Annotated in this window: 51 protein-coding genes (2 of these 51 cut by a window edge); 35 read left to right on the top strand and 16 right to left on the bottom strand. The window is 66.2% G+C overall.

What is annotated here, in order from left to right; all coding sequences use genetic code 11:
• Nucleotides 1–183, bottom strand: partial view of a DUF3717 domain-containing protein gene (locus tag CTA01S_RS07020; RefSeq protein WP_019559931.1) — the start only. It extends 264 nt beyond the left edge of the window; only the first 183 of its 447 coding nucleotides appear in the window; the start codon lies at nt 181–183; its stop codon lies beyond the left edge, outside the window.
• 17 nt (nt 184–200) lie between these two features.
• Entirely contained in the window at nt 201–1511 is a 1311-nt protein-coding gene (locus CTA01S_RS07025; RefSeq protein ID WP_019559932.1) for a tryptophan--tRNA ligase, read from the bottom strand.
• A 104-nt stretch (nt 1512–1615) separates the two neighbouring features.
• Here CTA01S_RS07025 and purN point away from each other — a divergent pair, with 104 nt between their 5' ends.
• From purN to CTA01S_RS07040, 3 genes are all read left to right on the top strand, one after another.
• Complete coding sequence (gene purN, locus CTA01S_RS07030; protein WP_019559933.1) at nt 1616–2242, top strand: phosphoribosylglycinamide formyltransferase; 627 nt, start codon at nt 1616–1618, stop codon at nt 2240–2242.
• A gap of 31 nt (nt 2243–2273) precedes the next feature.
• Nucleotides 2274–3530, top strand: coding sequence for an RsmB/NOP family class I SAM-dependent RNA methyltransferase (locus tag CTA01S_RS07035; RefSeq protein WP_019559934.1), 1257 nt, complete (start codon nt 2274–2276; stop codon nt 3528–3530).
• Between the two features lie 231 nt (nt 3531–3761).
• Nucleotides 3762–4985, top strand: a complete 1224-nt coding sequence (locus tag CTA01S_RS07040) for a DesA family fatty acid desaturase (RefSeq protein WP_062193750.1) — start codon at nt 3762–3764, stop codon at nt 4983–4985.
• Nucleotides 4986–5244: 259 nt separating this feature from the next.
• Here CTA01S_RS07040 and rpmG read toward each other — a convergent pair whose 3' ends face one another.
• The 3 genes from rpmG to trxB all read right to left on the bottom strand — a co-directional run bounded on the left by rpmG (nt 5245) and on the right by trxB (nt 6925).
• Nucleotides 5245–5415 (bottom strand): 50S ribosomal protein L33, encoded by a 171-nt coding sequence (gene rpmG / locus CTA01S_RS07045; RefSeq protein WP_019559936.1) that lies wholly within the window; start codon nt 5413–5415, stop codon nt 5245–5247.
• Nucleotides 5416–5449: 34 nt separating this feature from the next.
• A complete protein-coding gene (rpmB, locus tag CTA01S_RS07050; RefSeq protein WP_026330004.1) occupies nt 5450–5683 on the bottom strand; it encodes a 50S ribosomal protein L28 in 234 nt (77 codons plus the stop codon).
• Nucleotides 5684–5965: 282 nt separating this feature from the next.
• Nucleotides 5966–6925 (bottom strand): thioredoxin-disulfide reductase, encoded by a 960-nt coding sequence (gene trxB / locus CTA01S_RS07055; RefSeq protein ID WP_062193754.1) that lies wholly within the window; start codon nt 6923–6925, stop codon nt 5966–5968.
• A gap of 267 nt (nt 6926–7192) precedes the next feature.
• Between trxB and CTA01S_RS07060 the strand changes: the two genes are divergently transcribed.
• The 3 genes from CTA01S_RS07060 to lolA all read left to right on the top strand — a co-directional run bounded on the left by CTA01S_RS07060 (nt 7193) and on the right by lolA (nt 10974).
• Nucleotides 7193–7861: a Crp/Fnr family transcriptional regulator gene (locus CTA01S_RS07060; RefSeq protein ID WP_026330005.1), complete on the top strand. Its 669-nt coding sequence runs from the start codon at nt 7193–7195 to the stop codon at nt 7859–7861.
• Between the two features lie 243 nt (nt 7862–8104).
• Complete coding sequence (locus tag CTA01S_RS07065; RefSeq protein WP_232301014.1) at nt 8105–10363, top strand: DNA translocase FtsK; 2259 nt, start codon at nt 8105–8107, stop codon at nt 10361–10363.
• On the top strand, nt 10363–10974 hold the full coding sequence (gene lolA, locus CTA01S_RS07070) for an outer membrane lipoprotein periplasmic chaperone LolA (RefSeq protein ID WP_062193763.1): 612 nt from the start codon (nt 10363–10365) through the stop codon (nt 10972–10974). The genes CTA01S_RS07065 and lolA overlap by 1 nt, the downstream gene beginning before the upstream one ends.
• 16 nt (nt 10975–10990) lie before the next feature.
• Here lolA and metG read toward each other — a convergent pair whose 3' ends face one another.
• Complete coding sequence (metG, locus tag CTA01S_RS07075) at nt 10991–13054, bottom strand: methionine--tRNA ligase (protein ID WP_062193767.1); 2064 nt, start codon at nt 13052–13054, stop codon at nt 10991–10993.
• Nucleotides 13055–13202: 148 nt separating this feature from the next.
• On the opposite strand from metG, the gene apbC reads away from it, so the two are divergent.
• From apbC to CTA01S_RS07145, 14 genes are all read left to right on the top strand, one after another.
• Nucleotides 13203–14294, top strand: coding sequence for an iron-sulfur cluster carrier protein ApbC (gene apbC / locus CTA01S_RS07080; RefSeq protein WP_019559944.1), 1092 nt, complete (start codon nt 13203–13205; stop codon nt 14292–14294).
• Nucleotides 14295–14306: 12 nt separating this feature from the next.
• Nucleotides 14307–14819: a DUF3305 domain-containing protein gene (locus CTA01S_RS07085; protein ID WP_062193770.1), complete on the top strand. Its 513-nt coding sequence runs from the start codon at nt 14307–14309 to the stop codon at nt 14817–14819.
• Nucleotides 14812–15462, top strand: a complete 651-nt coding sequence (locus tag CTA01S_RS07090) for a DUF3306 domain-containing protein (RefSeq protein ID WP_062193773.1) — start codon at nt 14812–14814, stop codon at nt 15460–15462. Before CTA01S_RS07085 ends, CTA01S_RS07090 begins: the two co-directional genes overlap by 8 nt.
• A complete protein-coding gene (locus CTA01S_RS07095; RefSeq protein ID WP_232301015.1) occupies nt 15377–17506 on the top strand; it encodes a 4Fe-4S binding protein in 2130 nt (709 codons plus the stop codon). Before CTA01S_RS07090 ends, CTA01S_RS07095 begins: the two co-directional genes overlap by 86 nt.
• Nucleotides 17503–18126 (top strand): TorD/DmsD family molecular chaperone, encoded by a 624-nt coding sequence (locus CTA01S_RS07100; RefSeq protein WP_019559948.1) that lies wholly within the window; start codon nt 17503–17505, stop codon nt 18124–18126. Before CTA01S_RS07095 ends, CTA01S_RS07100 begins: the two co-directional genes overlap by 4 nt.
• Nucleotides 18127–18193: 67 nt before the next feature.
• Nucleotides 18194–19111, top strand: a complete 918-nt coding sequence (locus CTA01S_RS07105) for a UDP-2,3-diacylglucosamine diphosphatase (protein ID WP_232301016.1) — start codon at nt 18194–18196, stop codon at nt 19109–19111.
• Between the two features lie 90 nt (nt 19112–19201).
• The gene (ppk1, locus tag CTA01S_RS07110) at nt 19202–21295 is read left to right on the top strand and encodes a polyphosphate kinase 1 (RefSeq protein WP_084362341.1); all 2094 of its coding nucleotides are present in this window, start codon (nt 19202–19204) and stop codon (nt 21293–21295) included.
• A 10-nt stretch (nt 21296–21305) separates the two neighbouring features.
• Nucleotides 21306–21767 carry a phosphohistidine phosphatase SixA gene (gene sixA, locus CTA01S_RS07115; RefSeq protein WP_062193785.1) on the top strand — a complete coding sequence of 154 codons (462 nt, stop codon included), beginning with the start codon at nt 21306–21308 and terminating at the stop codon, nt 21765–21767.
• A gap of 349 nt (nt 21768–22116) precedes the next feature.
• Nucleotides 22117–24096, top strand: a complete 1980-nt coding sequence (locus CTA01S_RS07120) for a TonB-dependent receptor plug domain-containing protein (RefSeq protein WP_062193789.1) — start codon at nt 22117–22119, stop codon at nt 24094–24096.
• Nucleotides 24097–24116: 20 nt separating this feature from the next.
• Nucleotides 24117–25364 (top strand): HmuY family protein, encoded by a 1248-nt coding sequence (locus tag CTA01S_RS07125; RefSeq protein WP_062193793.1) that lies wholly within the window; start codon nt 24117–24119, stop codon nt 25362–25364.
• Between the two features lie 21 nt (nt 25365–25385).
• Entirely contained in the window at nt 25386–26423 is a 1038-nt protein-coding gene (locus CTA01S_RS07130; protein ID WP_062193797.1) for a hemin-degrading factor, read from the top strand.
• Nucleotide 26424: 1 nt separating this feature from the next.
• Nucleotides 26425–27264 carry a heme/hemin ABC transporter substrate-binding protein gene (locus tag CTA01S_RS07135; protein ID WP_019559955.1) on the top strand — a complete coding sequence of 280 codons (840 nt, stop codon included), beginning with the start codon at nt 26425–26427 and terminating at the stop codon, nt 27262–27264.
• Nucleotides 27261–28286, top strand: a complete 1026-nt coding sequence (locus CTA01S_RS07140) for a FecCD family ABC transporter permease (protein WP_062193802.1) — start codon at nt 27261–27263, stop codon at nt 28284–28286. The genes CTA01S_RS07135 and CTA01S_RS07140 overlap by 4 nt, the downstream gene beginning before the upstream one ends.
• Nucleotides 28283–29074 (top strand): heme ABC transporter ATP-binding protein, encoded by a 792-nt coding sequence (locus CTA01S_RS07145; protein WP_019559957.1) that lies wholly within the window; start codon nt 28283–28285, stop codon nt 29072–29074. The genes CTA01S_RS07140 and CTA01S_RS07145 overlap by 4 nt, the downstream gene beginning before the upstream one ends.
• Nucleotides 29075–29087: 13 nt before the next feature.
• Here CTA01S_RS07145 and ppx read toward each other — a convergent pair whose 3' ends face one another.
• A complete protein-coding gene (ppx, locus tag CTA01S_RS07150; RefSeq protein ID WP_198150807.1) occupies nt 29088–30659 on the bottom strand; it encodes an exopolyphosphatase in 1572 nt (523 codons plus the stop codon).
• Nucleotides 30660–30829: 170 nt separating this feature from the next.
• Here ppx and CTA01S_RS07155 point away from each other — a divergent pair, with 170 nt between their 5' ends.
• Nucleotides 30830–31606, top strand: coding sequence for a ZIP family metal transporter (locus CTA01S_RS07155; protein ID WP_062193805.1), 777 nt, complete (start codon nt 30830–30832; stop codon nt 31604–31606).
• 82 nt (nt 31607–31688) lie between these two features.
• On the opposite strand, the gene CTA01S_RS07160 is transcribed toward CTA01S_RS07155, so the two are convergent.
• The 5 genes from CTA01S_RS07160 to CTA01S_RS07180 all read right to left on the bottom strand — a co-directional run bounded on the left by CTA01S_RS07160 (nt 31689) and on the right by CTA01S_RS07180 (nt 36924).
• The gene (locus tag CTA01S_RS07160) at nt 31689–32123 is read right to left on the bottom strand and encodes a universal stress protein (RefSeq protein ID WP_062194069.1); all 435 of its coding nucleotides are present in this window, start codon (nt 32121–32123) and stop codon (nt 31689–31691) included.
• A gap of 67 nt (nt 32124–32190) precedes the next feature.
• Nucleotides 32191–33063 carry a sulfurtransferase gene (locus CTA01S_RS07165; RefSeq protein WP_062194074.1) on the bottom strand — a complete coding sequence of 291 codons (873 nt, stop codon included), beginning with the start codon at nt 33061–33063 and terminating at the stop codon, nt 32191–32193.
• A 2-nt stretch (nt 33064–33065) separates the two neighbouring features.
• Nucleotides 33066–33941 carry a DMT family transporter gene (locus tag CTA01S_RS07170; RefSeq protein ID WP_019559962.1) on the bottom strand — a complete coding sequence of 292 codons (876 nt, stop codon included), beginning with the start codon at nt 33939–33941 and terminating at the stop codon, nt 33066–33068.
• A gap of 14 nt (nt 33942–33955) precedes the next feature.
• Nucleotides 33956–35752: an adenylate/guanylate cyclase domain-containing protein gene (locus CTA01S_RS07175; protein ID WP_157451320.1), complete on the bottom strand. Its 1797-nt coding sequence runs from the start codon at nt 35750–35752 to the stop codon at nt 33956–33958.
• Nucleotides 35753–35823: 71 nt separating this feature from the next.
• Nucleotides 35824–36924: an aromatic ring-hydroxylating oxygenase subunit alpha gene (locus CTA01S_RS07180; RefSeq protein WP_026330012.1), complete on the bottom strand. Its 1101-nt coding sequence runs from the start codon at nt 36922–36924 to the stop codon at nt 35824–35826.
• Nucleotides 36925–37227: 303 nt separating this feature from the next.
• Here CTA01S_RS07180 and CTA01S_RS07185 point away from each other — a divergent pair, with 303 nt between their 5' ends.
• Genes CTA01S_RS07185 through dxs form a run of 3 tightly spaced genes read left to right on the top strand, consistent with a single transcriptional unit; the run spans nt 37228 to nt 40255 of the window.
• The gene (locus tag CTA01S_RS07185) at nt 37228–37476 is read left to right on the top strand and encodes an exodeoxyribonuclease VII small subunit (RefSeq protein ID WP_019559965.1); all 249 of its coding nucleotides are present in this window, start codon (nt 37228–37230) and stop codon (nt 37474–37476) included.
• Nucleotides 37473–38366, top strand: a complete 894-nt coding sequence (locus CTA01S_RS07190) for a polyprenyl synthetase family protein (RefSeq protein ID WP_019559966.1) — start codon at nt 37473–37475, stop codon at nt 38364–38366. Before CTA01S_RS07185 ends, CTA01S_RS07190 begins: the two co-directional genes overlap by 4 nt.
• Nucleotides 38366–40255: a 1-deoxy-D-xylulose-5-phosphate synthase gene (dxs, locus tag CTA01S_RS07195; RefSeq protein WP_062193813.1), complete on the top strand. Its 1890-nt coding sequence runs from the start codon at nt 38366–38368 to the stop codon at nt 40253–40255. The genes CTA01S_RS07190 and dxs overlap by 1 nt, the downstream gene beginning before the upstream one ends.
• Before the next feature lie 15 nt (nt 40256–40270).
• Here dxs and selD read toward each other — a convergent pair whose 3' ends face one another.
• Nucleotides 40271–41320, bottom strand: a complete 1050-nt coding sequence (gene selD / locus CTA01S_RS07200) for a selenide, water dikinase SelD (RefSeq protein WP_062193816.1) — start codon at nt 41318–41320, stop codon at nt 40271–40273.
• Nucleotides 41321–41408: 88 nt separating this feature from the next.
• On the opposite strand from selD, the gene senA reads away from it, so the two are divergent.
• A complete protein-coding gene (gene senA / locus CTA01S_RS07205) occupies nt 41409–42611 on the top strand; it encodes a selenoneine synthase SenA (RefSeq protein WP_062193819.1) in 1203 nt (400 codons plus the stop codon).
• Nucleotides 42612–42624: 13 nt separating this feature from the next.
• Here the strand turns inward: senA and CTA01S_RS07210 are convergent, their stop codons facing one another.
• Entirely contained in the window at nt 42625–43710 is a 1086-nt protein-coding gene (locus CTA01S_RS07210; RefSeq protein ID WP_062193824.1) for a substrate-binding domain-containing protein, read from the bottom strand.
• A 64-nt stretch (nt 43711–43774) separates the two neighbouring features.
• Between CTA01S_RS07210 and CTA01S_RS07215 the strand changes: the two genes are divergently transcribed.
• From CTA01S_RS07215 to CTA01S_RS07225, 3 genes are all read left to right on the top strand, one after another.
• Nucleotides 43775–44488, top strand: a complete 714-nt coding sequence (locus CTA01S_RS07215; RefSeq protein WP_062193828.1) for an ABC transporter permease — start codon at nt 43775–43777, stop codon at nt 44486–44488.
• 82 nt (nt 44489–44570) lie between these two features.
• Entirely contained in the window at nt 44571–45338 is a 768-nt protein-coding gene (locus CTA01S_RS07220; RefSeq protein WP_084362344.1) for an ABC transporter ATP-binding protein, read from the top strand.
• Nucleotides 45329–46165, top strand: coding sequence for an ABC transporter substrate-binding protein (locus CTA01S_RS07225; protein WP_157451321.1), 837 nt, complete (start codon nt 45329–45331; stop codon nt 46163–46165). The genes CTA01S_RS07220 and CTA01S_RS07225 overlap by 10 nt, the downstream gene beginning before the upstream one ends.
• A gap of 6 nt (nt 46166–46171) precedes the next feature.
• Here the strand turns inward: CTA01S_RS07225 and CTA01S_RS07230 are convergent, their stop codons facing one another.
• Nucleotides 46172–47266, bottom strand: coding sequence for a helix-turn-helix domain-containing protein (locus tag CTA01S_RS07230; protein ID WP_232301018.1), 1095 nt, complete (start codon nt 47264–47266; stop codon nt 46172–46174).
• A 349-nt stretch (nt 47267–47615) separates the two neighbouring features.
• Between CTA01S_RS07230 and CTA01S_RS07235 the strand changes: the two genes are divergently transcribed.
• From CTA01S_RS07235 to CTA01S_RS07260, 6 genes are all read left to right on the top strand, one after another.
• Nucleotides 47616–48092, top strand: a complete 477-nt coding sequence (locus tag CTA01S_RS07235) for a 4Fe-4S dicluster domain-containing protein (RefSeq protein WP_019559975.1) — start codon at nt 47616–47618, stop codon at nt 48090–48092.
• 12 nt (nt 48093–48104) lie between these two features.
• Nucleotides 48105–49952: an aldehyde ferredoxin oxidoreductase family protein gene (locus CTA01S_RS07240; RefSeq protein WP_019559976.1), complete on the top strand. Its 1848-nt coding sequence runs from the start codon at nt 48105–48107 to the stop codon at nt 49950–49952.
• A gap of 81 nt (nt 49953–50033) precedes the next feature.
• Nucleotides 50034–51308, top strand: coding sequence for an NAD(P)/FAD-dependent oxidoreductase (locus tag CTA01S_RS07245; RefSeq protein ID WP_019559977.1), 1275 nt, complete (start codon nt 50034–50036; stop codon nt 51306–51308).
• A gap of 7 nt (nt 51309–51315) precedes the next feature.
• A complete protein-coding gene (thiS, locus tag CTA01S_RS07250) occupies nt 51316–51570 on the top strand; it encodes a sulfur carrier protein ThiS (RefSeq protein ID WP_062193836.1) in 255 nt (84 codons plus the stop codon).
• A gap of 5 nt (nt 51571–51575) precedes the next feature.
• Nucleotides 51576–51875, top strand: a complete 300-nt coding sequence (locus CTA01S_RS07255) for a hypothetical protein (protein ID WP_019559979.1) — start codon at nt 51576–51578, stop codon at nt 51873–51875.
• 81 nt (nt 51876–51956) lie between these two features.
• Nucleotides 51957–52583, top strand: a complete 627-nt coding sequence (locus tag CTA01S_RS07260; RefSeq protein WP_019559980.1) for an ATP-dependent Clp protease proteolytic subunit — start codon at nt 51957–51959, stop codon at nt 52581–52583.
• 21 nt (nt 52584–52604) lie between these two features.
• Here the strand turns inward: CTA01S_RS07260 and CTA01S_RS07265 are convergent, their stop codons facing one another.
• Complete coding sequence (locus CTA01S_RS07265) at nt 52605–55124, bottom strand: GspE/PulE family protein (RefSeq protein WP_232301019.1); 2520 nt, start codon at nt 55122–55124, stop codon at nt 52605–52607.
• 203 nt (nt 55125–55327) lie between these two features.
• On the opposite strand from CTA01S_RS07265, the gene CTA01S_RS07270 reads away from it, so the two are divergent.
• Nucleotides 55328–56352, top strand: the 5' portion of a protein-coding gene (locus tag CTA01S_RS07270; protein WP_062193840.1) for a GGDEF domain-containing protein. 163 nt of this gene lie beyond the right edge of the window; the window shows 1025 of its 1188 coding nt (coding positions 1–1025); it begins with the start codon at nt 55328–55330; the stop codon falls past the right edge of the window.

A 56352-nucleotide genomic window follows, 5' to 3' on the forward strand; every position in this document is an offset into this window, starting at 1 on the left:
GGCCTTGGCCTGAGGCGGCATCGTGTGCTCGTCACATTCGCTGTGGCGGTAATAGACCATCAGCGCATACACCTCGGCCAAGGCGCGCACCTCGGGGCAGGCCGTCACGCCATCGGGCGAGGGCTGCCGCTGACGCCACCAGTTGATGGCCGCTTCGATGTCGGTGATGTGGATCCCGGCCATGAGGGCTCCTGCGGGGCTCACTCCTGCGAGGCCACCAGGGCGGCCAGCGCCGCCTCGACGGTGGCGCGATCGACCCCGTCACCGAGCGACACGGGCGCCTCGTCCAAGACTGCAGCGCCTTCGGTGCGCAAGCGCTTGACCCACACGCCGGCTTGGCGGCCTTCGGCCAGCCCGTGGCTTTGCAGCAGCACGCGGCCGTCGGCTGCGGTGAGCTTGAAATAGAACAAGCCGTTTTCGCGGTACTGCTTGAAGTCTGGCAAGGCTGGGGCCTTGACCGCCGGGGCGGCTTTCACCGGCGCAGCCCGCGGCACCGCCACCATGGGCCGCAGACCCACGGCATGGCGCAATTCCTTCAAGAACGGCGTGGCCACTGCGCGAGCTTTGCGAGCACCGTCTTGCAAAATGTCCTCGACCTGTTCGGGATGGGCCATGTAGCGCTCATAGACCTCGCGCATCGGCCCGATGTGTCCTTCGATCAGGTTCACCAAACGTCGCTTGGCTTCGCCCCAGCCCAGTCCGGCGCGCAGGTCGGCCCGGAAGGCTTCGCGTTGCTCGGCGTCGGCAAAGGCGTCATAGATCATCACCAGCGCCGAGCCTTCGGGCTCTTTCGGTTCGCCGGGCGCGCGCGAGTCGGTCACGATGCGGGCGACGGCTTCCTGCAGGCCCTTGGCGCCGCCTTCGAACAGTGGGATGGTGTTGTCGTAGCTCTTGGACATTTTGCGGCCGTCCAGGCCGGGCAGGGTGGCCACATGATCGTCGATTTGGGCTTGCGGCAGCACGAAGTAGTCGCGCCCGCGCCCGAACAGGTGATTGAAGCGCTGCGCGATGTCGCGGGCCATTTCGATGTGCTGCACCTGATCGCGGCCGACCGGAACGCGGTGGGCATTGAACAGCAGGATGTCGGCCGCCATCAGAATGGGGTAGCTGAACAGACCCATCGTGACATTGGCATCGGGATCCTCGCCGGCGGCTTCGTTGGCATCGGTGGCTGCTTTGTAGGCGTGTGCGCGGTTCATCAATCCCTTGGCGGTCACGCAAGTCAGCAGCCAGGTCAGCTCGGGCGTCTCGGGGATGTCGCTTTGCCGGTAGAAGGTCACGCGCTGGGGATCGAGCCCTGCGGCCAGCCACGCGGCGGCGATCTCCAGGCGCGAGCGCTCGATGCGTTCGGGTTCGTCGCACTTGATCAGCGCATGGTAGTCGGCCAGGAACAGAAAGCTCTCCACCCCGGGCTCCAGGCTGGCTTGCACGGTCGGGCGGATGGCGCCGACATAGTTGCCCAGGTGGGGGGTGCCGGTGGTGGTGATGCCGGTGAGGACGCGTTGGGTCATGGGTCAGGCCACAAATGGGAACGGCACAAGGTGAGCGCTGGATTTTAGGTGGGCGGCTTCAGCCCTGCCGAGGCCGGCGCAGGCAAAGGCTACACTGCCGGCCCATGAAACGTATCGTGATCCTGATCTCGGGGCGGGGCTCGAACATGGAAGCCATCGTCCAGGCCTGCGAAGCCGAGCAATGGGCCGCGCGTGTCGTCGCCGTGGTCAGCAACCGTCCACAGGCCAAGGGTTTGCAGTTCGCCGCGGCGCGCGGCATTCCCACGGCGGTGGTCGACCACAGCCAGCATGCCAGCCGCGAGGCTTTCGATGCCGAACTGGCTCGCGTGATCGATGCCTTCGAGCCCGATGTGGTGGCTCTGGCCGGCTTCATGCGCATCTTGACCGCGCGTTTCGTGGAGCACTACCGGGGCCGGCTCGTGAACATTCATCCCTCGCTGCTGCCGGCTTTCCCGGGCCTGCACACCCATCGGCGTGCGCTGGAGGCCGGCTGCAAGCTGGCTGGCGCCACGGTGCACTTGGTCACCCCCGAACTCGACCACGGGCCCATCATCATCCAGGCGGCCGTGCCCGTGCTGCCCGACGACACCGAGGATCGCCTGGCCGAACGGGTGTTGGCCAAGGAGCATGTCATCTATCCGCGTGCGGTGCGGTGGATGGTCGAAGACGCGCTGCAGGTGCGTGACGGGATCGTCATTCATCGCGCGGGGGAGCCGCAGCTGTTGCTGTGATGGACTGCGCGGCCGGGGATAATCCCGCGCCATGCATCCGAATGCTTTGCTCGATCTCGCCACCGCCTTGCTGCGCGCCGTCTTGAAGCTGGAGGCGCCGGCCGATGCGGTGGTGTCCCAGTTCTTTCGACAGCATCGCGCGCTGGGGCCGCGCGAGCGGCACGCCCTGGCGGAAACCGCTTACGCGGTGCTGCGGCGGCGGCTGTACTACCAACACTTCGCCCAATCGGGCCATGGCGCTTTGGAGCGCCGACTGGTGTTGCTGGCCTGGCAAGGCAGCCCGGCCGTGCTGCGCGCTGCCACAGGTCCCAATGAACAGGCCTGGTTGGAGCAGGTTCAGGCGGTCGATGCGACGACCTTGCCGGAGAAGCTGCGTCACAACCTGCCCGATTGGCTGGCCGGTGCGCTGAAGACGGCGCTGGGCAACGAGTTCTGGCCGCTGGTGGACAGTCTGTCCCGTCCGGCGCCGTTGGACCTGCGGGTCAACGTACTGAAGGCCAAGGTGGAGTCGGTGCAGGCTGCACTGGCGGCTGCCGGCATCCAGGCCGAGCCCACGCCCTATTCCCCCTGGGGCTTGCGTGTGCAGGGCAAGCCGGCGTTGCACACGCTGGAGGTGTTCACACGGGGCGATGTCGAGGTGCAAGACGAGGGCAGCCAACTGCTGGTGCTGCTGACGGGGGCCAAACGCGGCGAGATGGTGGTGGACTTCTGCGCCGGCGCGGGCGGCAAGACCCTGGCACTGGGGGCGGCCATGCGCAATACCGGGCGGCTGTATGCCTTCGACGTGTCAGGGCATCGGCTGGAAAAACTCAAGCCCCGCTTGGCGCGCAGTGGCCTGTCCAACGTCTACCCGGTTCAGATCGCCCATGAGCGTGACGAACGCATCAAGCGCCTGGCAGGCAAGGTGGATCGGGTGCTGGTCGATGCGCCTTGCTCCGGTCTGGGCACGCTGCGTCGCAACCCCGACCTGAAGTGGCGTCAGTCGCCGCAGGCCGTGGCCGAATTGCAGGCCCGGCAGCGCGCCATCCTCGACAGTGCGGCGCGGCTGCTCAAGCCGGGCGGGCGCCTGGTGTATGCCACATGCAGCGTTCTGCCCGCAGAAAATGAACAGATCGCGGCGTCTTTCTCCGAAGCCCATCCCGACTTTTGCCGGCTTGGCGCGGCCGAGGCGCTGACCCAGGCCAAGGTGCCGCAGCCTGAGCGCTTGGTGCAAGGCGATAGTCTGCAGCTATGGCCGCACCGGCATGGCACCGATGGTTTTTTTGCGGCCGTGTGGGAACGGCGCTGAGGGGCGGGACTCCAAGCCGAGCCTTCCTGCTGGATTCCGACGGGGGGAGGCGCCTCGCAGGCCGCGCAGGGCCTGCGGCGACTGTGCGATGTGGCCGCATCGGCTCGGAATTTCGGGGGCGGTGTGCCCCCGACGGCGCGGCCCGTCCTACAATCGCCTGGACTCAAGCGTGGGTGCCATGAGGGTGCTGGCGGCTTGAGGGTTTCGTTTGTTGCTGAAAGGATCGGTTCAATGTCCGACATTCTCATCGTGTGGGAGAGCCTGGTGGACTGGCTCGCCAACGGGATGCTGCAGGCTGCCTGGTGGCAGATCCTGGTCTTCACGCTGGTGGTCACACACATCACCATTGCCTCCGTCACGATCTTCCTGCACCGTTCGCAGGCGCACCGGTCCTTGGATCTGCATCCGATCGCGTCGCATTTCTTCCGCTTCTGGCTGTGGTTGACCACCGGCATGGTCACCAAGGAGTGGGTGGCCATCCATCGCAAGCACCATGCCAAGTGCGAGACCGCGGACGATCCACACAGCCCGCAGGTGTACGGCATTGGCAAGGTGTTGCGCGAAGGCTCCGAGCTCTACCGTGCCGAAGCCAAAAACCAGGAAACCCTGGCCAAGTATGGGCACAACACGCCCGACGACTGGCTGGAGCGCCACGTCTACAGCCGCTACACCTGGCAAGGGGTGGGCTTGATGTTGATCATCGACCTGGCGCTGTTCGGGGCCATTGGCTTGACGGTGTGGGCGGTGCAGATGCTGTGGATCCCGGTCACGGCCGCCGGCATCATCAACGGCTTGGGCCATTGGTGGGGTTATCGTAACTTCGAGGCGGCCGATGCCTCGACCAACATTTCGCCTTGGGGCATCCTCATCGGCGGAGAGGAGTTGCACAACAACCACCACACCTACCCGACCTCGGCCAAGCTCTCGGTGAAGAAGTTCGAGTTCGACATCGGCTGGGTGTACATCCGGGGCCTGCAAATGCTGGGCTTGGCCAAGGTGCGCAAAACGCCACCGATGCTCAAGCTGGGGGCGGTCAAACCGGTGGCCGACGCCAAGACCCTGGAGGCCATCATTGCGAACCGCTACGAGGTCATGGCCAAGTACGCCCGTGAACTGCGTCGCGTGTGCCAAAACGAACTGCGTGCCCTGAAGCAGGCTGGGGCGAAAAACACCGCGCGCTGGAAGGAACTGCGTCTGGCCAAGCGTTGGCTGCATCGGGATCAGGACCGCATTCCCAGCGATCTCAAGCCCCATATCGACAGGGTGTGTGCCCAATCGCCGACGCTGGCCAAACTGGTGGCGATGCGAGAGGAATTGCGCCAACTGTGGACGCGCACCAATGTCTCGGCCGAACAGCTCGTTGCCGACTTGCAGGCTTGGTGCAAGAAGGCCGAGGAAAGCGGTGTGGCTGCCTTGCAAGAGTTTGCGTTGAAACTCAGGGCGGTTCACGCCTGAGCCGCAAGGCGCAGCCTGGCGGTCCAAGAGCGCCCCCAAGAGCGCCCCCAAGAGCGCCCCCAAGAGCGCCCAGTGGGGCGCTCTTTTTGTATTCGGTACGGGGTTCGGGCCCGGGCCTTACCGAGCGCGTCCGCGCGCCACGCGCGATGGTCGAGCGCGAATGGGGCCGCCCATGAAAAAACCCGCCGGCGTTGCCGCTGGCGGGTTTTGCTTTGCCGGTGAACCGGGGCGGCAGGCCACGGACGGCCCGCCCTCGGGTTTACTTCAGCTTGGCTTCCTTGTAGGCGACGTGCTTGCGCGCCTTGGGGTCGAACTTGATGAATTCCAGCTTTTCAGGCGTGGTCTTCTTGTTCTTGGTGGTGGTGTAGAAATGACCCGTGCCGGCCGTGGATTCCAGCTTGATCTTTTCGCGTCCGCCTTTGTTGGCCATCGTGCGTTCTCCTCAGTGGGGCAGGGGTAGGGGATCAGAGCTCGCCCTTGGCGCGCAGGTCGGCCACCACTTGGTCGATGCCAACCTTGTCGATCAGGCGCAACGCGGCGTTGCTCACGCGCAGACGCACCCAGCGGTTCTCGGATTCGAGCCAAAAGCGGCGGTACTGCAGGTTGGGCAGGAAGCGACGCTTCGTTTTGTTGTTGGCGTGGGACACGTTGTGACCCACCATCGGGCCCTTGCCCGTAACTTGACAGACGCGTGCCATGACGCTTCTCCGTTTCAATCTCGGTTCACGACGCGGCAACCACGAGTGCGGGGCGACTTCTCCCCCAGTGGCTGCCCTTCGAAGACCCTTCGAAGACCTTGGACTGCCTGCCGACCCATGTTTGCATGCCGCTGCGGGCATGCAAGCGGCCAAGCAAACACCCGGCGCAACACTCGCCATCCAAGGCCATTTTCGCAAGGCCATTTTCGGCAAAGACGGCCATTATAGCCATAACGCAGCCGAGTGGCCAGCCGCCCCCGGGCAGGGCGGCGCCAGAGGGCTTCAGCGGGGGTTTTGCTCCAGGAAGCGCTGGGCATCCAGGGCCGCCATGCAGCCGGTCCCGGCGCTGGTGATGGCCTGACGGTAGACGTGGTCTTGCACGTCGCCGGCGGCGAACACACCGGGCACGCTGGTCATCGTGGCCATGCCGTCCAAGCCGCTGCGGGTGAGGATGTAGCCATCCTTCATTTCGAGCTGCCCCTTGAAGATGTCGGTGTTGGGCTGGTGGCCGATGGCGATGAAACAGCCCTGGACCGCCAGCTCCTTGGTGCTGCCGTCTTGGGTGTGCTTCAGGCGCACGCCGGTCACGCCACTGGCATCGCCCAGCACCTCGTCGAGGGTATGGAACAGGTGCAGCTCGATCTTGCCGGTGGCCACTTTGTCCATCAGCTTGTCCACCATGATGGCTTCGGCGCGGAATTTGTCGCGGCGGTGGATCAGGTGCACCTTGCTGGCGATGTTCGACAGGTACAGGGCCTCCTCGACGGCCGTGTTGCCGCCGCCGACCACGCATACCGGTTGGTCGCGGTAGAAGAAGCCATCGCAGGTGGCGCAGCCGCTGACCCCACGCCCCATGAAGGCCTGCTCCGAGGGCAGCCCCAGGTACTTGGCCGACGCGCCGGTGGCAATGATCAACGCATCACAGGTGTAGCTGCCGTTGTCGCCGATGAGCGTGAACGGCCGCCGCGACAGGTCGGCCGTATGGATGTGATCGAAGACGATCTCGGTCTTGAAGCGCTCGGCATGCTGTTGGAAGCGCTGCATCAGCTCGGGGCCTTGCACGCCATGCACGTCGGCGGGCCAGTTGTCCACGTCGGTGGTGGTCATGAGCTGGCCGCCCTGGGCCAGACCGGTGATCAGCAAAGGTTGGAGGTTGGCGCGTGCCGCATAGATGGCGGCGGTGTATCCGGCCGGGCCGGATCCCAGGATCAGAACCCGGGCGTGCTTGGGAGGGGTACTCATGACGATGGCGATGCGAGAAGGAACGGTTGGGCGGTGTTCGCGCGCCTTGCGCTGGCGCGGCTCTCCGTGAAAGTCAGTGCTTCAATTAGAGTTGCGGTTGTGCGATAACTCACACTGATCCCGGCAATCCGCTGCTGTCACAGATGAGGCCCGCCGGTTTCATTGCAAGACGGCATTGTAGGAAAGCGCTCTTGCCGATGCGCCGTCGGGGTTTGATGCGTGGCAATCCTGATCGATGCTGACCGAAACGAACGAAGGGGGTTTTCCATGGCAATGCTGTCCAACCTCGATCTGATTCGTCGCGTCCCGCTGTTTTCGATGCTCACGCATGCCCAAGCGGAACAGGTGGCCGAAGGCATCGTCAAGCGGCGCTTCCGTCGCGGCGAGATCATCGTCGAGCAGGGGCGCAAGTCCAATGCGCTGTTCATCTTGCTCACCGGCCGCGCCCGCGTGCTGACGGCCGACTCGCGCGGACGGGAGGTCATTTTGGCCATGCTGCATCCGGGCGACTACGTGGGCGAGATGAGCCTGATCGACAACGAGCCGCATTCGGCCACGGTGCGCGCCGAGGTCCAGACCGATGTGCTGGTGCTGGGGCGGGCCGAGTTCGCCCGCTGTTTGCCCGAGAACTCCAGCTTGTCCTACGCGATCATGCGCGGTTTGGTGGCCCGGCTGCGCGCGGCCGACCGCCAGATCGAGTCGTTGGCGCTGTTGGACGTGTATGGTCGGGTGGCGCGCACCTTGCTCGACATGGCCGAGGAGAGCGGCGGGACGCTGCTCATCCGTAACAAGGTGTCGCGTCAGGATCTGGCCAAGATCGTTGGCGCTTCGCGCGAGATGGTCAGTCGCGTGATGAAGGATCTGGAGGAGCGCCATTACGTCGAAACCCAGCCCGATGGCTCGGTCATCATCAGGGAGCCGTTGGTGACGGCGTGAGCGCGCCGCAGGCCATGCCGCCGGGGAGCGGCCCGACGGTGAGCATTCGTTGCACCGCCCGGGTGGGGTGCGCATCAGGGCGTCGGCTTGATTCACAATCCGCGCATGGCTTTTCCTCTTGGTTCTCTAGGCAGTGACGCTTCCGACGCCGCCGACGCTTCCGCCCGGCCTGCGTCTTCGACCTACAAGCGTGTGTCGCGTCAGGCAGCGCCTGCGCCTGCGTCCCCGGCTCCCCGATGGCGCATGCAGCTGGGGGTGTTGCTGGGCGGCATGGGGCTGGCCTTGCTGCTGCTGGCTTTGTTGACGCATTCGGCCGGCGATGCGGCTTGGTCGACCTCGGGGGATGGTCGTCCTTTGCGCAACCAGGCAGGGGTGTTGGGCGCTTGGGTGTCGGATCTGCTGTACTACTTTTTCGGGTTTTCCGCCTGGTGGCTGGTGATCGTGGCCGTGCGCGCCTGGCTGGGTGCGCTGGCGCGTTGGCTGCGCAGCGGCCAAGAACTCCCGGCCGCGTCCTCGGCCGAGCCGGCCGGACCGGCTTGGCTGTTTTGGGGGGGCGTGGTCGTGCTGCTGGCATCCAGCGCGAGTCTGGAGTGGACGCGGCTGTACGCCCTGGAGCCGCACCTGCCCGGCCATGCCGGGGGCGTGTTGGGCTACGCGCTGGGCACGGCCAGCATGAAGCTGTTGGGCTTCGTGGGCTCCGGGGTGTTCTGGATCGCGCTGTTGGTGGCCGGTTTCTCGATGGCCTTCCGCTTTTCCTGGTTGCAAGTGGCCGAGCGGCTGGGCGGCTGGATCGATGGGTGGCGGATGCGGCGGGAGGAGGCGCGCGAGCGCAAAGAGGACCGACGCCTGGGTGAGCGCGCCATGCGCGAACGCGAGGCCGATGTGCAGGTCGAGCGTCAGGTCTTGGTCGAGCATGCGCCGATCTTGATCGAGACCCCGGTGCCCGAGCTGCCCAAGTCGGCCCGTGTGGCCAAAGAGCGCCAAAAGCCGCTGTTCAACGAACTGACCGACACCCGCTTGCCGCAGGTGGATCTGCTCGATGCCGACACCGGTCGGCAGGAGACGGTCTCGCCCGAGACCTTGGAGATGACCTCGCGCCTGATCGAAAAGAAGTTGAAAGACTTCGGCGTCGAGGTGCGGGTGGTCGTGGCTTCGCCCGGCCCGGTGATCACGCGCTATGAAATCGAGCCGGCCACGGGCGTCAAGGGCTCACAAATCGTCAATCTGGCCAAGGATTTGGCGCGTTCGCTCAGTCTGGTGAGCATCCGGGTGGTCGAAACCATTCCCGGCAAGAACCTGATGGCCCTCGAACTGCCCAATGCCCGTCGCCAGAGCATCCGCTTGGCCGAGATCCTGGGCTCGCAGGCTTACAACGATGCGCAGTCTGTGCTCACGCTTGGCTTGGGCAAGGACATCGTCGGCGGGCCCGTGGTGGCCGATCTGGCCAAGATGCCCCACCTGCTGGTGGCTGGCACCACCGGCTCGGGCAAGTCGGTCGGGATCAACGCGATGATCCTGTCGCTGCTGTACAAGGCCGAAGCCCGCGACGTGCGGCTCCTGCTCATCGACCCCAAGATGCTGGAGATGGCCATGTACGAGGGCATTCCGCACTTGCTGGCGCCGGTGGTGACGGACATGAAGCAAGCGGCCAATGCGCTGAACTGGTGCGTGGGCGAGATGGAGCGCCGCTACAAGCTGATGAGCAAGCTGGGGGTGCGCAATCTGGCCGGCTACAACAAGAAGATCGCCGAAAGTGCCGAGCGTGGCGAGAAGATCCCCAATCCCTTCAGCCTCACCCCGGACGCTCCCGAGCCGCTGGAGCGCATGCCCTACATCGTGGTCATCATCGACGAGTTGGCCGACCTGATGATGGTGGTGGGCAAGAAGATCGAGGAACTGATCGCACGCCTGGCGCAAAAAGCGCGGGCGGCGGGCATCCACCTCATCTTGGCCACGCAGCGGCCCAGCGTGGACGTCATCACCGGGCTGATCAAGGCCAATATTCCGACCCGCATCGCGTTCCAGGTCAGCAGCAAGATCGACAGCCGCACCATCCTCGATCAGATGGGGGCCGAGACCCTGCTGGGGCAAGGCGACATGCTGTATTTGGCGCCAGGCACTGGGTTGCCGGTGCGTGTGCATGGCGCTTTCGTCAGTGATGAGGAGGTGCATCGGGTGGTGGAGTACCTCAAAACCCAAGGACAGCCCAACTATGTCGAGGGCATTCTCGAAGGCGGGGTGCTCGACGGCGAGGGCGCTGGCGCTGGCGAGGCCGGGGTCGTTGGCGGTGCCGACGCGGAGGCCGACCCGATGTATGACCAGGCCGTGGCCGTGGTGCTGCAGCACCGTCGGGCTTCGATTTCCTTGGTTCAACGACATTTGCGCATCGGATACAACCGCGCGGCCCGTTTGCTGGAACAAATGGAGCGCGCGGGCCTCGTATCGAGCATGGCCACCAATGGCAGTCGAGACGTTCTCGTGCCGGCTGCCCGCGACGAATGATGAATCGATCCATCCTGATGCTGCTGCTGGGCGCCATGCTGGCGGGGCCCGCCTGGGCCGATGCGCTTGGCAGCCTGCGCCAGTTCGTGCAAGAGGTCAAAAGCGCCCGGGCGGTGTTCACGCAGACGGTGAGTTCCCCCGAGGGGACACGCAAGCGCAGCAGCGAAGGCCGCTTCGAGTTCGTGCGGCCCAACCGCTTCCGCTTCGACTATGCGCCGCCGATGGCGCAGACCATCGTGGCCGACGGCCAGAAGGTCTGGCTGTACGACCCCGATTTGAACCAAGTCACGGTGCGCGCGATGAGCGAGGCCGTGGGCGCCACGCCGGCGGCCTTGCTGGCCGGTGGCCCGCTGGACCGAGAGTTCACCCTCAAGGGCTTGTCCGATCGCGACGGCCTGCAGTGGGTCGAAGCCGTGCCCAAGGCGCGCGACAGCGCCTTCCAGGCCGTGCGGGTGGGCTTCAGGGGCAAGGAGCTGGCGGCGCTGGAGATCGTCGATGGCTTCGGCCAGGTCTCGGTGCTGTCGATGCGCCAATTCGAGGCCAACGTGCACCTTGCGCCCGAGCGTTTCCGCTTCACGCCGCCGCCTGGGGCGGACGTGCTGGAACAGTAGCGCGGGCCCAGCCGGCTTAGCGCACGCGCATGCCGGGCTGTGCGCCCGGCCAAGGCTCCAGCACATAGATGCCGGGATGGGCCTTTTCGTCGGCATGGGAGGCCGCCAGCACCATGCCTTCGCTGAGGCCGAACTTCATCTTGCGCGGGGCGAGGTTGGCCACCATCACGGTGAGCTTGCCCACCAGGTCTTCCGGTCGGTAGGCTGATTTGATGCCGCTGAAGACATTGCGTGTTCTGCCTTCGCCCACATCGAGCGTCAGGCGCAGCAACTTGTCGGAACCGTCCACCGGCTCGCAGGCCACGATTTTGGCGATGCGCAGGTCGATCTTGGCGAAGTCTTCGATGCCGATGGTGGGGGCAATGGCCTCTCCGCCGGGCTTGGGCGTGTCGGGGGCGGGCGGTTCGAACAGGGCGTCGAGCAGCTTCGGATCGACACGCTGCATCAGGTGCTCATAGGTGCCGATCGTGTGGGCGCCGAGCCCGTGTTGGGCGTCGCTCCATTGCAGTGGCTGGATCTTCAGGAAGGCTTCGACCCGCGCGGCCAAGGCCGGCAACACGGGCTTGAGATAAATGGTGAGCAGACGGAACGCCTCGATGCACACGGTGCAGACTTCGTGCAGGCGCTGGTCCGTGCCGGCTTGCTTGGCCAGCTCCCAGGGCTTGTTCTGATCGACGTATTCGTTGACGCGATCGGCCAGCAGCATGATGTCGCGCAAAGCTTTGCCGAACTCGCGCTCCTCGTACAAGCGGGCAATGCCTGCGCGGCCGTCCCTCAAGCCCTGCAGCAGTGCTTGCCCATCGGCGCTGAGGTCGGCGGTGAGCCGTCCAGCGAAACGCTTGGTGATGAAGCCCGCGGCGCGACTGGCAATGTTGATGTATTTGCCCACCAGGTCGCTGTTGACCCGCGCCACGAAGTCCTCGGGATTGAAGTCCACGTCTTCCACGCGCGCATTGAGCTTGGCCGCGATGTAGTAGCGCAGCCATTCGGGGTTCATCCCCAGCGACAGGTACTTCAGCGGGTCGATGCCGGTGCCGCGGCTCTTGCTCATCTTTTCGCCGCTGACGGTGATGAAGCCGTGCACGAAGACGTTGGTGGGCGTCTTTCGGCCACTGAAATGCAGCATCGCCGGCCAGAACAGCGTGTGGAAGTAGGTGATGTCCTTGCCGATGAAGTGGTACTGCTCCACTTGGGGGTCGGCGATGAACGCCTCGAATGAGCGGGACTCACCGTACTTGGCCTTGGGCCCGCCTTGATCAAAGTAGCTCTTGAGCGAGGCCAAGTAGCCCACCGGCGCGTCGAGCCAGACATAAAAATACTTGCCCGGCGCATCGGGAATTTCGATGCCGAAGTAGGGGGCATCTCGCGAGATGTCCCAGTCCGACAGGCCGCCGTGGCCGTGTTCGTCGGTGGTGAACCATTCCTTGACTTTGTTGGCCACTTCGGGCTGCAGCTTGCCGTCTTGCGTCCATTGCTGCAGAAACTCGATGCAGCGCTGCGAGGACAGCTGGAAGAAGTGGTGCTCGCTGGTCTTCATGACCGGCGTGGCGCCGGTCAGCGTGGAGTAGGGATTCTTCAGCTCGGTGGGCGTATAGACCGCGCCGCACACTTCGCAGGAGTCGCCATACTGGTCCTTCGCGCCGCATTTGGGGCATTCGCCCTTGATGTAGCGGTCGGGCAGGAACATGTTTTTCACCGGGTCGTAGAACTGCTCGATCTCGCGGGTGTAGATCAGGCCGTTCTTGCGTAGCGCCCGGTAGATGTCTTGGGCCAGCTCGGTGTTCTCGGGGCTGTCGGTGCAATGCCAGTGGTCGAAGCTGAGATGAAAGCCGTCGAGGTATTGCTTGCGGCCGGCGGCGATTTCGGCCACGAAGGCTTGGGGCGTCTTGCCCGCTTTCTCAGCGGCGATCATGATCGGCGCGCCATGGGCGTCGTCGGCACCGACGAAGTACACCTGGTGGCCCTGCATGCGCTGGAAGCGCACCCAGATGTCGGCCTGGATGTATTCCATGATGTGGCCGATGTGAAACTTGCCGTTGGCGTAGGGCAGGGCAGTGGTGACGAAAATCTGGCGTGTCATCGTGGCTTGGCGCCGCGGCGTGCGAACGCAACTGGGGGAAAACCCCGGATTCTAGGCCGCCGTGGCGCTTGGCGTGTCCCTGTGGCCCTCAGGTCCGCAGCCCTGCGCTAGACTGGGTCGAAGTCCGTTTCTCGCGTTCCGATTTTTCATGGCTCCTACCGAACAAGCGCTGCTCCAAGCCCTCAAGACCGTGGTCGATCCCCATACGGGGCGTGACTTCGTCAGCACCAAAGCCTTGAAGAACCTGCGCATCGACGGGGGGGAGGTGAGTTTCGACCTGGAGTTGGGCTATCCGGCCCGCAGCTGGGTGCCCAGCTTGCGCAAGCAGCTCATCGCCGCGGCCCGCACGGTGCCCGGTGTCGAGAATGTCAGCGCCAACATCACGAGCCGGATCATCGCCCATGCGGTGCAGCGCGGCGTGCAATTGCTGCCCAAGGTGAAGAACGTCATCGCGGTGGCCTCGGGCAAGGGGGGGGTGGGCAAGAGCACGACCACCGTCAACCTGGCGCTGGCGCTGGCCAGCGAGGGCGCCAGCGTGGGCATTTTGGATGCCGACATTTACGGCCCCAGCCAGCCCATGATGATGGGCATCCAGGGGCGTCCCGAGAGCTTGGATGGCCAGACCATGGAGCCCCTGGAGAACTACGGCGTCCAGGTGATGTCCATCGGCTTCTTGATCGAGCCGGACAACCCGATGATTTGGCGCGGCCCGATGGCCACCCAGGCCCTGGACCAGCTGCTGCGTCAGACGAACTGGCGCGATCTCGATTATCTGGTGGTGGACATGCCGCCGGGCACTGGGGACATTCAGCTCACGCTCAGTCAGCGCGTGCCGCTGACCGGTGCGGTGATCGTCACCACGCCGCAGGACATCGCGCTACTCGATGCCCGCAAGGGCTTGAAGATGTTCGAGAAGGTGGGCGTGCCCATCCTGGGCATCGTCGAGAACATGGCGGTGCATGTGTGCCCCCACTGCGGCCACACCGAGCACATTTTCGGGGCCGATGGCGGTCGCAAGATGGCCGAGCAATACGGCGTGGACTACTTGGGGGCTTTGCCGCTGAACCTGTCGATCCGGGAGCAGGCCGACGCGGGCCGTCCCACCGTGGTCAGCGAGCCCGATGGCGAGATTGCGCGTTTGTACCTGGAGATGGCGCGCAAGGTGGCCGTGAAAATCGCCGAGAAGGCCAAGGACTACTCGTCCAAGTTCCCGACGATCGCCATTTCGAAGCACACCTGAGCGGAGCTGCGCATGACCTCATCCGCGCTGCAAACCCATCGCCTGGAGGTGGCCGTGGTGATGGAGCGCGAGCGTGCGCCCAATGTCTGGGAGGACTGGCGTTTCCGCGTGGTCGAGGTCGTGCCCCAGCAACCTGGTTTTGGGCAGGCTGCGCGTCTGTTGGTCGATGATGGGCGCTGGGCGCGTTGGCTGCATCCGGGCTTCGTGGTCGAGTTGTTCCGCGACGAGGCAGAGGGCTACCATCTGAACCTCAGTTCGGGCCAGCCGATGTGGTTCGTGATGTGGCGCTTGCACGCGGACGATGCTTCGCAAGCCTGCCCTGCGGCGGTGAGCCTGTCATACAACGAGGCGGGCCGCTGGCTCGACGCGCAAGAGCGCGTCGATGGCATGCCCCTGCCGCCGGAGGTGGCGGCCTGGTTGCAAGCCTATACCGACGAGCATTACCGGCCCGAGCCCAAGAAGCGTCAGCGTCCGGTGTCTTTTCTGGGGCCGAGCCGGCGTGAACCGGGGGCGCACGATGGCTGAAGAAGGTTTTTTTGCGCGATGGTCGCGGCGCAAGGCCCAGGCCGGCCAGGCGCCATCGGACGAGCGGCCGTTGCCGGCGCGCACCGCCGTGCCGCCGCCAGCGGCGGCGCCGGCCGCCGTCGTTCCCGAGCCCAATGCACTCGAGCCCCGTGCGCCCGAGCCCCGTGCGCCTGAGGCGGTGCCGGAGTCTGCGCCGCCCACGCTGGAGGAGGCGCTGCGGCTGCAGCCGGGGGCGGACGTGTCTCGCTTCATGGCCGCCGATGTCGATCAGACGGTCCGGCATGCGGCGCTGAAAAAGCTTTTCGCCGACCCGCATTTCAACCGGATGGACGGGCTGGATGTCTACATCGAGGACTACACCCAGTTCACCCCTGTGCCGCAGGCCGTGCTGCGCCGTCTGGTGCAGGCGCAAGCCTTGGGGCTGTGGCGCGATGAGCGCACGTGGCCGCAGGGTTCCAAGGCAAAGCCCGATGGTGCCGACGGCGGCAACGTGTCACAGTGTGGGTCCGAGGCCATGTCAGAGCCTGCCGTCGATGCGGGCCGTGAGCCCCCCCACGATGAAAACCTTGATTTGCAGTTGCAATCGCACGATGCCGCTGGACGAAGCGGCCCTGAAGAGGGCGCTGAGCCAGGCGGGCATTGAAGCCGACTTGTCGGCCCACACGGTGCTGTGCCGGCGCGAGGCGGCGGCCTTTCAGCGAGCCGCCCGCAGCGGCGAGGAATTGTTGGTGGCCTGCACGCAGGAAAGCCGGCTTTTCCTGGAACTGAACGAGGCCACCGAGGGCGCGTTGCCGGTGGCCGAGCGGCCGATTCGCTTCGTCAACATCCGCGAGACCGCGGGATGGTCTGGCGATGCGGCGCAGGCCACACCGAAGCTGGCCGCCTTGATCGCGGCGGCGCAGTTGCCCGACCCGGCGCCCGTGCCCACGGTGAGCTACCGCAGTGCGGGTCGGTGCCTCGTGGTGGGGCCTGCGCAGGCCGCGCAGCGCGCCGCGGCGCTGCTGGCCGATGCGCTGGAGGTCACGGTCTTGGTGCAAGGGCGGGGCGAGGGCTGGCCGCAGCGTCGCCAGTACGTGGTGCATGCCGGTCGGCTCACCGGGCTGCGTGGCTGGCTGGGCGCCTTCGAGGCGAGTTGGACGACGGACAATCCGATCGATCTGGATTTGTGCACGCGGTGCAATGCTTGCATCTCAGCCTGTCCAGAAGGGGCCATCGACTTCAGCTACCAGGTGGACATGGAGCGTTGCCGCGCGCATCGGGACTGTGTGCGTGTGTGCGAGGCCGCAGGGGCGATCGACTTTCAGCGCGAGGCGACCACGGTCACCGAGACCTTCGATCTGGTGCTCGACTTGGGCGATCGCCCCTGGCTGGCGATGCACCAGCCGCCGCAAGGTTATGTGCATGCCGGGCCCGACCCGGCGCGGCTGTGGCAGGCCGTGCTGACCTTGAAAGACTGGGTGGGCGAGTTCGAAAAGCCCAAGTTTTTCCACTACAAGCGCAAGTTGTGCGCCCACAGCCGCAACGAGAAGCTCGGCTGCCAAGCTTGCGTGGAGGTGTGCTCGGCCCGGGCCATCCGCTCCGAGTTGCACGACCGCGGCGGCATTTTCGTCGAGCCGCACCTGTGCGTGGGGTGCGGGGCTTGCACCACGGTGTGTCCCAGCGGCGCGCTGGCCTATGCCTATCCCGACACGGTGGATCAGGGCCGCCGCCTGCGCACGCTGATTTCGACGTATTTGAAGGCCGGTGGCCGCCATCCGGCGCTGTTGCTGCACAGCGAGGGGGCTGGCGCGCGGCTGGTGGAGGACCTGGGCCGCGCTGCGCGGGTCGATCCGGCGCTGCACGGCGTGCCGGCCCGGGTGCTGCCGGTGGCGCTGTGGCACACCGCCAGCGTGGGGCTGGATCTGTGGTTGGCGGCCGTGGCGTATGGAGCGGCCCAGGTGTGGGTGCTGCTGACCGACGAGGAAGCGCCTGAATACCGGGAAGCGCTGGCGGCGCAGGCGGCGCTGGCCAACGCCATTCTGAACGGCTTGGGCTTCGACGGCACGCCGGTGGCGCTGATCGAAGCCCGCGACGCGCGCGACCTGGCCGCGCTGGATCGGGCCCTGCGAGCGCCGGCCGGGCGCTCGGTGCGGCAGCCGGCGACTTTTGCCACCCAGGCGGACAAGCGGGTCACGCTGGACTTGGCGCTCGATCATCTGCTGGCCCAGGCTCCGCAACCGGTGGACGAGATCGCCCTGCCGCGAGCGGGCGCGCCGTTTGGCACCGTGGTGCTGGATACGGACAAGTGCACGTTGTGCCTGAGCTGCGTGGGCGCCTGCCCCGAGGGCGCCTTGGTCGACAACCCCGAGCGGCCCCAGCTCAGCTTCATCGAGAAGCACTGCGTGCAGTGCGGCTTGTGCGAGACCACCTGCCCCGAGGGGGCGATCACGTTGCAGCCGCGCTTGTGGCTGGCCGACGGCGGCAAGGCTCGCAAACAGGCCCGGGTGCTGCACGAGGTGGAACCCTATCGCTGTGTGCGCTGTGGCAAGCCGTTTGGCACGCTCAAAGCGGTGGAATTGATGATCGGCAAGCTGGCCGGCCATGCGGCTTTCCAGGGCCCGGCCTTGGAGCGCTTGCGCATGTGTGGCGATTGCCGCGTCATCGATTTGTACAGCCAGCCTGATGAAGTGAGGATCACCGACCTATGAACACCACGGTGATGGCCTTTGCGGCTGCCGGCGATGCCGAAGAGTTGGCGCGTGCCGAGATGTACGGGCTGCTGGCGCGGCTGTTCATGGCGGCCCCGGATGAGGCGTTGTTGCGGCAGTTTGCCGTGGCGGTGACGGACGCGTCGGTGGAGGGGGCGTTCCTGCAGCCTCCCTGGGAGGCGCTGGTGGCCACGTTGCGCGAGTCCACGCCGGCGGAAGTGGCCGAGGAATACGATGCGCTGTTCCAAGGTGTGGGCAAGCCCGAGGTCTTCCTGTATGGCTCGTATTACCTGGCTGGCTTTCTCAACGAAAAGCCACTGGCGGCGCTGCGGCAGGACCTGGCGGCCTTGGGGTTGACCCGTGACGAGACCCGCGGCGAGACCGAAGACCACGTGGCTTACGTGTTCGAGGTGATGCGCTATCTGATCGTTGCAGACGATGCGGCGGTGTGCAACCTGGAGCAGCAACGGCGCTTCTTTCGCGCCCATGTGCAACCCTGGGTGGAGTCCCTGTGCGATGCGTTGGCCGCGCACCCGCGGGCCCGGGTCTACCGTGCCGTGGCCGACTTGACACGCGCCTTCATGCAGGTGGAGACGCAGGGGTTCGACCTGATCGAGTGAGGCGGGTCATCGGGGTGTCACGGACCTGACGCCGTGGCGTCACGCGGGGGCCTCACGATGTGGGCTCATGCGATGGATCCCGCCCACCGAGTTTTTCCAGCCGCAGGCTGCGCCAGCGGCGGTCGAAGCGCCCGAAGTCCACAGGGCGCACTCGCCGGCACCTGCTCCTGCGAAGCCGCAGGATGAGGGCTCATTGAAGGTGCGCACGGTCTTCATTTCGGACCTCCATCTGGGCACCCCGGGGTGCCAGGCCACGGCCTTGCTGGACTTTTTGCGCGCCGTGGAGTGCGAGACGCTGTTTCTGGTGGGCGACATCATCGATGGCTGGCAGCTGCGTCGCCAGTGGTACTGGCCGCAAGCCCACAATGACGTGGTGCAAAAGCTGCTGCGCAAGGCCCGCAAAGGCACGCGAGTGATCTACATTCCCGGCAACCATGACGAGTTCGCTCGCCGCTACGCCGAGCACAACTTCGGCGGTGTGGAGGTCGTGCAGGATTGGGTGCACCTCACCGCGGACGGTCGGCGCCTGTGGATCACGCATGGCGACCTTTTCGATGGAGTCATTCAGTGCGCCAAGTGGCTCGCTCACGTGGGCGATTCGCTGTATGAGTTCACGCTGCGACTCAACCGCCATCTCAACAGCATGCGCGCCCGGCTGGGGCTGCCGTACTGGTCGTTGTCGAAGTACCTCAAATTCAAGGTCAAGCGGGCCGTGAGCTATGTCAGTGACTTCGAGGACGCGCTGGCCCGTGAGGCGCGCAAGCGTGGCGTGGACGGGGTGGTGTGTGGACACATCCATCATGCCGAGCTGCGCGACATCGACGGGGTGCTCTATGCCAACGATGGCGACTGGGTCGAGAGCCTCACGGCCGTGGTGGAGCATGCCGACGGCCGCCTGGAGATCGTCGATTGGGCCGCGCGCATGCGTGCTCGGCAGCGCCCAGACTCGGCCGTGGCCGCGGGTGTGTCGCCGACGCTGGTGTGAGCGGCCGTCGGGGGCAGGGCGTGTCGTTTCAGTGTCACGTGCCGGTCATATACTGAATCGATGAGTTCCGATTTCGCCCCTGTGTTGTCGATGGAGCGTGTGGCCTCGGGCGCGGCGGCGCCCGGCACGCCTGCATCTGGCCTGAAGCTGCTCAACCGCGAACGGGCCATCCTGGAGTTCAACCGTCGCGTGCTGGCCCAGGCGCGCCGCCCCGACGTGCCCTTGCTGGAACGCTTGCGCTACATCTGCATCGTCTCATCCAACCTGGATGAATTTTTCGAGGTGCGCTTCGGCGACTATCTGGAGGCCGCGCGCCGGCCCGGCGGTGGGGTGTCCGAGCACGACTTGGCCGAGGTGGCTGCGGCCGCGCACGAGCTCATCGATAGCCAGTACGCGGTGTTCAATCAGGAGGTGATGCCTGCACTCAAGCGTGAGGGCATCATCATCCTGAACCATGCCGAGCGCAACGAAGCCCAGCGTCGCTGGGTGGATCGCTTCTTCCAGCGGCAGGTGCGTCCGCTGTTGGTGCCGATGGGCCTGGATCCGGCGCATCCCTTTCCGCAGGTGGCCAACAAGTCGCTGAATTTCATCGTCAAGCTCGGCGGCAAGGATGCCTTCGGACGCGACAATTCGATCGCCATCGTCAAAGTGCCGCGTGTGCTGCCGCGCGTGATCCGCCTGCCGCAGGAGCTCACCGATGGGAAGCAGGCTTTCGTGCTGCTGTCCAGTGTGATCCGTGCGCACTTGGAGGACTTGTTTCCGGGGCGCACGGTCGAGGCCTTTTCGCAGTTTCGCCTCACGCGGGATTCCGACCTGGCGGTCGACGAGGAAGACGTGACCAATTTGCGTCAGGCATTGCGGTCTTCGCTCAGCGCTCGCCACTTCGGCCAGGCCATTCGCTTGGAGGTCGTCAGCACTTGCCCGCCCGAGCTGTCGAGCTTCCTGCTGCGGCAGTTTGGCCTGCCCGAGGCAGCGCTGTACCGGGTGGACGGGCCGGTCAACCTGGTGCGGCTCAATCAGCTCATCGATCAGGCCGATGCGCCCCATTTGCGCTTCCCGGTCTTCGAGCCGGCCTGGCCGCGGGAGCTGCCGCGGCAGCTGTCGATCTTCGAGCGTCTCAAGCGCGGCGACGTGTTGCTGCACCATCCCTTCGAGTCTTTCGAGCCGGTGGTGCAATTCCTGCGCGAGGCCGTCCACGACCCGGATGTGCTGGCGATCAAGCAGACGATCTACCGCACCGGCAGCGAATCGGTGCTGATGGATTTGCTGATCGAAGCGGCCCGGCGGGGCAAAGAAGTGATGGCGGTGGTCGAACTCAAGGCGCGTTTCGACGAAGAAGCCAATATCAACTGGGCCGAACGCCTGGAGGCCGTGGGGGCCCAGGTGGTCTATGGCATCGTGGGCTTGAAAACCCACGCGAAGCTGCTGTTGGTCACGCGCCGCGAGGAAGGCCCCCGCGGGCCGGTCTTGCGCCGCTATGCGCACTTGTCCACTGGCAATTACAACCCCAAGACGGCGCGCCTGTACACCGACATCGGCTTCCTGACGGCCGATGCCGAATTGACGGCCGATGCCGACTTGGTGTTTCAGCAGTTGGCCAGCCTCACGCGGGTACGCAGCCCGCGTCATCTGCTGATGGCGCCGTTTAGCCTGCACAAGCAGATGCTGCGTCACATCGAACAAGTGGCCGAGGCCGCGCGCAGCGGCGCGCCGGCACGCATCGTGGCCAAAATCAATGCGCTGACGGACGTGCCCTTGATCGAGGCCTTGGTGCAGGCGGCGCAGGCCGGCGCCAGCATCGACCTCATCGTGCGCGGGGCCTGCATCTTGCCGCCTGGGGTGCCGGGCTATTCCGAACGCATCCGCGTGCGTTCCGTGGTGGGACGCTTCCTCGAGCACAGCCGGCTGCTGTATTTCCGCTGGGGCGCGTCGGATGACCAGGAAGTCTTGTATCTGTCCAGCGCCGACTGGATGAGCCGCAACATGTTCCGCCGCATCGAAGTGGCCTGGCCGGTGCGCGACGCCGCGCTGCGCCAGCGCTTGATCGACGAGTGCCTGATGCCCTACCTCCTGGACGCCCGCGACGCCTGGGTCCAACACCCCGACGGACACTACGAGCGGGTCGGCACCGACGGCCCCAGTGCTCAGCAAGCGCTGATGCTGCGCTACACGCCCGCCGGCTGAAGGGAGCAAGATGGATTTGATCTTGTGGCGCCATGCCGAGGCCGCGGTGGCCCGGGCCGATCAGGACGACTTGGCGCGCCCCCTCACGCCCAAGGGGGAGCGCCAGGCCGCGCGGATGGCCGAGTGGCTCAATCAACGGTTGGCGCAATCCACCCGCATCCTCGTGAGCCCGGCGCTGCGCACCCAACAGACGGCCGAGGCCTTGGGGCGGCCCTTCCGCACCGTGGCCGCGCTGGCCCCCGAGGCGGACGTCGAGTCCGTGCTGCGCGCGGCGCGCTGGCCCGATGCCGCTGAGCCGGTGCTCATCGTGGGCCATCAACCGGTCTTGGGCCAGGTGGCTGCGCAATTGCTGGCCGGCGTGGAGCAGTCCTGGTCGATCAAAAAGGGGGCGGTGTGGTGGCTGCGCCGGCGCGAGCGCGACGGGCGACCGACCGTGGTGCTGCAGGCGGTGCAGTCGGTGGACTGTCTCTGACGAGCCTCGAACGACCGTTTGGCGGGCCCCTTTGGGGGCGACCCTTTTCGCTGCCACTTTTCGGTGCCACTTTTCGGGCGCCACGTTTTGGCGCCCTTTTGGGGCGCGCATGGCCGCGCCTCGATGGCTGACCGGGCCTGGGTCGGGCGGCGTGCTTGCCTGGGCCCCGGGCGCAACCCGGATGCGAAAGATCGACACCTGTGTGCCCAGGGGACACAAAAATATTGATTGAGGTTACTAATGAGAACGATTACTATTACGGCTTGTGCTCAAGAAGTTTTCGTTTCCTTCCGTGTCCTGTCGTCCCGGGTCCTGTTTGAACGCTTTGCGCCGCGGCACGACGGGTTCGATGCGCTTGCTGGCGGTGTGTCTGGGAGTGGTCTCGTGGCCGGCTGCGGGAAAGGCGCAGCCATTGACGGCGGCGTTGGAGGCCATCGTGGTGACGGGAACGCGCACCGAAAGGTCGGTCGATGAGACCCCGGTGCGCACCGAGGTGGTGGGCTCCGAGGAGTTGCGCCGCACGCATGCACGCACGCTGAAGGACGCCTTGGAAAACCTGCCGGGCGTGCAATTGCGAGAGATCCACGGCAAATCGGGCTACGAATTGTCGATGCAGGGCTTGGGCAGCGACCAGGTGCTGGTGCTGGTCGATGGGCTGCCCTTGACGGCCAGCACGGGCTCCACGGTCGATCTCAGTCAGTACTTGCTCACCGATGTCGAGCGCATCGAGGTCGTCAAGGGGGCGGCCTCGGCGCAGTACGGCAGCTCGGCGATGGGCGGGGTGGTGAACGTGATCACCCGCGGCATCACGCCCGGGCGCAGTGGGTTCGCGGTGGTCGATGGCGGCAGTCGGGGGCGGCAGAACCCCTCAGGCCGCAGCGCGGACCTGGCGCAGCGCCACGTCCAGGTGGGCGTGCAAGGCGGCAGCCCGCAGTGGCGGCTGCGTGTGGTCGGTGATGTGTTGGATGACCAGGGCTTCGCGGTGGATCCGACGGCCTGGGCGCGTCAAGGCGACGCCGTGCAACGGGCCCAGGCGGGGGTGCGTCTGGCCTGGCATCCCTCGGATCGAGCGCAAGCGTGGTTGGACGCCAGCCATTACCGCGAAGACGCCGAGAAACGCTATGACTACTATGTGCCTCCGCGTCTCGTGCCGCAGCGCAAGGCCGAGGAGGCCTCCCGGGATCGGCTGGCCGCGGGGGCGCGATGGGCGCTCGAGGGCGGCTGGGGCTTGGACCTGCGCGGGGTGCACGAGCGCTACCGTGCCTACACGGGGTCTTATTCCGACGCCACGCTGACGGGCCAACGCCAGGCGGAGCTGGATTTGAGCCACCTGGGCGGCCAGATCGACATGCCGGCTTGGGGGCGCCAACGCTGGCAAGTCGGCTTCGACCTGCACCGTGAAGGTTTGTCGCAAACCCACAATGGACGCTCGGAGGTGGTGCTGGACGGGCGCGTGGAGCGTCGCAGTCACGAGGTCTTCGTGCAGAACGACATCCTGCTGGACGACCGCTGGGAGTTGCTGCTGGGGCTGCGGTGGCAGGACGATTCCGACTTCGGCGGCCATGCCGCGCCCAAGCTGAGCGTGCGCCGTCGGCTCGGGGGGCAGGGCGACTGGCGTGGCAGCCTGCGCGCCAGTGTGGGTCAGGGCTACCGGGTGCCCAATCTGAAAGAGCGCTTCTACTTGTTCGACCACAGCGCCTTGGGGTACCGGGTGATCGGCAACCCCGACTTGCGCCCCGAGTCGTCCACCAGCGTGCAACTGGGGGCCAACGCGCAGATCGGCCCTCGGCTGTCGTTGGATCTGAACCTGTTTCACAACCGGGTGCGCGACCTCATCCAGACCGACCTGGCGCGTGCGGTCGTGATCGATGGGGTGGCGCAATACACCTATCGCAACGTGGCGCGCGCTCGCACGCAAGGGGTGGAGGCCGGCATGCAGTGGCAAGCCTTGCCCGCGTTGCGCGTGCAGGCGGCCTACACCTACACGAACACCCGGGATGTGGACAGCGGCACCGAGCTCACGCGCCGGCCGCGCCACATCGCGCGCCTGGGGGCGGACTGGGCCCTGAGCGATCGGCATGAATGGTCGCTGCGCATGCGCCATCAAAGCGACGAATTGGCCGACACCGCCAGCGGGGCGCGTTCGCCGGCCTGGAGCGTCTTGGATCTGCGCCTCAATCACACAGTGCGCCCCGGCTGGACGCTGTTCGCCGGGGTGGACAACGTCTTCGATGTCCAGCGCGACTTCACCCAGGCCCAGGACTTCAGCCCGGCGTCCGGCCGCTTCGTCTACCTGGGTGTGCGGATGAGCCTGGCCCCCCAACCCTGAGCTGCCTAGGAGTTTTGCCCATGCCTCATGCCTTCGACCGCTCGCTGCTGCTGGTCTGCGCCTGCTCGATTCTCGCCGCCTGTGGCGGGGGCGGCGGTGCACAGGAGGACAGCTCGCCGACGCCGACCACGTCCTTCACCCAGCAGGCCACCTGGGCCGTCACGCTGCCGGCCAGCGGCAGCTCGGTGTGCTACGACTTCAACGCGCGTGCCGAGGTCGCCGGCTGCGCCGGCAATGCCTGGGATTTGAAGCTGACCGTAGGCTCGCGCGGCAGTGCCAGCTTGTGGACCAACAGTGGCACCAGCGGCACGGGCGCCGGCGGGGCGTTCGGCGGGCCCTTCGATCACACCTGGACGGAACTGCAGTCTTACACCGATGCCACCACGCTGCCGGCCACGGTGTTTCGTGCCGACGGTGCCAGCGGGGTGTTTTCCGGCAGCAATGGCATCCAGTCCGCCGCCTTCGAATATGGTGTGGGCGGCAGCAACGACCATTTGCTGTATCCCAACTTCCGGGTGTTTCTGATCACCACCAATGCGGCCTCGGCCGATGCCGTAGGCACCGAGACATCGCCGGTGTTTGCGCTACAGATCACGGGCTATTACGGTGGGGCGGGCGGCACCACTTCGGGCTATCCCTCGTTCCGCTGGGTCGATCGGCGAGACCCGTCCATGGTGCATGAGGCCACCGTGGACGCGCGGACGGGCTGGGTGTATTTCGACCTCGTCCAGCGCCAGCTCAGCAGTGAAACCGGTCCTTGGCACATCGCCTTCAACCGCTACAACGTCAAGCTCAACGGCGGCAGCTCCGGCAGCGGCAATGTCGCGGGCTTCATCGGGCGCACGCCGGCGGGCTTCTATGACGCCAACGGCGCCCCCATCGCGGCCAAGTTTCAATCGCAGACCGTGGCGGCCGACACCTTGCCGGACTTGCAGGCCAGCGACCTGAGCACGCCATCGAGCGCCAGCGCCTGGGTGCGGGACACCTTGGCCTCGGCCCTCAATCCCGCGGTCCGCGGCAGCTACCCCAACTCGTTGGACTATGGCTGGTATGTCTATCACCCAACGGCTGCGTCGGCCCAAGCGGCCGGTCTGCCTGCGGTGGCCCACTTGCTGCAGGCTCAGCCCGAGCGCGGCACCTTGTTGCGTGGCGGCGAGGGCAACACCTTTGCTCGCATGCGTTTGCGCTCGATCGTGTATGCCGACCCGAACAATGCCAGCAGTGCCCAGACCTGGACCTTCGAGTTCGACGTCCAACCCGCGCGTTGAGTCTCGCTTTTGGAGTTGCCCATGGATGCCATGATCCGCATGATCGACCTGCGCGCCCGGCACGACCGACTGGTGGCCGAGCAGCCCCGCTTGCGCATGCGCGAGCGGGCCGCGGCCTTGCAGGTGAGCGAGGCCGAGTTGGTCGCGGCCGATTGCGGCCTGAGCTCTTACGAGCTGGACGCGACGCCGCAGACCCTCTTGCGTGCACTGCCTGCGCTGGGCCCGGTGATGGCGCTCAGCCGCAACGATGCGTGTGTGCATGAGCGCCATGGTCGCTACGAGGACGTTCGCATCGATGGGGCCGTGGGCCTGGTGTTGGGGCCGGACATCGACCTGCGCATCTTTTTCGAGCATTGGGTGTACGCCTATGCGGTGATCGAGAACGAGCGGCACAGCTTGCAGTTCTTTGATGCCGCAGGGGTGGCCGTGCACAAGATTTACCGCACCGCCGCGACCGATGCACGCGCCTGGGACGCGCTGGTGGCCCGTCATGCCCTGGAGCACAAGCGGCCGGTGCAGCCGGCTGCGCTGGCGCCGCTGGACGAGGCCGACACACCGCAGGACCCGGCGGCCTTGCGGGCTCACTGGTTGGGCTTGCAAGACACCCATGAGTTTTATCCGATGCTGCGCCGCTTCAAGGTTTCGCGCTTGGGCGCCTTGCGCGCGGCCGGCGCCGATCTGGCGCAGCCGGTGGACCACGGGGCCGTCGAGCGCACCTTGCACATCGCCGCGGCCTCAGCCTTGCCCCTCATGTGCTTCGTGAGCAACCGCGGCATCGTGCAAATCCATACCGGCCCGGTGCAGCGTTTGCTGCGCACCGGCCCTTGGTTCAATGTGCTCGATGAGCGCTTCAACCTGCATCTGGACACCACGGCCATCGCCTCGTGTTGGGTGGTGAACAAGCCCACCCGCGATGGCTGGGTCACCTCGCTGGAAGCCTATGCGGCCGATGGCCGCTTGATCGTGCAGTTCTTTGGTGCGCGCAAGCCAGGCCAACCCGAGCTGCCGGCTTGGCGCCGGCTGCTGGCCGATCTGTGCCCCCAACCGCTGGCAGCCTGAGATGCGTGGCCTCGATTGCTGGCGCCGCCGGCTGGTGGCGTTCGTCACGATGTGGGCCGCCACCGGCATGGCGCTGGCCGCACCGGCGCGGGTGGTCAGCCTGGGCGGCGTGATCACCGAGATCGTGCATGCGCTGGGGGCGCAGGCGCTGCTGGTGGGCGTGGACCAGTCCAGCCAGTATCCGCCGTCGATGCGGGACTTGCCCCAGGTCGGCTACTACCGCAACTTCTCGGTCGAGGGCGTGCTCAGCCTGAAACCCGATGTGGTGTTGGCCTCCGAGCATGCGGGGCCGGCGGGGGCGCTGGAGCAGTTGCGCCGCTTGGGCTTGAAGGTGGTGGTGCTGCCGGCCGGGCCGACTTTGCCGGCCTTGCGCGCAAGAATCATCGGCGTGGCCGATGCCTTGGACCGGCCCGTGCAAGGCCGCCGCCTGGCGCAAGACATCGAGCGCCAGGTGCAGTCTTTGCCACCGCTGCCGGGGCGCTTGCGTGTGCTGATGTTGAGCGGCCATACCGGTCGGCTGCAGGCGGCCGGGCGTGAGACGGCCGCCGATGCGCTCTTGACCTTGGCCGGTGGGATCAACGTGTTTCAGGACCACACCAGCTTCAAGCCGGTCTCGGCCGAGACGGTGGCCGCGTTGCAGCCTGAGCTCATCGTCACCACCGAGTCCGCGGTGGCTGCGGCCGGCGGTGTGGAGCGCTTTGCCGCTCAGCCTGGCATTGCCAGCACGCCGGCGGCACGACAGCGCCGCATCGTGGTGATGGACGACTTGCTGTTGCTGGGCTTTGGGCCGCGCTTGCCTCAAGCCTTGGAGCGCTTGCGTGCGGGATGGGAGGGGCGATGAGTTCGTTGGCGCAGCCACTCCAACGCCGGCGGCAACGCGCAGGACCCGTGCGCTGGTTGGCCGGGGGCTTGCTGCTGGTGAGCGTTTTGGTGGTGGTGTCGGCCGCTCTTGGGGCCGTCACCGTGCCGCTTTGGCGGCTGGGGCCGGCACTGTGGGCGGCTTCGGCCGACCCGCAGGACGCGCTGTGGCGCCAGGTGGTGATCGAGCTGCGCTTGCCGCGCATCGTGCTGGGCCTGTTGGCCGGGGCGGCGCTGGCCGTCTGTGGGGCGGCGATGCAGGCGTTGTTTCGCAATCCGCTGGCCGAGCCCGGGCTGGTGGGCGTGTCCCTGGGGGGAGCCACTGGAGCGGTCGTGGCCATCGTGCTTGGGGCGCAGACGCTGCCGGCAGTGGCGGTGCCGGCCTTCGTCGGCAGCTTGGTGGCCACGTTGGCGGCCTACCGCTTGGGGGGCCGGCACGATGGCGTGGCGCATTTGCTGCTGGCCGGGGTGGCCATCAATGCGATCTGCGCCAGCGTGATCGGCTTGTTCACGTTCCAGGCCAACGATGTGCAGTTGCGCAACCTCACCTTCTGGAATTTGGGCAGTTTGGCCGGCGCTCAATGGACGCTGTTGGCCTGGCTGGCGCCTTGGGTGCTGGGCTGGTCGATCTGGCTGATGCGCGACTGGCGCGCGATGAACGCCTTGTTGCTGGGCGAGCGCGAGGCCCGCCACCTGGGCTATGCGCCGCAGCGGCTGCAACGGCGCATCGTGTTCGGCGCGGCACTGTTGGTGGGGCCTTTGGTGGCGGTGACCGGCGCCATCGCGTTCGTGGGACTGGTGGTGCCGCACCTGGTGCGCTTGGGCGTCGGTGCGGACCACCGCTGGCTGCTGCCGCTCAGCGGCGTGTTCGGCGCCTTGGCGTTGCTGTTGGCCGATACGCTGGCCCGAGTGGTGGTGATGCCTGCCGAGCTGCCCATTGGCATCGTCACGAGCCTGGTGGGCGGTCCGTTCTTGCTGTGGCTGCTGATGCGGGAGCGGCGATGACCCTGTGTGCACGTCAGATGCACCTTCAGCGACTTGGGCGCAGCGTGCTGCGCGAGGTGGATGTCGAGCTGCAGGCCGCAGAAGTGTTGGGCGTGCTGGGGGCCAATGGGGCGGGCAAATCCTCGCTGCTGGCCGCGCTGGCGGGCGAGCTGATCGTGCAGTCGGGCTGCGTGAGCCTGGACGGGCGCCCGCTGGACCGTTGGGAGCCCCGTGCCTTGGCGCGGCGCCGGGCGGTGCTGCCCCAGTCGCCCTCGCTGAGCTTCGATCTGGAAGTCTCGACCGTCGTGGGCATGGGCGGCTATCCCCATCCCATGCTCAGCCCGGGCGCCTTGCGGGCCTGTTGCGAGCGGGCCATGCAGGAGGCCGATGTGGCCGCGCTGGCCGGGCGACGCTACCTGAGCTTGTCCGGTGGGGAGCAGCAGCGCGTGCAGTTCGCGCGATGCCTCGTGCAGGTGCTGGCCGGCCGACCGGACGGTGAGTACCGGGCGCTGTTGCTGGACGAGCCCACCGCGAGCCTCGATCCTCGTCATCAGATCGCGCTCATGCACACGGTTCGGCGTTTGGCCCGGCAGGAGGGCTTGGCCGTGCTGCTGGTGCTGCATGATGTCAACCTCGCGGCGCAGGCTTGCGATCGGCTGTTGCTGTTGTCCGAGGGGCGTGTCGTGGCGCACGGGCCGGTGGCCGACGTCCTGCGGCCTGCGGTCTTGGCCTCGGTGTACGGCTTGTCGGCCCAGGTGATCGATCACCCCCAACGGGCCGGATGCCCCCTGGTGGTGTTCGATGCGTGAGCGCGCAGCGGGCTCAGCCGTGCGTGCTCAGGCTCAGCCGGAAGCACTGGCTGCGCTCCCAGGCGGCCTGCTCCTCGTGCAGCAAGTACATCGTGCGAGGATGGGCTTGCGCCCAGCCGGCTTCCACGCTGAGCACGATGCTGCGACCGTGACGGCTGGCCGTCAGGGCCGACAGCGCCGGCAGGGTGCGCGCATGGCACAGGATCACGGCCAAACGCAGGCACAGCACTTGCACGGCGAAGCTTTCTTCGCGCAAAGCGTCTTCCAGCTTGCGCAATCCTCCGCGCTGCCCCAGCACCAGGTTGGCCAGGCGGCGCTGCTGCGACTGCGAAAAGCCCGGCGCATCCACATGGCCCAGCAAATAGGCGCTGTGGCGGTGGTGGTCGTGGTGCGACACCATCATGCCCATCTCGTGCAGCGCGCAGGCCCAGTCCAGTTCGCGTTGGGACTCCAGCGCCGCCTGGGGCGCCAGGCTGTGATACAAGGTGCGGGCGACGGTCTGCACCCGTTCGGCTTGCAGCAGGTCCACACCGAAACGCCGTTGCAGCTGCACGACCGAATCGTCGCGCATGTCGTGGGGGTGCTCGCCGTCTTGGCTGCCGTACAGGCGATCTTGCAAATCGAAGATCACCCCTTGGCGCAGGGCGCCGCGGGCCGGCTGTAGCTTCGCGATCCCGAAATGCGTGGCCAGCGTGTACAGGATCGACAGTCCGCCGCCCAGCACGGCTTTGCGGTCCTCTTTGAGGCCGGGCAGCGACAGGCGCTCGATGCGGCCGGCGCGCAAGCAGCGTTCGATGCACCAACGCAAGCCTTCGGGGGTGATCGTGCCATCGGTCACACCGCTGGCTTGCAGCAGTTGGGAGACGGCCCCGACCGTTCCCGAGGCCCCCAGGGCTTGCTGCCAGCGCGTGGGAGCGAAGGTGTCCAGGGCTTCTTCCAGTTCGGCCCCAGCGGCCACTTGCGCTTGCCGGAAGGCCGTTTCCGTGAAACGTCCATCGCCGAAATAGCGCATCGACAGACTCACGCTGCCGATCTGGAACGACTCGGCCTGCAGCGGCGAGCGGCCCTCCCCCAGGATCATCTCGGTCGAGCGTCCACCGATGTCGATGACCAGGCGGCGCCCTTCGGCCGGAGGCATGAGCCGTGTCACGCCCACATAGATCAGTCGGGCCTCCTCGCGTCCGGAGATCACCTCGATCGGGTGTCCGAGCACGGACTGGGCGCGGCGCAGAAATGCATCCCGGTTGCGCGCTTCGCGCAAGGTTTGCGTGGCCACCGCGCGCACTTGGCTGGGGCGAAAGTTGCGCAAGCGCTCGGCAAAGCGGGCCAAGCAGGCCAGTCCGCGCAGCGCGGCTTCCTCGGTGAGCATGCCCTGGGCATCCAACCCGCCGCCCAGGCGCACGGTTTCCTTGATGTAGTCCAGGCGCCGGTAGTGCCCACGCTCGATCTGGCCGATCTCCAGCCGGAAGCTGTTGGAGCCCATGTCGATGGCCGCCAGCGGCGATTCCGCCGGACCGGGCACGATGTCGGGCCCATGCCGGGCCGGGGCAGCCGCGTAGGCCGAAGCGGACGTGGAAGAGGTCATGGCCGTGATTGTCCCTGCAAGCGGCTTGCCCCGTCACCCCTGGCCTCGGGGCCGGCCCGCCTCCTGCCCAGGCCAGCCCGTGTTGACAGGGTTGTTAAGATAGTGCGTGCTTCGATGCACAGTGAAGGGCCTGCGGGCCCTTCTTTGCTGTGGACCACATTCCTGTTTCCATGACGCTCGTCTACATCGTGTTGGCCACCCTGATCGGTGGCGTGCTGTCTGTCGTGATTGCCGCCAGCCTGACGGTGAGCGTGCTCAGCCGGGTGGTGCGTCACCTGGTGAGTTTGTCCGCAGGCGTGCTGCTGGGCACGGCGCTCATCCATGTGCTGCCCGAGGCCTTCGAAAGCTCGGCCGGCGCTCATGAACTGTTTCTCACGCTGCTGGCAGGGCTGTTGTTCTTCTTTCTGCTGGAGAAGGCCGAGCTGTACCGGCACGGCCACCATCACGAAGGCGATGGCGATCACCACCACCATGGCTTCGACCATGAGCAGGCAGGCCGGGGCGGCTGGGCGGTGCTGGTGGGCGATAGCATCCACAATTTTTGCGATGGGGTGATCATCGCCGGGGCCTTTCTGGTGGACGTGCGCCTCGGGGTGGTGACCTCGGTGGCCATCATTGCCCACGAGATTCCGCAAGAGGTGGGCGACTACATCGTGTTGCTCAATGCCGGGTTTTCGCGCGCCAGAGCGCTGCTGTACAACGCGGTGTCCGGCCTGGCCGCGGTGCTGGGTGGCGTGATCGGCTACTTCGTCGTGAGGCCTTGGGAGGATGTGTTCCCCTATCTGTTGGTGGTGGCCTCCTCCAGCTTCATCTATGTGGCCGTGGCCGACTTGATTCCCCAGCTGCAGCGCAGGCTGTCACTGCGCGAGACCGTGGCCCAGCTGCTGTGGCTGGCCACAGGGCTGGGCTTGATCCTCGCGCTGGTGGAGCAGTTCCACGGCCATTGAAAGTCCCCGGGTCGGGCCGCAACCCGCCCGACGGCCCGAGGCTGCGGCCGTGTGGCCGTCCTGCGGAGGCGAGCCGCGGACTTCAGCGCACCACCAATACCGGCACGGTGGTGTGCGTGAGCACGCGGTTGGTTTCGCTGCCCAGCAGCAAGGCTTGCACGCCACGGCGGCCGTGAGATGCCATCACGATCAGATCGATTTGGTGTTGTTTGGCGTAGTCGACGATCGCCTCCCAGACGCTGACCGACTCCACCGTGTGGCCGGTGCAAGGCACGCCCTGGGCGGCGCAGGCCTCTTTGACCGCCGCCACGTTCTTGGCCGCCACCCGCTCCTGCGCGTCGAGAAACTCTTGTGGCAGCGTGGGCTGCATCTCCGACATCGCACTGTAGGGGTAGGGGTCTTTGACTGCGAGCGTGTACACCTCGGCACCGAACTGTTTGGCCAGGCCCACGGCAGTGGCAACGGCGCGTTGGGTGATGTCGGAGCCGTCCGTAGGAACGAGGATACGCTGATACATGCTGACCTCCTGTCGGTGATGGATGTCCAGATCTTGCGCCGAGGGCGCCCAAGCATGTTGAGGCAAATCAAGCGACGCGACAAGGCGCGCTCGAGCCCCGTTCGATGGGCCGGGTCGGATCGGCACACCACTCGCTCCAGGAGCCGGGATACAGCGCCGATCCGTGCAGCCCTGCGGCTTCCATGGCCAACAGGTTGTGGCAGGCCGTCACGCCCGAGCCGCACTGATGCACCACGGCTTGCACGGGCGCATCGCCCAGCAACGTGAGGAACTCTGCCCTGAGCTCCTCAGCGGGGCGGAAGCAGCCATCGGCGCCGAGGTTGTCTTTGTAGAAGCGGTTGATGGCGCCGGGAATGTGCCCGGCCACCGGGTCCAGCGGCTCGACATCGCCGCGATAGCGCTCGGGAGCGCGCGCATCGATCAGGCATTGCTGCGGCGTGCCCAACGCGTGCAGGACCGCTTGCGCATCGCGCATGGGCATGCCTGCCGGTCGCAAAGGGTAATCGCGGGGCGCCAGCGGGGGGACGGGGCCGGCCTGCAGCGGTGCGCCAAGGGCTTCCCAGGCCGGCAGGCCACCATCCAAGACGGCCACCTCCGGGTGGCCCAGCCAGCGTAGCATCCACCAAGCCCGGGCGGCGAACATGGCGCTTTGGCGATCGTAGACGACCACGGGGGTGTCTGGGTCGATGCCCAGCGCGCCGATGCGTTGCGCAAACACCTCGCGGGCAGGCAGCGGATGGCGGCCATTGCCGCCTGTCTTGGGGCCGCACAGATCCCGGTCCAGGTGCAGGTAGTGGGCTTGCGGCAGGTGGGACTGCAGATAAGCGGCCTGGCCGGCGGTCGGGTCGGCCAGGTCGAAGCTCACGTCGATCAGCACGGGCGGCTGCGACGACGCCAGGGCCGCGCGCAGCGCCTGGGCAGAGATCAGAGGAGAGGGCAGGCTCATGACTCGGTGCTGGTGGATTGCGGGGGCACGTTCGGTGCGGTCTTGCTGCGCAGGAAGGTGGCGGCAATGCCTGCCACCACGATCAGGATCATGCCGACGATGGCCATCCATGTCACGGGGTCGTGGAACAGCAGCACGCCGTAGCCAAAAGAAAAGACGATGCCCAGGTATTGCAGGCTGGCATTGACCAAAGGCTTGCCGGTGGCATAGGCGCGCGTCATCAGCAGTTGCGCGACGGTGGCCAACACCCCGACGGCCAGCAGCAAGGCCACGCCCTGGGGCGTGTGTGTGCTGGCGCCACCGACCAGCATGGTCAAGCCCCCGGCCACCACGCCGCCGAGGGAGAAATAAAAGACCACACGGTATTCGGGCTCGCCGACGCGGCCCAGGGCCGTGACCTGGAGATACGCCGTGGCCGACAGCATGCCGGAAATGAGGCCGACCAGGCCGTACCAGAGCTGACGGTCTTCGATCGTGGGTCTCAGGATCAGGGCCACGCCGGCAAAGCCAGTGATCACTGCGGCGATGAGCCGGCCGTCCACGCGCGCGCCGCCCATCAGGATCGCCCCGCCCAGCAGAAACAGCGCCATCCATACCGAGGACATGTAGTTGAGCGTCATGGCCGTGGCCAGCGGCAGTCCGCCGATGGCATAGAACCACAGACTCAACGCGAGCACACCGCTGAGGCTGCGCCAGAAGTGCATGCCAGGCACCGAAGTGCGCAGGCTGCCGCCTCGTCGCCACACCAGCAGCGCGATCGATGTGGCGCCCACCAAGCCGCGGTAGAACACGATTTCACCGCTGCTGTAGTACGCGGAGGCATATTTGACGCACACCCCCATGGTGGCGAACAGCAGCGAGGACAAGACCATCAAGACGGGTGCACTCACAAGATTTCTTCCTCGGGACGTCGTAAGTGGGCCGGGGGCTCGGGCAGTTCGGCCCCTTCGGGCAGCCCCCAGACTGGCACCCGCGTGCCGCGGCCCTTCAGGGCCAATTCGCCCAGGGGTTGCAAGGCTTCGCGCAGATGCGGTGGCAGCAGGTCGCGGGTGGCTTGGTTCATGAAGACCTGCATGCCGCTTTCGTGTTTGGCCAAGCCTTCCAGACGGGCGGCGATGTTCACCGTGTCCCCGATCACCGTGTAGATGCAGCGTTCGGGCGAGCCGATCTGTCCGGCCAGGGCGGTGCCGCTGGCCAAGCCGATGCCGATTTCCAGCGGAGCGGCCCCATAGCTGGCACGCTCCTGGTTGAAGGCCGCCAGCTCGCGACGCATGGCCACGGCCGCGTGCAGCGCCCGCTCCACGCGGTGCGGGTCGGGCGTGGGCGCCCCGAACACCACCACCATGGCGTCGCCCATGTAGTTGTTGACGTAGCCGCCGAAGCGCTGTACCGCATGGGTCATGCGTGTGAAGTATTCATTGAGCGTGAGCACCACGTCGCGCGGCTTGAGTCCTTCGCACAACCGAGTGAAGCCGCGGATGTCGGAAAACAGCACCGTGACTTCCACCTCTTGCCCTCCGAGCATCAGCTCGCCTTGCACGAGCTGGTCGCGCACCTCGGGCGAGACCAGGCGGCCAAAGACATCGCGCTCGCGCTCCCGTTGCTCGAGCTGCCGGCTCATGTGATTGAACGACTGGGCCAACAGCCCCAGCTCGTCATCGCGCTGTAGGGCCACATGGGCATTGAGGTAATGGCCGCGCAGGATGGCCCGCGCGGCACGCGCCACTTCCCGGATCGCTCGCGTCAGCGAGCGAGCGAAATGCCAGGCCAGCCCAGCGCTCAGGGCCGAGATCACCAACACCGTCAGGCCGAAACGCAGCAGCTCGGCCAAGACCAAGGAGCGGTAGGCATCCAGCGAAGCCTGGACTTCGACGCTCCAGGCGCTGTCGTCCAAAGCCGAGCGGGCCACCACCGGGCGGGAGCGGGCGTCGGGGGCGGCCAGGGCCTCGATCACCGGCAGGGGCTGGACCTCCGGTGGCTGACCGGCGATCCGCCGCACCAGCATGAGCACCCGCCCTTGGGCATCGCGCAGCAGGGCCCACAGTTCGCCGCCGTCTTGGGCCGGAGGCTCCAACGCCCGGGCCAGGGACTGCGCCGACACCCCCACGACCACCCAGCCGTCGGCTCCATCGTGCGTCACGCGCAGCCCAATCTCGATGCTGCCGAGATCCTCCCGGGGGTACCAAGGGGGCTGCGAGGCGGTGAGGTGGCGCACCGGCGGGCTTTCCTGCAGCCGCGGCGGGTGGGTGTAGACCTTGCGGCCCTGTGCATCCAGCAGCTCGACGCGGTCCACTTCCGGAAAGCTGCGGATCAGAGCCAGCCATGGGTCGCCGAGGACCTCCGGGCGCGAGGGCGGCTCGTCCATCGCACGATCGGCAGAGGCAGGCGGCTGCAAGGCCGCCAGCACCGCGGGCGAGACGGCCATCGCTTGCCCCAAGCGTTGGGCGCTGGCGAGCAACTGGGTGACCCGCCCGGCCAGCAGGCTGGCCGTCTGGCGCGCCCGCAGCTCTTGTTCCTCGCGCAGCCGTTGTGCGCCTTCGGTGAGCGTCAGCAAGCCGGCGATCACCAGCGGCACCACGGTGAACAGCAACACGGAGATCGGCAGCGTGCGGCTGAGCGAGCGCGTGTGGGTGTCGGGCGGCGGCGGCGTCACGGGCGATTCGGGGCAGGCAACGTCCGGCATTGTGCGACAGCCGGAAAAGAAACACCCGGCCGCAGCCGGGTGTCGTGCCTTCGAGACGTCAAGGCATCGGATCAGAGTGGGCCGATTTTCTTGCGATACCACTCGTGGAAATGCTGCATGCCATCTTCCATCGGGCTTTGGTATGGGCCGACCTCGTTGTCGCCGCGCTCCAGCAGGGCCTTGCGACCCCAGTCCATGCGCAGGGCGATCTCGTCGTCTTCGGCGCAGGTTTCCATGTAGGCGGCACGCTGCGCTTCGACGAACTCTCGTTCGAAGGCGGCAATCTCCTCTGGATAGAAAAATTCCACCACGTTGAGCGTTTTTTGCGGGCCCTTGGGGTGCAGCGTGGAGACGACCAGCACGTGCGGATACCACTCCACCATGATGTGGGGGTAATACGTCAGCCAAATGGCTCCTTGGGTGGGCGGCTCGCCATTGCGGTACGCCAGCAGCACCTCATGCCATTTGCGGTAGACGTCCGAGCCCGGCTTGCCCAGCGCATTGGACACCCCCACGGTCTGCACCGAGTACTCGCGACCGAACTCCCAGCGCAGGTCGTCGCAGGTCACGAAGTTCCCCAATCCGGGATGGAAGGGGCCGACGTGGTAGTCCTCCAGGTAGACCTCGATGAAGGTCTTCCAGTTGTAGTCGCACTCGTGCAACTCGACATGATCGAGCACATAGCCCGAGAAATCGAAGGCTTGCCGCGGGCCCAGCCCGGCCAGGTCGGCGGCGATGTCGCGCCCGTTGTCCTCGAACAGCATCCCGTTCCACTCGCGCAGTCGGTAGGTGTTGAGGTTCAGACAGGGGTCTTGCGCGAAGTGCGGGGCGCCCAACAACTGGCCGTCCAGCGAATACGTCCAGCGGTGCAGCGGGCAGACGATGTTGCTTTTCGTGTTGCCGCGACCGCGCAGCATCACGGCCTGACGGTGGCGACACACGTTGGAGATCAGTTCGATGCCACGCGGCGACCGCACCAGTGCACGGCCCTCGCCTTCCTGGGGCAGGGCGTAGTGGTCGCCCACCTCGGGTACCGCGAGCGCATGCCCGAGGTACCGCGGACCGCCATGGAAGATGAGCTCCATTTCGCGACGGAACAACTCCTCGCTGAAATAGGCCGATACCGGCAGTTGCGTGTGGCTTTGCTCAAGGGCAATGCTTAGGTCTGACATGATCCCCAGGATCTCCAAAAACCAATGTCCAACCACCACCCACGGTGGGCCCATCTTCCCCGATCAGGTCACAGTGGCGCCGTCCATGGCAAATGCCTCCGTTGAAGTGTGTGTTGAGGACCTCTGGGCGGTCCGGGACGGGCGATGACGGGGAATCCACGATTTTACCGGCGGGGGGGCTGTTCGGCCGGGTGGCCCTACGTGGCGCTGCGGCTTGCGCCATCCCAGGGCGTAGGGATGGTCTGCGGTGCGTTTTTCGCACAATGACGGTTGACTACAATCAGAAGCTTTTCCCCGCGTCCCATGCCCAAGACCCCGACATCTGCGTCGGCCGCCAGCGCGGCCCGCCCTGCCAGCTATGAGGAGGCGCTGGCCGAACTCGAGCGCCTGGTGGCCGAGCTCGAGTCCGGGCAGTTGCCGCTGGATCGTCTGTTGCAGACCTACCAGCGCGGGGCGGAGTTATTGGCTTTTTGCCGCAGTCGCCTCGAGGCGGTGGAGGCCCAGGTCAAGGTGATCGAGGACGGGCAGCTCAAGCCCTGGAACCCGACATGAGCCCGGCGCAGTTTCAGGACTGGACCGCAGCGGCGCTGCAGCGCGTGGAAGCCGCCTTGGATCGCTTCGTGCCGGCCGATGCGCCGGCCGGGCTGGGGGAAGCCATGCGCTACGGCGTGCTCGATGGCGGCAAACGCTTGCGCGCGTTGCTGGTGCTGGCCGCTGCCGAGGCCGTGGGCGGCCATGCGCAAGCGGCGCTGCGTGCGGCGTGTGCGGTGGAGTTGATCCACGCCTATTCGCTGATTCACGACGACATGCCTTGCATGGACAACGACGTGCTGCGCCGGGGCAAACCCACGGTCCATGTGAAGTTCGGCCAGGCGCTGGCCATGCTGGCCGGCGATGCGATGCAAGGCTTGGCCTTCGAGGTGCTCACGCCGCAGGACGAGGCCGACATCCCGCTGCCGATGCAGGCCCGACTGTGCGGTCTGCTGGCGCGCGCGGCCGGGCATGCCGGCATGGCCGGCGGGCAGGCCATCGACTTGGCGGCGGTGGGCCGCACGCTCAGCGAGGCCGAGTTGCGCCACATGCACCGATGCAAGACCGGGGCCTTGTTGCATGGCAGCGTGATGATGGGGGCGAGCTGCGGTGCGGCCGACGCGGCGGCCATGCAGGCGTTGTCGGACTATGGGTGGGCCGTGGGCTTGGCTTTTCAAGTGGTGGATGACATCTTGGATGTGACCCAGGCGTCGGAGACCCTGGGCAAGACCGCGGGCAAGGACGCTCAGGACGGCAAGCCCACTTATGTCTCACTGTTGGGCTTGGAGGCCGCACGGCGTCATGCCGGCGAGTTGCGGGACGCCGCCTGCGAGGCCTTGGCACGCAGCGGCTTGGCCAACACGGCCTGTCTGGCCCGGCTGGCCGAGCGCATCGTCGATCGAGAACACTGATGAAGCACTCCTTGCTGGAAACGATCCGCAGTCCAGCCGATTTGCGGCGGCTGCCCCGCGGCGAACTCAAACGTTTGGCTGTCGAGTTGCGAGACTTCGTGCTGCAAAGCGTGTCTCAAACGGGCGGTCATTTGTCGTCCAACTTGGGCACGGTCGAACTCACGATCGCGCTGCACTACGTGTTCAATACGCCCGAGGATCGGCTGGTATGGGATGTGGGGCATCAGACCTATCCGCACAAGATCCTCACGGGCCGGCGCGAGCGCATGCACACCTTGCGTCAGCTCGGCGGCATCAGCGGGTTTCCGCGCCGTGACGAAAGCCCGTATGACACTTTCGGCACGGCGCATTCGTCCACGTCGATCTCGGCCGCGCTGGGCATGGCCTTGGCGGCCAAGCTCAAAGGCGAGGACCGGCGCTGCGTGGCCATCATCGGCGATGGGGCGATGACCGCTGGCATGGCCTTCGAGGCGCTGAACAATGCGGGCGTGCCGCATGCGGTGGGCTTGGCCGACATGCTGGTGGTGCTCAATGACAACGACATGTCGATCAGCCCGCCGGTGGGGGCGCTGAACAAATATTTGGCCCGGCTGATGAGCGGCAAGTTCTATGCCGCCGCGCGCGAGGGTGCCAAGGCGGTGCTGAAGAACGCGCCGCCACTGTTCGAATTGGCGCGCCGCTTCGAGGAGCATGCCAAAGGCATGGTGGTGCCAGGCACGATCTTCGAGGAATTCGGGTTCACCTATGTCGGGCCGATCGACGGTCATGATCTCGACGCCCTGATTCCCACGCTGGAGAACCTGCGCCAGCGCAAGGGCCCGCAGTTCTTGCACGTGGTCACGAAAAAGGGTTACGGCTACAAGCTGGCCGAGGCCGACCCGATCGCCTACCACGGCCCGGGCAAGTTCGATCCGGTGCGCGGATTGCAGAAGCCGGCCACGCCGCCCAAGCTGACCTTCACCCAGGTGTTCGGCCAGTGGCTGTGCGACATGGCCGAGGCCGACCCGAAGCTGGTGGCCATCACGCCGGCCATGCGGGAGGGCTCGGGCATGGTGGAGTTTCATCAGCGTTTCCCGACCCGTTTCTACGACGTGGGCATCGCCGAGCAGCATGCCGTCACTTTTGCAGCCGGGCTGGCTTGCGAGGGCCTCAAGCCGGTGGTGGCCATCTATTCCACCTTCTTGCAGCGCGCCTACGATCAGCTCATCCACGATGTGGCGATTCAGAAACTGCCCATGGTGCTGGCCGTGGATCGCGCCGGCATCGTCGGGGCGGATGGCGCCACCCACATGGGCGCGTTCGACATCGCCTACTTGCGCTGCATTCCGAACGTCAGCGTGCTGACGCCCGCCGACGAGAACGAGTGTCGGCAGATGCTCTACACCGCCTATATGCAAGACCATCCGGTGGCCGTGCGCTATCCTCGTGGCGCCGGCGTCGGCGTGGAGGTGAACAAGGCGATGACGCTCCTGCCCTTTGGCAAGGGCGAGGTGCGTCGCCGTGGCCAGCGCATCGCCATCTTGGCCTTCGGGCCCATGCTTTACCCCGCCTTGGCCGCCGCCGAGCGGCTGGATGCCACGGTGGCCAACATGCGCTTCGTCAAACCGCTGGACGTGGCCCTGGTGGAGGAGCTGGCCCGCAGCCACGATGCCTTGGTGACGGTGGAGGAAGGCTGCCTCATGGGGGGAGCCGGCAGCGCGGTGGCCGAGGCGCTGCATGCAGCGGGCGTGACGGTGCCGGTGCTGATGCTCGGCCTGAAGGACGAGTTCGTCGAGCATGGCGATCCGGCGCGCTTGCTGGCCCTGCAAGGGCTGGATGCCCAGGGCATCGAGCGGTCGATCTTGCAACGCTTTGGCGCCAAGCTCGAACGGATCAAGCCGGCGGCCTGAGCCGCCACGGATCGGTCAACGCACCACCAACCGCGCTTCGCCGGCCTCGATCCGACCCACGACGGTGGCGGCCTCGAATCCGTGCCGGCCGAAGATGCCCAGCACCTCGTCGACGACCTCAGGGGCGCAGGCCGCCAGCAGCCCGCCGCTGGTCTGTGGGTCGGTGAGCAAGGCCCGCTCGATGTCGTCGAAGCCCTGGGGGAGATCCACCGAGGCGCCATAGCTGGCCCAGTTGCGGCCCGAGGCGCCGGTGATGAAACCACGCGCGGCCAGCTCGCGTGCGCCTTCCAGCAAGGGCACCGAGGCCCAATCGATCACCACCCGCACGCCGGCTCCCCGCGCCATCTCCAAGCCGTGACCGGCCAGGCCGAAGCCGGTGACGTCGGTCAAGGCATGCACGCCGGGCAACTCGGCCAGGTCCATGCCGGGCGTGTTCAGGCGCGTGGTGGTGTCGATCATGCGCCGATAGCCGGCCTCATCCAGCGCTTGCTTCTTCAGTGCGGCCGACAGCACACCCACGCCCAGCGGTTTGCCCAAGACGAGCAGGTCGCCGGGCCGCGATCCTGCATTGCGCTTGACCCGTTCGGGATGGACGAGCCCGAGCACGACCAGGCCGTAAATGGGCTCGACCGAGTCGATGGTATGCCCGCCGGCGATCGGGATGCCGGCTTGGCGACAGACGCTCTGGCCGCCTTGCAAGATGCGGCCGATGATCTCCAGCGGCAGCACATTGACCGGCATGCCCACCAGGCCCAAGGCGAGGATGGGGCGGCCGCCCATGGCATACACGTCGGAAATCGCATTGGTGGCTGCGATGCGCCCGAAGTCGTAGGGATCGTCGACGATGGGCATGAAGAAGTCGGTGGTGGCGATGAGGGCCTGCTGGTCGTTGAGGCGGTAGACGGCCGCATCGTCGGCCGTCTCGATGCCCACCATCAGCGCCTCGGGCACGGGCAGTCCGGGCGTGGAGCGCAGGATCTCGGACAGCACCGCGGGCGCGATTTTGCAGCCGCAGCCTCCGCCGTGGGACAGCGAGGTCAAGCGAGGAGGGGTCGAAGCAGTCATGGGGTGAGGTCTTGGGCGGTGGATCGGGGGGCGGCGGGCCACCGGAGGTGGGACAATGCCCGCATCGCCAATTGTGCGGGAATCGACGATGGTGGACATCGACACCCCCTTGTTGCGCCAGCTGGGGCGCGACGCCCTGTCCTTGGCCTTGATCGATGCCCGCAACTGCAGTTTGCGTCGTTTTGCGTCGTTCGAGCAGGCCGGCATGTTGCAGGTGCCTTGTTGGCCCGAACTCGAGCCGCCGCTGTGGTTGCTTGGCCACGTGGCCTGGTTCCAGGAATACTGGATCGGTCGCAACGTGGAACGTTACCGCGGGGCTCAGGCCGACCCGACCCGGCCGAAGCTGGCCTCCATCTTGCCGCAGGCCGATGCTTGGTATGACCCCACGTGCGTGCCGCACGACCAGCGCTGGTTGCGGCATTGGCCCGATGCCACCGAGACGCGCAACTACCTGGTCGATACCTTGGAGGCCACGCTGGACTTGCTGGCCAACGCTCCAGAGACCGACGAGGGCTTGTATTTCTTCCGGCTGGCCCTCTTTCACGAGGATCAGTGCGCCGAGACCTTGGCCTGCATGGCCCAGACGGTGGGCATTCCCATGCCCGATGTGGTCGTGCCAGAGCCCTGCACGCCACGTGCGGCAGTGCGGGTGCCTCATTGCCGCTGGAGCCTGGGACGGCCGCGCGGGGAAGGCTTCGTCTTCGACAACGAAAAATGGGCTCACGAGGTGCGCTTGCCGGAGTTCGAGATCGACGCGCAGCCGGTGAGCTGGGCGCAGTTTCTGGAATTCATCGATGATGGGGGCTACGAGGATCCCCGCTGGTGGAGCGAGGCCGGTTGGGCCTGGGTGCAGCGGCAGGCGCGCACCGCGCCGCGTCATGTCGAGCAGTTGCGCCATGGCGTGCTGGTGCGACGCTTTGGCGTGCTCACCCAAGTGCCGCTGGCCGCGCCGGTGACCCATGTGAGTTGCCACGAAGCCGAGGCGTGGTGCCGCTGGGCGGGACGGCGATTGCCCTTCGAGGAGGAGTGGGAGGCCGCGCACGCCCTGGGCCGTCGCCAGGGGTTTCGCAGCGGGGAGGTCTGGGAGTGGACGGCCAGTCGCTTCGAACCGTATGCTGGCTTCGAACCCGATCCCTACCGCCATTACTCCTTGCCTTGCTTCGGGACGCACTGGGTGCTCAAGGGCGGGTCGATGGTCACGCGAGGACGGCTGAAGGACCCGAAGTACCGCCACTTCCTGCTGCCCGAACGTGACGATGTCTTCAGCGGCTTTCGCTCTTGTGCGCTGTGAGAAGACGCTGGCTTCATCGGCGCGGCTGTCGGTAGCTCCACCAGGGCAGCACCGCGCGCAGGCTCAGTACTTCACCGCAGCGCTCGGGCGTGTAGCCGGGCAAGGTGGCCAGCTCGGCCTGCCAGGCCGGGTCGCGTAGCGCTTGCATCAGCCGTTGCACGGCAGGCTGCTCCAGCGATGGGGCCAACACGGCGAGCACGTAGCGTTCCTGAACCAGCGGCAGGAAGTCCAGGCCACGCGAGCGCGCTACCGTCTCGATGCCGAAGCCGGCATCGGCGGCGCCACTGGCGACGGCCTCGGCCACGGCAGCATGTGAAGGCTCGGTGAGGGCTGCCGCAGGCCATGCGAGCCCGGCCTGCGCGCACAGTTCCTCGAAAAGTACCCGTGAGCCCGTGCCCCGCGGTCGGTACACGACGCGCAGTCCTGGGCGGCTCAGATCGGCCAGGCCCTGCACATGCAGCGGATTGCCTGGCGCGACGATCAGGCCTTGGCAGCGCTGCGCAAAGCCGATGAGCTTGTGGCGCCCCGGCTTGAGGCGGGGGCGGTAGGTGCGCGCCGTGGCCGAGCGGCGATCGGCATCCAAGCGCAGATGGAAGCCAGCCACCAGGCAGCGCCCTTCGTTCAAGGCATCCAGCGCATCGACGCTGCCGCTGAACTGCAGGTCCAGATGCAGGCCCGAGCGAGCCACTCGCTCGCGCAAGCGCGGCAGGGCCTCATCGTGGCTGGCCTGCACGCTCAGCACCAAGGCTTGCTCGTCGAAGACCACCGCGAAGGCCCGCTCCAACTCGCTGCGCAAAGCCTCGATCTGCGGGGCCAGCCGCGCGCGGGCGCGGCGCTCGGCCCACAGCAGCTTGTCGCCAAAGGGCGAGAGTTGAGCCCGCTGACCTTTGACCCACCGCACCAGTGGCTGGCCCAACTCGGCTTCCCAGCGCTTGAGTTCGCCCCACACATGGCGGTAGGACAGCTCCAGTTCGCGCGCCGCGGCAGAGATCGACCCCGACCGGTCGATGGCCTGGAGCAGCCGAATCAAGGGGTGGTACAGGTCTTCGACCGGCTCGTTCGGTGCGCACAGCGCATAGCGCAGCGAGATCCTATGCATGGGTCTTCATATCGCCGTGGAGGGAACTGAGCCCTAGCATAACGAGCATGACCGGAGTCTTTGCATGAACGCCTTGGCCGACAGCGTCGTCCAGGCGCTCGCGCTGCTGTCGTCCTTCGATCCACGGCTGTGGAACATCGTGATGCTGTCCCTGCAGGTCAGCGGCACGGCCAGCCTCATCGCGATGGGGCTGGGGCTTGCGCTGGGTGCGTGGATTGCGGTCAGCCGTTTCCCAGGCCGCGCTGCCGTGTTGGTGTTGCTCAACACGTTCTTGGCCCTGCCGGCGGTGGTGGTGGGCTTGGTGGTCTACCTGCTGCTATCGCGCGCAGGTCCCTTGGGCCCCTTGGGCCTGCTGTTCACGCCTGCGGCGATGGTAGTGGCGCAGACGCTGCTGGTGCTGCCCATCGTCACCGCGCTGGTGCGCCAGCATCTGGAAGCGGCGATGAACGATCACGGCGAGCAGTTGCGCTCGCTCGGGGCGGGGCGCCTGTGCAGCGCCTTGATCTTGGCCTGGGACGAGCGTGCCGCACTGGCCACGGTGGGACTGGCGGCCTTCGGCCGTGCGATCGCCGAGGTCGGGGCGGTGATGATCGTGGGCGGCAACATCGATGGCGTCACGCGCGTGATGACCACCGCCATCGCCTTGGAAACCAGCAAGGGCGACCTGCCGCTGGCCCTGGGGCTGGGGCTGGTGCTGTTGACCGTGGTGCTGGCGTTGAACGTGCTGATCGCCGCCATGCGCCAGTGGCACGAACGGAAGGATGAGTCCTACGCATGATTGCTGCTGCTGCACAGCCGTTCCCAGAGGAGGGCGCCTCCCATTTCGGAATCAGGTCACGCCGTGACCGGAGGGCCGCGCCGTGAGCTGGCCGCCGGTGACGTCTTTGCGTGTGGTGCACCGCGCGCCTGCTGCGCAGCCGACCCTGCAGATCGGGCTGGAGGGGGCATGCGTGCGCTTTGGCCGCAAGACGGCATTGCACGGTGTGGACCTGCAGGTGCATGCCGCGGAGCGCATCGCTTTCGTCGGGGCCAATGGGTCAGGCAAGAGCACGTTGCTGCGGGCCTTGCACGGGTTGGTGCCACTGACCGAAGGCCGCCGGTACTGCGGCCGGCGCGAGGACGGGCAGCCGTGGCGCCAGGCGATGGTGTTCCAGCGCCCGCACATGCTGCGTCTGAGTGTGCGCCACAACGTCGCCTTGGGGCCGTGGCTGGCCGGTGTCCCTTGGCGCGAATGTGTTGCGCGTGCCGAGGAGGCGTTGCAGCGTGTGGGGCTGCACACGCAGGCCCGGCGGGCGGCCCGGGTGCTGTCCGGCGGCCAACAGCAGCGCGTCGCGCTGGCGCGCGCTTGGGCTTTGCAGCCCGACATGCTGCTGCTGGACGAGCCCACCGCCAGCCTGGACCCCTCTGCCCAGCGTGAGGTGGAGGCCTTGATCGAGCAGTTCGCCGGCCAGGGGCTCACCGTGCTGATGAGCTCTCACAACCTGGGGCAGGTCCGGCGCTTGGCCACCCGTGTCGTCTACCTCGAGCAGGGGCGGGTGCTGGCCGATGTCGATGTCGATCGCTTCTTCCACGGCGAGTTGCCGCGGCAAGCGCAGCTATTCCTCAAAGGAGAACTTCCATGGCACTGACGATTGGGCGACTGATCCTGCGCGTGGCGGGCTTGGGCCTGGGGGCCTGTTTGACGGTGGGGGTGTGGGCGCAGGAGCGCTTCATCGTGGTGGCGTCAACGACGTCGACCGAGCAGTCGGGCCTGTTCGCCCACTTGCTGCCGGCCTTCAAGCAAGCAACCGGCATCGAGGTGCGGGTGGTGGCACTGGGCACGGGGCAGGCGCTGGACATGGGGCGGCGTGGCGACGCGGATGTCGTCTTCGTGCACGACCAAGCCGCCGAAGAGAAGTTCGTCGCCGAAGGCTTCGGCCTGAAGCGCCTTCCAGTGATGTACAACGATTTCATCCTCGTCGGTCCGAAGGCTGATCCGGCCGGCGTCAAGGGGCGCGACATCGTGGCAGGCTTGCAGAAGTTGGCCGCCGGCCATGCCACCTTCATTTCCCGCGGCGACAAAAGCGGCACCCATGCGGCCGAGCTGCGATATTGGAAGGCGGCGGGCATCGAGGCCCCCGAGACCCGGGTCAGCGGCTACAAGGCCTGCGGCTGCGGCATGGGCCCGGCATTGAACATGGCCGCTGGCAGCCAGGCCTACGTGCTCACCGATCGCGGGACTTGGCTGTCGTTCAAGAATCGCGGCGATCTGGCCGTGCTGGTCGAAGGCGACCAGCGCCTGTTCAACCAGTATGGTGTGATCGTGGTCAACCCGGCGCGGCATCCGCATGTCAAGCGGGACCTGGCCCAGACCTTTGTCGATTGGCTGGTGTCCGAGGCCGGCCAGGCCACAATCGCCGCCTATCGTATCGGTGGCGAACCGCTGTTCTTCCCCAACGCGAAGACCGCTCCCTGAGCCGGCTCAAGACGCGCCCGGCGATGCCTTGCGCAACTTGCGGTACAGCGTGTTGCGTCCAATGCCCAGCTGGCGGGCCGCCTTGGAGATGTTCCCGCCGGCGGCCGTGACCGCCCGCCGGATGGCCTCGAGCTCCAAGGCTTGCAGGGTCGCCGGGGGCGTCGTGACGGCCACCGGTGCAGCGAGCAAGGCCGGCGGGGGCGGTGCCACGGCGTTGCGCCCCCGGCTCCACAAGGTCGGCCAATTGAAAAATGCGCGCAGATACAGGCTGCTTTCGCCCAGGCCCCCGCGGTGCAGCACGATCCGCAAGGGCTCGTCGCCGCAGCGACGGCAATGGTCGATGACCTGGCCGACGGTGATGCCGAGTGCGGCTTGCAAGCCTTGCATGCGCAGGGCAGCGGCGCTGCGCCCCAGCATGTCCAAGGCGGTGCGGGTGGCGCCGAGCACCGCGCCATCGGGGGAGACCGCCAGCAAGCCCTCGCGGACCGTGCCAAGCATCTCTGGCCGCGGGTGAATGTGCAGCCGCAGCCCCTGGCGGAAGCGGTCGTTGAAGCAATGGTTTTCGATCATCTGGGCCGACAGGCGGACCAGCGCCAGCGTGTGGGGGTGGTAGGAACGCTGGTCGCCGGTCACGTCCAGCACGCCCATCACCTGGCCGGCATGGTCGAAGATCGGCGCGGCCGAGCAGGTCAGGAAATGATTGACTCGCACGAAATGTTCGGCGCCATGCACCAGGGTGGGGGCTTCGTCGAACAAGGCGGTGCCGATCGCGTTGGTGCCTTTGGTGGCCTCGGACCAGTTCACCCCGGGCGCCAGCGCGATTTGTTGGGCTTTCTCCATGAAGCCATCGTCGCCCAGACTGTGCAGGATGGTGCCTTGGCTGTCCGTGAGCACCACCAGGCTGCGGGTGAAGACGATTTGCTCGAACAACATCTCCATCACCGGCACGGCGTGTCGCCAGAGTTGCCGGTTGCGCTCGCGCATCTCTTGCAGCCGTCCAAGCGGCACGGGACTGAGGTCCGGCACGGCACGCTCATCCACGCCCAAGGCGGCACAACGGGCGTGACTGCGCGCGATCGCGCTGGCGTGGTCGGCAGACATCGGGGGCGGGCCCTCAAGGGCCATGCGATCCAGCTTGCCGATGGCAGGGCGATCCAATCGGGACATGCTCGTTGCGCGACGAAGGCGGCAGTGCCTGTGGCTGGCTGCCCCAGGCACCGCGGGAATTGACCATGACGCGCAGTGTGGCATTGGCCGAGCGGCTTGCCAAGGTGGACCGGGGGCTGTCCCAGCGTGGAACAGCGGCGCGGCCCAGACCCCCGGAAAACCCGGGTAAGGCCTAGGTTTGCAGGCCGACGACCTAGGAAGAAGATTGCATAGCACCGGGTCAGGACGCGCGCATGCCCTGTCCTGCCGCACGAACCCTCCACAGCCAACCGAAAGGCGAGCCATGCAAAAGGTTCTGCACATCAATCCCGAGAAGTGCACCGGCTGTCTGCAATGCGAGATGGCCTGCAGCTTCGAAAACTACGGGGTGTATGCGACCTCCAAGTCGCGCATCAAGGTCTTCGACTTCCACCACACCGGCCGCAAGGTACCCTATACCTGCACACAATGTGACGAGGCCTGGTGCTTGCATGCCTGTCCGGTGGAGGCCATCACCATCGACAAGCTCACCGGCGCCAAGGTGGTCAGCGAGACCACCTGCGTGGGGTGCAAGGTGTGCACGATTGCCTGCCCCTTCGGCACCATCAATTACGTGCAGGAAACCGGCAAGGTGCAAAAGTGCGACTTGTGCGGTGGGCAGCCGGCCTGTGCCGAGGCTTGCCCCACACAGGCCATCACCTTCGTCGATGCCAACTGGACCGGCCTGGACCGCATGAAGGCCTGGGCCGACAAGCTCGGCAACCAAGCAGCAGCGGCCTGAAAGGAGCGCATCATGTCCTGGGCTGGCAAGATTTTGCGTGTGAACCTCACCACGGGGCAGTGCAAGAGCGAACCGTTGAACATGACCTGGGCCAAACAGTACCTCGGGTCACGCGGCCTCGCCTCCAAGTATCTGAGCAGCGAAATCGACCCGAAAGTCGATCCGCTGTCGCCGGACAACAAGATCATTTGGGCCACCGGCCCGCTGACGGGCACGATGGCCTCCACCGGCGGACGCTACACGGTGGTGACCAAAGGGCCACTGACCGGCGCCATCGCCTGCTCGAATTCAGGCGGCTACTGGGGGGCCGAGCTGAAGATGGCCGGCTGGGACATGGTCATCTTCGAAGGCAAGAGCCCCAAACCGGTTTATCTGGCGATCGTCGACGATCAAGCCGAGTTGCGCGATGCGGCCCACTTGTGGGGCAAATCGGTGTGGGAGACCGAAGAAATCATCAAGAAGCAGCATCAGGATCCGCTGACCCGCATCTCCAGCATCGGGCAAGCGGGCGAGAACCTGGTGCTGTTTGCCGCGGTGGTCAATGACTTGCACCGGGCCGCCGGACGCTCTGGCGTGGGGGCGGTGATGGGTAGCAAGAACCTCAAAGCCATTGCCGTGCGCGGCACCCGGGGCGTGGGCAACCTGGCCAACCCCAAGGAATTCATGCGAGTCACCTTCGAGAAAAAGAAGATCCTCGCCGACAATGCCGTCACCGGCCAGGGGCTGCCCACCTATGGCACGCAGGTGCTGATGAACGTCATCAACGAGGTGGGCGCGCTGCCCACGCGCAACCACCGCGACAGCCAGTTCGAGGGGGCCAAGGACATCTCGGCCGAGGCCATGGCCACGCCGCGCAAGAGCGATGGCAAGCCTCAGCTCGTGACCAACCAAGCTTGCTTCGGCTGCACCATCGCCTGCGGGCGCATCAGCAAGATCGACCAGACCCACTTCTCGGTGGAAAACAAGCCGCAGTACTGGGGCGCCTCCGGTGGCCTGGAGTACGAGGCTGCCTGGGCCTTGGGCGCGGCCAACGGGGTCAACGACCTGGAGGCGCTGCAGTACGCCAATTTGATCTGCAATGAGCAGGGCATGGACCCGATCTCCTTCGGTGCCACCGTCGGCGCGGTGATGGAGCTGTACGAAATGGGCGTGCTGACCAAGGAGCAGATCGGCATCGAGGCGCCGTTCGGCTCGGCCAAGGCCTTGTGCGAATTGGCCGAGATGACGGCCAAGGGGGTGGGCTTTGGCAAGGAGATCGGGCAGGGCAGCAAGCGGCTGTGTGCGAAGTACGGCCACCCCGAGCTGTCGATGAGCGTCAAAGGGCAGGAGTTCCCTGCCTACGATGCCCGCGGCATCCAGGGCATGGGGCTGACCTATGCCACCAGCAATCGCGGGGCCTGCCACCTGCGCAGCTACACCGTGGCGTCGGAGATCCTGGGCATTCCGATGAAGACCGACCCGCTGGTGGCCGATGGCAAGCCCGAGCTGGTCAAGGCCTTCCAGGATGCCACGGCGGTGTTCGATTCGGCCGGCATTTGCATCTTCACCAGCTTCGCCTGGAGCCTGGCCGATGTGCAACCCCAGGTGGCCGCGGCCTGTGGCGAGGAGTTCACGCTGGAATACCTCAACGAGGTGGGCGAGCGCATCTGGAACATGGAGCGCGATTTCAACAACCGGGCCGGCTTCACCGCCAAGGACGACACCTTGCCGCCGCGCTTGCTCAAGGAAGGGGCCAAAACCGGGCCGGCGCAGGGGCTGACCAGCAAGCTGCCCGAAATGCTGCCCAAGTACTACGAGCTGCGCGGCTGGACCCCCGATGGCCAGCTCAAGCCGGAGACGCGCGCCCGTTTGGGACTGTGACGACGGGACTGTGACTCCGGTGGCGTGACCCCGTGGGGCGGCCCAGCGCGCTGGCGCCGCCCCTGGTTTTTGGAGCCTTCCATGAAACACGTCATCCTCGGCGCCGGCCCGGCCGGCGTGATCGCCGCGGAAACCTTGCGCAAACACGCCCCGCGCGACGAGATCCTCCTCATCGGAGCAGAACGCGAGCCGCCATACTCGCGCATGGCCATTCCTTATCTCTTGAGCGGCCAGATCGGCGAGTCGGGCACCTACTTGCGCAAGCGAGCCGATCACTTTCAGCGCTTGAACATCCAGGTGCGACAGCAGCGGGCCAAACGGCTCGATGCAGCGGCTCGTCGCCTCACGCTGGATGACGACAGCCTCCTGGACTTCGACACCTTGTTGATCGCCACCGGCTCCAGCCCCGTGCGCCCGCCCATTCCTGGCTTGGATCTGCCGGGCGTGCATGCGTGCTGGACGCTGGAGGATGCTCGCGCCATCGAACGCTTGGCCACCAAGGGCGCACGCGTGCTGCAGATGGGCGCTGGCTTCATCGGCTGCATCATCATGGAAGCGCTGGCCCTGCGCGGCGTGCAGCTGACCGTGGTGGAAATGGGCGACCGCATGGTGCCGCGCATGATGGGGCCGACCGCCGGCGGCATGATCAAGCGCTGGGTGGAGTCCAAGGGCGTGACGGTCTACACCGGCACCCGGGTGGAGGCCATCGACAGCGGCACGCCGTTGAAAGTGCGGCTGTCCAATGGCCAGCACCTCAGCGTGGACCTGGTCATCAGCGCCACCGGTGTGAAGCCCAACATCGCCTTCCTCGAGAACTCGGGCGTGACTTGCCTGCAGGGGGTGCTGACCGACGAACACATGCGCACCAACGTGCCGGGCATCTATGCCGCTGGCGATTGTGCCGAAGCGCTGGACCTGGTGACCGGCCGCCCCATCGTCAGCGCGATCCAGCCCAACGCGGCCGATCAAGCCTACGTGGCAGCGATGAACATGGCTGGCAAGCCTGCCGTGCTCAAAGGCGTGACGCAGATCAACGTGCTCGACACCCTGGGGCTCATCAGCACGAGCTTTGGTCTGTGGCAAGGCGTGCCTGGCGGCGAGGGTGTCGAGCTGACCGATGAGGCCCAATGGAAGCACCTGAGCCTGCAGTTCGAGGCAGACCGTCTGGTGGGCTGCAACACCATTGGCTGGACCGAGCATGTGGGCGTCTTGCGCGGCCTGGTGGAGGGCCGTGTGCGCCTGGGGGCGTGGAAAGACCGGCTGCTGCGCGAGCCCACGCGGCTGATGGAGGCTTACCTTGCCTGCGCGCAGGCGCAGCACCAGTGGCAAGCCGCGCGGCTGAAGGCGGCGGCATGATCGGGCCATGAGAATCACCTTCAAGCTTTACGCCACACTGACCGACTATCTGCCGCCGCAGGCGCGCAGCGACAACCGCATCGAGCTCGACGTGGACCCACAAGCCACGATCGAGCAGATCGTGGCCCCGTTCAACCTGCCAATGAAGCTCGTGCACTTGGTGCTGGTCAATGGTGTGTTCGTGCCGCCCCAGGAGCGCGCCACCCGCCGCTTGCAAGAAGGCGATGTGTTGGCGATCTGGCCGCCGATTGCCGGGGGCTGAAGACCATGCCCTTCGAGCCTGCCGAGTGCTTCGAGCGGGACATGGGATGTACCGAGGCCGAATGGCTGGCCTGGCTGCCCGGGGCGGTCGGCCAGGCGCCGCTGCGGCTGGATCGCGGCCAAGCGCAGGTGGAGCTGGGCTCCGGTCGTCTGACGTTGCGCTGGCAGGCGCTGCCGCCACGGCGCATCGCGCTGGTGCAGTTGCCGCGTTTGAGCGTGTCTTTTCGCTTCGAGGGGGTGGAGGCCAGGCTGCGGCAGGCCTTCATGCGGCACTTCGATCTGTACATGCAGCGCGGAGGCGGATGAGGTCGGCACACCGGCGCTCGGCCTTGCGGTGCCCGCAGATGCGCTATCGTTGGAAGGCTTCTTGTTCACAGACGAGAACCCATGACCATGCAGCCATTTTTCGTTTCCAACGATCCCGTGTGGGGCGGTGAGGCGGGCGACAAGTCCGACAAGCTCGACAAGGCGGGAAACCTCACCGAACGCCTGGTGTTCCAGTCGCGCTTCGTCTTGGTGTTTGGTGAGATCAATCCGGCCGTCGCGCGCGCGACGTGTGAGAAGCTCATCGCCATGGATCGGGAGTCGGACGCCCCCATCCATGTGCTGGTGTCCTCGCCTGGCGGCCATGTGGAATCGGGCGATGCCATTCACGACATGATCCGCTTCGTGCGCTCGCCAGTCACCACGATTGGCACCGGCTGGGTGGCCAGTGCCGGCACGCATGTGTTCTTGGCGGCCCCGAAAGAACGCCGCGTGTGCTTGCCCAACACCCGGTTCATGATCCACCAGCCTGGCGGCGGCGCCGGTGGTCAAGCCACGGACATTGCCATCCAGGCCCGCGAGATTTTGCGCATCCGTGAACGCATCGCGCGCCACACCGCAGCAGCCACCGGGCAGCCGCTGGAAAAAGTGCAGGCCGACATGGAGCGCGACTACTGGATGAATGCGCAGGAGGCGATCGACTACGGCATCGTCTCCCGCATCATCGAGCGGTATACGGATCTGGGCTGAGGCCGGCCTGCGCCGGGGCCCTCAGGTGCTGCTGGTGGCGCGCACCTCGGCCAGCGTGGTCACCCCGGCCAGCACTTTGAGGATGCCGTCCTGGCGCAGCGTGCGCATGCCCTCCTGGAGCGCGCGCTGTTGCAGTTGGTCGGCGCGCGCATTCGTTTGAATGAGGTGGCGCAGCTCGCGGCTGATGATCATCAATTCATGCAGCCCCGCGCGCCCGCGATAGCCGGTGTGGTTGCATTTGTCGCAGCCTGGGCTTTCGTGGTGCATCAAGCGGCCGTCACGGCCGTAGCGTTCGATCCATTCCTTCAGTAAGGACTCGCGCCTCGAGTGGGCCTCGTGGCCTGGGTCCACATGCAGATAGTCGGCCAGCAATTCATCGACTTCCTCGGCCGTGGCGGGTCGGCTGGTGCGGCATTCGGTGCACAGCCGGCGAACCAAGCGCTGGGCCAGCACGGCCAGCAAGGAGTCCGCGAAATTGAACGGATCCATGCCCATGTCCAGCAAGCGGGTGACGGTCTCTGGCGCGCTGTTGGTGTGCAGCGTGGACAGCACGAGGTGCCCGGTGAGCGAGGCTTCGATGGCCATCTGAGCCGTTTCCTGATCCCGGATTTCACCGACCATGATCACGTCAGGGTCGGCGCGCAAAAAGGCTCGCAGGGCTTTGGCGAAGGTCCAGTCGATTTTGGGGTTGATCTGGACTTGGCGCAGCCCCGGCTGGGTGATTTCCACCGGGTCTTCGGCCGTCCAGATCTTGCGTTCGGGCACGTTGATGTAGCTCAGTGCCGAATGCAGCGTGGTGGTCTTGCCTGAACCCGTGGGGCCGACGCACAGCACCAGGCCGTGCGGGCGCTCCATGGCCTGCTGCAAGCGTTGCAGGTTGTCGGCGGCCAAACCGAGCTGATCCAGCGGGATGGGCTTGGCCGAGGCCAAAATGCGCATCACCACGTCCTCGAGATTGTTGTTCGTCGGGATCGTGGCCACTCGCAGCTCGATGCGGTGCCCCGGCATGAAGCGAGCGAAATTGATTTTCCCGTCCTGCGGCTTGCGCCGCTCGGAGATGTCCAGGTCGCACATGATCTTGATGCGTGCGACCATGGCATTGCGGTAGGTGTGCGGCAATTCCAGGTACGGTTGCAACAAGCCGTCTTTGCGGAAGCGCACCTTGACCTTTTCGCGCCCGGGGTAGCATTCGATGTGGATGTCGGACGCACCTTGCTGATAGGCCTCCACGATCATGGTGTTGATGAGCCGAACCAGCGAGTTGTCCGACTGCTCGATCGGCTTTTCTTCGAGATCGGCGGCCGGTTGTGTGTTGAGGTCTCGCTCCAACGACTCGACCAACAGGTTGGCCGAATCGGGCTGGAACTCGATCGTGGGTAAGTGGGCTTGCGATGACCAGACGTCGGCGCCTACTTTCTCGTAGGCACTTTTGATGGCCAAAGACAGATTGACCGACGCGCCCAGCGTGGGAACCACTTTGAGTTGACTGACGAACTCCAACTCCTCGATCACCGAATGGCGAGACGGATCTTCCATCGCCACGATCAAGCGGGAGTCCCAAAGCATCAAGGGCAGCACTTCGAGTCGTTCGGCCACCGCATAGGGCACTTTCGACAAGGCGTCCGTGCTGACCGGGTAGTGGTCCACGTCCACCAGCGGATAGCCCATTTTGCGGGCCAGAGCCGCCTGCAAGTCCTTTCGGGACACCAGCTGCATGCGCACCAGCAGCTCGCCCAAGGGGACGCTGCGATCCTTGGCCTGCTCGGCCAAGGCTTCATCGATCTGCTCTTGAGTCACCAAGCCCATCGAGACCAGCGCCTCGCCGATGCGCATTACCGGCATGCGGCTTTGCTGCTCGATGGCGGCTTTGAGCTGGTCTGGGCTGACGATGCGCTTGGACATCAAGATGTCGCCGATCTTGCGCTCTCGCAAGGTGGCCTGCTCACGCACGGCGAGTTCGATGTCTTGTGTCGTGGCCGCGCGCTGCTGCACGAGCACTTCGCCGATGCGCGGCCCCAATTCGACGCGCGAGTAGGCGTGGCGGGGAATGAATAGACGCTGAACGGTTCCCTGGTCGTCGATGGGCGGAAACAAGAACAGCCCAAAGTCGGTTTCCACGTGGCCGATGGTCACGCCTTGCAAGTCTGGCCCGTCTTTCATGCGCACCACGTACGGGGTTTGCGGACGGGTGTCGAGCAAACCCTCCATCTGCGTGAGTGCCGCCGAGGGGTGGGCCTCGACCGGTTGCTTCAGATGCAGGGCGCGGAACTGATGGAACCGCAAGGCCATGGTCGTGCGTGCTGGAGGCACTTGCACGTGCAGCACTTGCTCCTCGGGCACGAAGAAGATCAGCCGCCCGTGGATCTGCTTCAGATTCAGCCCTTCGATGATGCAGTCGATCGGCTGAAGTTGCTCTTGAGCCGAGGGGTAAGCGGCATAAGCTGGTGTGGGCCACCGGTACGCCGGCCGACGAAACTTCTCCCGCTCCGGGAGAGCCGGTGCATCGGTCTGCAAGAGCGGCAAGGGGCGGGTGTCGGACATGTGGATCGGCGGCGCAATTTCGCGTCTGACTATGCCAGCAGGGCGAGCGAACCAAGCGGCCGAATTGACCGGCAATCCCGGGCTTCTTCGACGCAAGGGCTGCCCGTGGGGCGATCTTGCTTGCTTTGGCGCTTGCTTGGCATACTGCGGCGCATGTCGCCCCCTTGTGGGACTTTTCCGCGCCACAGTCCCGCCGCCGCCCGATGGATTATTCACTCGTATTTTTGGCCTGTGCCGTGGTGGGTGCGTTGTTCTCGATCATTTTGACCCTGACCATTCCCCACGTGCCGGAGGCTGAAGGGGCAGGTTTGTGGGCGGCGGCTTTCGTGCCTTTGGCCGCCGGAAGCGCGATGTTGGGCGGATCGTCGCATCTGCCAGGCGCCTTGCTCGTGTGGCGTGAACCCTTGTTGCTGACGGGTTACGCCTTGCTTTTGTCGGGTCTGAATCGCTATTTGCAACGCCCTCAACCCTGGCGTCTGTCGGTGGTGGTGGTGGCCAGCTCGGTGTTGTTGTCCGCCGCCATCATGGTGGCTGGTGGTTCGGACGATGGGTTGGTCACGGTGCGGACCGCAGGCATCATGGTGCTGATGGGGGCGGTCCTCCTGACCTTGCGACGGTCGCGACGACCGGGCATGCATCGCACGATGGTGTTCTTGGAGTTGGCGTGCGCGCTGATCTTTTTTTTCGCGGCTTGGCGCCTCATCGCGCTGTGGGGGCCGTGGCCTGCGCTCAGGTCCCCGGCGTTGTTGGCCGGCGCAAGCATGGTGACCACCCTGTTGATCTTGGCGGTCATTTGCGGGTTCACCTTGCTGATGACCGCGCGCATGAACGGACAGCTGCACACGCTGGTTGTGCGCGATCCGCTGACCGGATTGCTCAATCGGCGAGGGCTGGAAGAGGCGGTGCACAGCATTTTTGCCTTCACCCGACGCGTCGGGCATTCATCGGTGGCGGTCATCGCGTTGGACATCGATCATTTCAAGCGCATCAACGACGAAGAAGGCCATCTGCGCGGCGATGCCGTGTTGCAGGCGCTGGCCAAAGTCATGACCGAGCACTTCAGTGAGGCGGCGGTGGTGGCTCGATTGGGAGGCGAGGAATTCGTGATCGTCTTGGGAGGCGCGACCGCCGACGAGGCCATGGCGCAAGCCGAGCGTCTTCGTTCGGTGATCGAATCGCAGTGCGCCCGCCTGGCCGCTCTGCGTCGGCCGGTGACGGTCAGTCTGGG

This window comes from Caldimonas taiwanensis NBRC 104434 (assembly GCF_001592165.1).
Taxonomy (GTDB): domain Bacteria; phylum Pseudomonadota; class Gammaproteobacteria; order Burkholderiales; family Burkholderiaceae_C; genus Caldimonas; species Caldimonas manganoxidans.

Bases quoted from the DNA above. Each gene is read 5' to 3' on its own strand.
- CTA01S_RS07025 (WP_019559932.1), bottom strand. From the start codon at position 1,511: ATGACCCAACGCGTCCTCACCGGCATCACCACCACCGGCACCCCCCAC.
- purN (WP_019559933.1), top strand. From the start codon at position 1,616: ATGAAACGTATCGTGATCCTGATCTCGGGGCGGGGCTCGAACATGGAA.
- CTA01S_RS07035 (WP_019559934.1), top strand. From the start codon at position 2,274: ATGCATCCGAATGCTTTGCTCGATCTCGCCACCGCCTTGCTGCGCGCC.
- CTA01S_RS07040 (WP_062193750.1), top strand. From the start codon at position 3,762: ATGTCCGACATTCTCATCGTGTGGGAGAGCCTGGTGGACTGGCTCGCC.
- rpmG (WP_019559936.1), bottom strand. From the start codon at position 5,415: ATGGCCAACAAAGGCGGACGCGAAAAGATCAAGCTGGAATCCACGGCC.
- rpmB (WP_026330004.1), bottom strand. From the start codon at position 5,683: ATGGCACGCGTCTGTCAAGTTACGGGCAAGGGCCCGATGGTGGGTCAC.
- trxB (WP_062193754.1), bottom strand. From the start codon at position 6,925: ATGAGTACCCCTCCCAAGCACGCCCGGGTTCTGATCCTGGGATCCGGC.
- CTA01S_RS07060 (WP_026330005.1), top strand. From the start codon at position 7,193: ATGGCAATGCTGTCCAACCTCGATCTGATTCGTCGCGTCCCGCTGTTT.
- CTA01S_RS07065 (WP_232301014.1), top strand. From the start codon at position 8,105: ATGCAGCTGGGGGTGTTGCTGGGCGGCATGGGGCTGGCCTTGCTGCTG.
- lolA (WP_062193763.1), top strand. From the start codon at position 10,363: ATGAATCGATCCATCCTGATGCTGCTGCTGGGCGCCATGCTGGCGGGG.
- metG (WP_062193767.1), bottom strand. From the start codon at position 13,054: ATGACACGCCAGATTTTCGTCACCACTGCCCTGCCCTACGCCAACGGC.
- apbC (WP_019559944.1), top strand. From the start codon at position 13,203: ATGGCTCCTACCGAACAAGCGCTGCTCCAAGCCCTCAAGACCGTGGTC.
- CTA01S_RS07085 (WP_062193770.1), top strand. From the start codon at position 14,307: ATGACCTCATCCGCGCTGCAAACCCATCGCCTGGAGGTGGCCGTGGTG.
- CTA01S_RS07090 (WP_062193773.1), top strand. From the start codon at position 14,812: ATGGCTGAAGAAGGTTTTTTTGCGCGATGGTCGCGGCGCAAGGCCCAG.
- CTA01S_RS07095 (WP_232301015.1), top strand. From the start codon at position 15,377: ATGAAAACCTTGATTTGCAGTTGCAATCGCACGATGCCGCTGGACGAA.
- CTA01S_RS07100 (WP_019559948.1), top strand. From the start codon at position 17,503: ATGAACACCACGGTGATGGCCTTTGCGGCTGCCGGCGATGCCGAAGAG.
- CTA01S_RS07105 (WP_232301016.1), top strand. From the start codon at position 18,194: ATGCGATGGATCCCGCCCACCGAGTTTTTCCAGCCGCAGGCTGCGCCA.
- ppk1 (WP_084362341.1), top strand. From the start codon at position 19,202: ATGGAGCGTGTGGCCTCGGGCGCGGCGGCGCCCGGCACGCCTGCATCT.
- sixA (WP_062193785.1), top strand. From the start codon at position 21,306: ATGGATTTGATCTTGTGGCGCCATGCCGAGGCCGCGGTGGCCCGGGCC.
- CTA01S_RS07120 (WP_062193789.1), top strand. From the start codon at position 22,117: ATGCGCTTGCTGGCGGTGTGTCTGGGAGTGGTCTCGTGGCCGGCTGCG.
- CTA01S_RS07125 (WP_062193793.1), top strand. From the start codon at position 24,117: ATGCCTCATGCCTTCGACCGCTCGCTGCTGCTGGTCTGCGCCTGCTCG.
- CTA01S_RS07130 (WP_062193797.1), top strand. From the start codon at position 25,386: ATGGATGCCATGATCCGCATGATCGACCTGCGCGCCCGGCACGACCGA.
- CTA01S_RS07135 (WP_019559955.1), top strand. From the start codon at position 26,425: ATGCGTGGCCTCGATTGCTGGCGCCGCCGGCTGGTGGCGTTCGTCACG.
- CTA01S_RS07140 (WP_062193802.1), top strand. From the start codon at position 27,261: ATGAGTTCGTTGGCGCAGCCACTCCAACGCCGGCGGCAACGCGCAGGA.
- CTA01S_RS07145 (WP_019559957.1), top strand. From the start codon at position 28,283: ATGACCCTGTGTGCACGTCAGATGCACCTTCAGCGACTTGGGCGCAGC.
- ppx (WP_198150807.1), bottom strand. From the start codon at position 30,659: ATGACCTCTTCCACGTCCGCTTCGGCCTACGCGGCTGCCCCGGCCCGG.
- CTA01S_RS07155 (WP_062193805.1), top strand. From the start codon at position 30,830: ATGACGCTCGTCTACATCGTGTTGGCCACCCTGATCGGTGGCGTGCTG.
- CTA01S_RS07160 (WP_062194069.1), bottom strand. From the start codon at position 32,123: ATGTATCAGCGTATCCTCGTTCCTACGGACGGCTCCGACATCACCCAA.
- CTA01S_RS07170 (WP_019559962.1), bottom strand. From the start codon at position 33,941: ATGGTCTTGTCCTCGCTGCTGTTCGCCACCATGGGGGTGTGCGTCAAA.
- CTA01S_RS07175 (WP_157451320.1), bottom strand. From the start codon at position 35,752: ATGCCGGACGTTGCCTGCCCCGAATCGCCCGTGACGCCGCCGCCGCCC.
- CTA01S_RS07180 (WP_026330012.1), bottom strand. From the start codon at position 36,924: ATGTCAGACCTAAGCATTGCCCTTGAGCAAAGCCACACGCAACTGCCG.
- CTA01S_RS07185 (WP_019559965.1), top strand. From the start codon at position 37,228: ATGCCCAAGACCCCGACATCTGCGTCGGCCGCCAGCGCGGCCCGCCCT.
- CTA01S_RS07190 (WP_019559966.1), top strand. From the start codon at position 37,473: ATGAGCCCGGCGCAGTTTCAGGACTGGACCGCAGCGGCGCTGCAGCGC.
- dxs (WP_062193813.1), top strand. From the start codon at position 38,366: ATGAAGCACTCCTTGCTGGAAACGATCCGCAGTCCAGCCGATTTGCGG.
- selD (WP_062193816.1), bottom strand. From the start codon at position 41,320: ATGACTGCTTCGACCCCTCCTCGCTTGACCTCGCTGTCCCACGGCGGA.
- senA (WP_062193819.1), top strand. From the start codon at position 41,409: ATGGTGGACATCGACACCCCCTTGTTGCGCCAGCTGGGGCGCGACGCC.
- CTA01S_RS07210 (WP_062193824.1), bottom strand. From the start codon at position 43,710: ATGCATAGGATCTCGCTGCGCTATGCGCTGTGCGCACCGAACGAGCCG.
- CTA01S_RS07215 (WP_062193828.1), top strand. From the start codon at position 43,775: ATGAACGCCTTGGCCGACAGCGTCGTCCAGGCGCTCGCGCTGCTGTCG.
- CTA01S_RS07225 (WP_157451321.1), top strand. From the start codon at position 45,329: ATGGCACTGACGATTGGGCGACTGATCCTGCGCGTGGCGGGCTTGGGC.
- CTA01S_RS07230 (WP_232301018.1), bottom strand. From the start codon at position 47,266: ATGTCTGCCGACCACGCCAGCGCGATCGCGCGCAGTCACGCCCGTTGT.
- CTA01S_RS07235 (WP_019559975.1), top strand. From the start codon at position 47,616: ATGCAAAAGGTTCTGCACATCAATCCCGAGAAGTGCACCGGCTGTCTG.
- CTA01S_RS07240 (WP_019559976.1), top strand. From the start codon at position 48,105: ATGTCCTGGGCTGGCAAGATTTTGCGTGTGAACCTCACCACGGGGCAG.
- CTA01S_RS07245 (WP_019559977.1), top strand. From the start codon at position 50,034: ATGAAACACGTCATCCTCGGCGCCGGCCCGGCCGGCGTGATCGCCGCG.
- thiS (WP_062193836.1), top strand. From the start codon at position 51,316: ATGAGAATCACCTTCAAGCTTTACGCCACACTGACCGACTATCTGCCG.
- CTA01S_RS07255 (WP_019559979.1), top strand. From the start codon at position 51,576: ATGCCCTTCGAGCCTGCCGAGTGCTTCGAGCGGGACATGGGATGTACC.
- CTA01S_RS07260 (WP_019559980.1), top strand. From the start codon at position 51,957: ATGACCATGCAGCCATTTTTCGTTTCCAACGATCCCGTGTGGGGCGGT.
- CTA01S_RS07265 (WP_232301019.1), bottom strand. From the start codon at position 55,124: ATGTCCGACACCCGCCCCTTGCCGCTCTTGCAGACCGATGCACCGGCT.